This window comes from Duganella sp. GW821-FHT01E12 (assembly GCF_059422325.1).
In genome coordinates, this window is sequence record NZ_JBWKWR010000016.1 from 1 (window position 1) to 56,227 (window position 56,227).

Genomic DNA, 56,227 nt, shown 5'->3' on the forward strand with positions numbered 1-56,227 from the left:
GGCCACCCGCGCCGCCCGCGCCGCCCGCCCCACCCGCACCGCCGACGCCGCTGGCCGCGCCCGAAGCGTAGCCGCCGCCGCCACCGGCGCCGCCGGTGCTGCCACCGACCACCGGCGAGCCGTTGGTGGCGCTGCCGTTGGTGGCGTTGCCGCCCATGCCGCCGGCCGCGCCGTTGCCGCCGTAGCTGTCGCCGCCATAGCCGCCGGTGCCGGTCGCCGCGCCGGCCGTCGCCGCGCCGCCCACGCCGCCGTAACCCGCGCCGCCGGTGCTGCCGGCGCTGTTGCTGGCGTTGTTGCCGATGTCATGCACGGTGTTGCCAGTGACGGTGCCGGTCAGCGTGCTGTTGGCGTTGGCCGACGACGTGTTGTACGCGTTGGCGAGCGAGGAGGTGGCCGTGCCGCCGTTGTTGGCGGCCGCCGCGCCGATCTGGCTGGCCGCGTTGCCGCCGCTGCTGTTGTTATTGTTGTTCTTGTTGCTGCTGTCCTGGACCGCCGAGGCGGAGTCGCTCGCATGCGCGCCGGTGCCGGACTGCGTGGTGGCTGTCGGCGGCGTGGTGGTTTGCGCATACGCTGCGCTGGCGCCAAACGCCAGCGCGATCGCCGCGCTGATCAGAGTTTTCTTCATAGCTGCTCCCTACCTAACAAGGTGTACGGTTGATCAAATGGTGCCAGGGGACCGATCTCCCAGCCCTCCCTCTCATTCGCAAACTTGATGCCACCAACGGCGGCGTGCGCGCAAACCGTTGAAAACACTGGGCTATTCGCCGCCACCGCCGATCCGCTGCGGACGCTGCGGCACGCCATCGGTCGCTGCGCGTCACACCGGTGTGACAGCAAAGCAGCGCACACGCGTCTTCCGCGCCAGCGCCAGCCCCTATTTCGACGACGGAGCGCCGGTGTAACAGGCGCGCGACGGCGCCGGGATGCCGTGCTTGGCCAGCAGGCGATACAGCGTCATGCGCGAGACACCCAGGTCGCGCGCGGCCAGCGTGATGTTGCGGCCGGCGCGCAGCAGACTGGCGTCGATGGCGTCGCGCTCGGCGCGGATGCGGGCGTCGTCCAGCGGCGCGGTCTCGGCCGGCGCGCGGCCGCTGCTCAGGCCCAGGTCCTGCGGCAGAATCAACCGTCCCTCGGCCATCACCATCGCCCGCCGCACGCGGTTGAGCAACTCGCGCACATTGCCGGGCCAGTCGTAATCGCGGATCGCCTGCGCCGCCCGGCCGCTGAAGCCCTTGACGCGCGGCGCCCGCTCGCTGGCATAGGTGTTGAAAAAATGTTCGGCCAGCGGCAGCAGATCCTCGCGCCGCTCGCGCAGCGGCGGCACGTCCAGCGCCAGCACGTTGAGCCGGTAGTACAGGTCTTCGCGGAAGGCGCCGCGCTCCACCGCCTGCGCCAGGTTGACGTGCGAGGCCGCGATCACCCGCACATCGACCGCGATGCTGCGCGTGGAACCCAGCCGGTAGATGGTCTTCTCCTGCAGGAAGCGCAGCAGGTTGGCCTGCAGCTCCATCGGCAGGTCGCCGATTTCATCGAGGAAGATGGAGCCGCCCTGCGCCGTCTCGATCAGGCCGCGTTTCTCGCGCGCCGCGCCGGTGAAGGCGCCGCGCTCGTAGCCGAACAATTCGGACTGGATCAGCGCGGCCGGGATCGCGCCGCAGTTGATGGGCACGAACGGCCCGTCGCGGCGCGGCGAGTGCGCATGCACGGCCTGCGCGGCCAGCTCCTTGCCGCTGCCGCTTTCGCCCCAGATCAGCACCGGCGCGCTGGCGCCCGCCACCTTGACGATCTGCCGCCGCAGCCTGGCGATGGCGGCCGACTGCCCCGTCAGCGCGGGTTCCTGCCTGGCGTGGCGCTGCCCAGGCGGCGGACGGCACAAGGCAGCCAGGCCATGCGCGTGGCCCAGCGTCTGCCGCAGGCGTTCGATGTCCAGCGGCCAGGTGTGGTAGTCGCCGCAGTGGTCGTGCACCAGCTGCCGCCACGCGGGCGACTCCAGCGCCGGCGCGTGCAGCGCCGCCACCCAATGCACACTCCAATGCTCGTGCAGGAAGTCGTCCAGCGCGGCGCGCAGCTGCTCGTCGTGCGCCTCCGCCAGCAGCAGGCCCAGCGCCAGCGGGCGCGCCTTCAAGTGGCGGCGCGCCTCGGCCAGCGTCAGCGCGCTGTACACCTCCCATCCCTCCACTGCGGCGTTGATTGTTTCCGGTATGGCGGCGCTCCCGACCGCCAGGCAAAGTATGGTTTTTTTCGTCATCCGGGTTGGACGACCAAACATAAGATAAGTTCAAGCTTTCAATTCGAGCAAACACAAGAAGCTTGCCGCGCCTTCGGCATCAATATAGAATGCCTGCGCAGTTTTTTTGACGAGGGATATGCCAGCCTGTCAATAGTGAAAATAAGTTAAAAACAAAGACAGGAGCATTACATGAGCGACTTTCAACTGAAGCCGGCCGATTTGCCGAGCTGGAGCCAGCGCACCGCCTTGCGCGTGCTGGGCCTGTTCGGCTGGCGCATGCTGTATCGCCCGCTGCCCGGCCCGCGCGGCATCGCCGTGATTTATCCGCATACCTCCAACTGGGACTTCATGGTCGGCCTGTTCGGCAAATGGGCGCTGAACCTGCCGTTCCGCTGGCTGGCCAAGGATTCGCTGTTCAAGTTGCCGGTGCTGGGTAAATGGTTCCGCGCACTGGGCGGCGAGCCCGTCGAACGCGGCACGCCAAGCGGCACCATCAAGCTGCAGGCGCAGCGCATGAACGCGGCCGATTGGTATTGGGTCGGCATCACGCCGGAAGCCACGCGCGGCTACCGTCCGAACTGGAAGAGCGGCTTTTACCATCTGGCGCTGGAGGCCAAGGTGCCGCTGGTGCTGGTGTATATCGATTATCCGAACAAGACGCTGGGCCTGGTCGACCACGTGTTCCTGACCGGCGACCAGGAGGCCGACCTGGCCGCCATCCGCGCCGGCTTCGAAGGCCACCAGGGCCTGTATCCGAAAAACGCGGCGCCCATTGTGCTGCAGGAGCGCCGCGCCGAGACGCGCGACTAGGCTGTCGCCACCAGCATCACGCCGGTGGCGGCAATCGCGGCGCCGGAGATCTTCAGCGCCAGCGCCGGGCTGACGCGGCCCAGCGCCCTGCCCCCGTAGACCAGCAACCCGCTGGCGGCCAGCAGGCCCATGGCGCATGCCGCCTCGGGCAGTTCATGGCCGTGCGCGTTGCCGTGCAAGAGTGCGAACGCGCCCACCATCAGCGCGCCCAGCGCCGCCGGCAGACGCGCCGCCACCGCGATTAACGCCCCCAACAAGGCCACCGTCAGCGCGATGCCCGCTTCCAGTCCGGGGATAGCCAGCCCCGCCACGCCGGTCAGCACACCCACCAGCATCATGCCGAGGAAGGTGGCCGGCAGCCACCGCGCGTTGGACTGGCGCGCGCTCCACATGCCCACCGCCAGCATCGCCAGCAAGTGATCCAGCCCGGTGAACGGATGAACGAAACCGTCGAAGAAGCCGTGCGTATGCGCGCCGCCTCCCTGCGGATGGGCCGAAGCGACGGCGCTAAACAGTATCAGCGCGGCTGCCGCCGCGATGCGTTTGTGCTTCACTGGATCTCCTGTGGGGTTTGTCCGAGCAGCCCCTGCTCGCGGATGAAATCGATGACCGCGGCCACGCCGTCGCCGCTGCGCAGATTGGTGAACACGAACGGCCGCGCACCGCGCTGCTGCTTGGCGTCGCGCGCCATCACATCGAGGTCGGCGCCGACATGCGGCGCCAGGTCGGTCTTGTTGATGATCAGCAGATCGGAGCGGGTGATGCCGGGACCGCCCTTGCGCGGTATCTTCTCGCCGCCGGCCACGTCGATCACGTAGATCGTCAGATCCGACAGCTCCGGGCTGAAGGTGGCGGCCAGGTTGTCGCCGCCCGATTCGACCAGTATCAGATCAAGATTGGGAAAGTCCGCCTGCATGCGGGCGATGGCTTCCAGGTTGATCGATGCGTCCTCGCGGATCGCCGTGTGCGGACAGCCGCCGGTCTCCACGCCCATCAGGCGCTCGGCCGGCAGCGCGCCGGCGCGCAGCAGGATCTCCATGTCCTCCTTGGTGTAGATGTCGTTGGTGATGACGGCCATGTCGAAGTGATCGCGCATGCCTTTGCACAGCATCTCGCACAGGGCGGTCTTGCCGGAGCCGACCGGGCCGCCGATGCCGACGCGCAGGGGATTGGAAGTTGATGTCATGTTGGTTCTCTTTTCAGGATCGGTATAAACGGCTGTACTGCACTTCATGCTGCATCGACAGCAGCGACAGGCCGGGCGCCCAGTTGCACATGTCGTCGTCGGCGACGGTCTGCGCGTGTTGGGCCGCCGCTTCGATGTCGGCCCGCAGAGACAGCAAGATGCGCTGGCCCGCCACCTGCCCCAGCGGCACGGATTTGACGCACACCAGCACCTGGTTCTCGGCCCACGCGAACAGCATCGCCAGCAAAGCCGCGTCGTGCGGGATGTCCAGCGCGGCGACGGCGCAGGCGAAGGCGGTCGGCAAGGCGACTTCCGGCTCGCCCTGCAACCGCGCCAGCATCTCCGCATCGACGAAGCCCAGTTCCGCCAGCAGCTTGGTCAGCGAGTAGCCCATCTGGATGGTCTCGGCGCGGAACTCGGCGCTATCGCGCGAGGCGATGAAGCGTTCGTTCCATTCCGCCGCGCCGCGCCAGCCGCGCCGCGACCATGCCTGCATCAGGCGCCAGCACACCGGCGCCTCCCACTGCGCGACCACTTCGTGCAGATGCCGCACTATCCATGCGCGCGCGGTGGCGGCGTCGTGGACGATGCCGGTTTCCAGCGCCGCCTCCAGCCCCTGCGAATAGCTGTACGCGCCGATCGGCAAGGCCGGACTGGCGAATTGCAGGAGGTTGAGCAGCGCGGAGGCCTGCATCATTTCGGATCGCCGGGCCGGTGGATTTTCTGCCGCAGCGGAATCGGCGCCAGCGGATTGCCGTCGTGGTGGTGCGAGTGCCCGCCGCCGTACGCGCCGGACTCCGGCTCGAAAGCAGCCTTCTCCTCCACCACCGTCGCACCCAGGCCGGCCAGCATCTCCTTCAGCACCGCGTCCGCGCGGATGCGCAGGAAGCCGTCGCCCACCTGCGCCTGCGTGTGCCGGTTCCCGAGATGGAAGGCGCAGCGCAGCAATGTATGCGCGTCGGCGCAGGTGATCTTGTAGGTCGGCTCCGGCGCGGCCACCACCTTGACCACGCGCTTGTCCTCGCCGGTCAGCAGGTCGCCATCGCGCAGCACGGTGCCTCGCACGGTGAACACGGCGACGTCCTCGCCGGTATCGAGCGTGGCCCGCAGGCGGCACTTCTCGCGCAGTTCGTAAGGCAGCACCAGCCGCGCGGCGATGGCGTCGGCGTGGGGGATTTTTGTGTGTAGTGTCAGCATGATCAGAACAGGAAATAGCGCTGCGCCATCGGCAGCACGGCCGCGGCTTCGCAGACCAGCAGCTCGCCGTCGGCGCGCACTTCATAGGTTTCGGGATCGACACTCATCTTCGGCGTGGCGCCGTTGTGGATCATGTCGGACTTGCGCAGCGCGCGCATATTTTTGGCGACGATCAGCGTCTTGTTCAACTTGAGCTGCTCGCCGATGCCGGCGTCGAACGCCGCCTGCGAGACAAAGGTGAACGACTTCTTCAAGCCGCCGCCGAAGGCGCCGAACATCATCCGGTAATGCACCGGCTGCGGCGTCGGGATCGAGGCGTTCGGATCGCCCATCTGCGCGGCGGCGATCATGCCGCCCTTCAGAATCGTCGACGGTTTGACGCCGAAGAAGGCCGGCTTCCACAACACCAGGTCGGCGATCTTGCCCACCTCCAGCGAGCCCACCGCATGCGCGATGCCGTGCGTGATGGCCGGGTTGATCGTGTACTTGGCGATGTAGCGCTTGACGCGGAAGTTGTCGTTGCGGGAGGAATCCGGCGCCAGCGGCCCGCGCTGCACCTTCATCTTGTGTGCGGTCTGCCAGGTGCGCATCACCACTTCGCCGACCCGGCCCATGGCCTGCGAATCGGACGACATCATCGAGATCGCGCCGATGTCGTGCAGGATGTCCTCGGCCGCGATGGTCTCGCGGCGGATGCGCGATTCGGCGAAGGCCACGTCCTCGGCGATGGCCGCGTCCAGGTGGTGGCACACCATCAGCATGTCCAGGTGCTCGTCCAGCGTGTTGACGGTGAACGGGCGGGTGGGATTGGTCGATGATGGAAGCACGTTCGATTCGCCCACCGCAGCGATGATGTCCGGCGCATGGCCGCCGCCCGCGCCCTCGGTGTGGAAGGTGTGGATGGTGCGGTCCTTGAACGCGGCCAGCGTGTCGGCCAGGTAGCCGCCCTCGTTGAGCGTATCGCTGTGGATGGCGACCTGCACGTCCATGCGGTCGGCCACGGACAGGCAGTTGTCGATGGCTGCCGGCGTGCTGCCCCAGTCCTCGTGCAGCTTCAGGCCGATGGCGCCGGCGCGCACCTGCTCCTCCAGCGGCTCCGGCAGCGACACATTGCCCTTGCCGAGGAAGCCCAGGTTCATCGGGAAGGCGTCGGCCGCGCCCAGCATCGCGTGCAGGTGCCACGGCCCCGGCGTGCAGGTGGTGGCCGAGGTGCCGGCGGACGGCCCGGTGCCGCCGCCTATCATCGTGGTCACGCCGCTCATCAGCGCTTCCTCGATCTGCTGCGGGCAGATGAAGTGGATGTGCGTGTCCACCCCGCCGGCGGTGACGATCATGCCTTCGCCGGCGATGATCTCGGTGGCGCCGCCGATGGCCATCGTCACATTCGGCTGGATGTCCGGATTGCCGGCCTTGCCGATGGCGGCGATCATGCCGCTTTTCAGACCGATGTCGGCCTTGACGATGCCCCAGTGGTCGACGATCACCGCGTTGGTGATCACCGTGTCCATCACGTCGGCGGCCACGCGCTGCGACTGGCCCATGCCGTCGCGGATCACTTTGCCGCCGCCGAATTTGACTTCCTCGCCGTAGGTGGCGTAATCGTGTTCGATTTCGATAAACAGTTCGGTATCGGCCAGGCGGATGCGGTCCCCCTTGGTGGGGCCGAACATTTCCGAGTAGGCGCGGCGCGAGATTGTAACCATGTCAGCCCTTCGGTGGATTGGGATCGAGCTTGCCCATTACTTTGCCGTTGAAGCCGAACACCTTCTGGTCGCCGCCCAGCTTCACCAGCTCCACGGTGCGCTGCTGGCCCGGCTCGAAACGGACGGCGGTGCCGGCGGCGATATTCAGGCGCATGCCGTAGGCCTTCCAGCGCTCGAATTTGAGCTCCGTGTTGACCTCAAAAAAATGAAAATGCGATCCGACCTGCACCGGCCGGTCGCCCTGGTTGGTCACCACGACGGTCGCTGTGGCGCGGCCTTCATTGAGGCCGATCTCGCCCTCTTCGAGCATGTATTCACCTGGGATCATGGCGATCTCCTTTTAGGGGATGGGGTTGTGGACGGTCACCAGCTTGCTCCCGTCGGGGAACGTCGCTTCGACCTGGATGTCGGGAATCATTTCGGGGATGCCTTCCATGACGTCGGCGCGCGTAAGAATGCGCGTGCCGTCGGACATCAGCTGCGCGACGGTTTTGCCGTCGCGCGCACCTTCCATGATGGCGCAGGTGATCAGCGCCACCGCTTCCGGGTAGTTCAGCTTCAGGCCGCGCGCGAGGCGGCGCTCCGCCACGATGCCGGCGGTGAAAATCAGCAGTTTGTCTTTTTCTCTTGGTGTCAGGTCCATAGGTGTCTCTCAGGTTTGCCAGATGCGCGGCGTGACGGCCGCGCGGCCCAGCAGGTGCGGGCGCAAACGGCGCCAGACGGTGAGCATCAGGCGGCGCGCGGTCTCGCTGTCGTCGCCCAGGTGACGCGCGACCAGCACGCCCTTGGTTTGCGTGACGCCGAATACGTGGCCGCCGTCGGCCTGGATATCGGCGCGGATCTCGGACAGCACGGCGGCGGGCAGCGGCTTGCCGGCCGCGATCAGCGTGGCGCAGACGGTCCTGCCGTTCAGCGCCAGCGGGCTGTCGAGCCGACCACCCAGCATCGCGCCCTGCTCCCACCAGATCAATTTGCCGTCGCGGCGGATGCTGCTGCGCTGGGCCACGGTGCCGGTGTTGAAGCTTTCGCCGGAGCCGCGCCGGCCCATGCAAAGGATCTCGCAGCCGATGTAGGTGGCGCCTTCGGCCAGTTCGATGTGCTGGTCCAGCGCCACGTTAGCGGTATCAAAAAAGATGGTCTCTTGCGGCAGCCATTCGAGTGCGGCGCCCGCGCCCACGGTCAGGAGCACGTGCTGGCGCGAGACCTTGCCGTTGGCCTTGTACCACTTGGCGGCGCCCGGCGTGGTGATGAAGGCATGCGCCTGCGCGCCAACGCCGACATTGATCGCCAGCTGGTCGCCGCCCACCACGCCGCCCGGCGGATGGACCACGATGGCGTGGCACACCTTGGCGTCCTCCGGGTACAGCGCCTTCTGCACGCGCAGCGGGCCATAGTGCCGGTTGTCGAACAGGCGCGTGGTGCCGCCATCGTCGGCAAAACCGAGCGTGAGGCTGGCCTGCCATGCGCTAGGGCCGGCGGCGAGTTCTCTGGATGCGGTGGTATCGGGCATGGCTAACGTAATGCAATCGTCATGCCAGCCGAATCGCGCGCCACAGGCGATGTAAAGACTTATTTCGCACCAAAGCGAGTCTTACGCACCATGTCGGTGCGCGCGTGGTGCGTCAAGTTTTACTTTTGTCTTTTTTGCTTGTAAAATAATCACCATTTCTCATTTCCGACCAAGGACTAGCAATGCGCTTCTCGACTTTTGCAGCCGCTGCGGCGGTTGCCCTGGCACTGGCCCCGGCCGCACACGCCACCGGCTTCGGCTCCAACCTGATCGCCAACGGTAACGCCGAAACCGGCAACACCACCGGCTGGAACACCACGTCGGCATTCACCGTGGTGCAGTACGGCGCCAGCGGCGGCTTCCCCTTCCCGGCCGATCCAGGTCCGTCCGACCGCGGCACCTACTTCTTCGCCGGCGGCGACAGCAACGCCAAGTCCACCGCCACCCAGACCATCGACCTGTCGTCGCTGAGCAGCGCGATCAACACCGGCGCCTCGCGCTACGACCTGTCGGCCTGGCTGGGCGGCTACTCGTCGCAGAACGACAACGCCAAGCTGACCGCCACCTTCTTCGGCAGCGGCGGCGCCGTGCTGTCCAGCACCAGCCTGGGTCCCGTCTCCAATTCGGAACGCGGCAACCAAACCGGCCTGCTGCAGCGCGACACGCAAGGCTACATCCCGGTCGGTGCGCTCAATGTCGGCATCACGCTGACCATGACCCGCGAAGCCGGCTCGTACAACGACGGCTATGCCGACAACCTGTCCTTCGCGGTGGCTACCGCGCCGGTGCCGGAAGCGGACGCCTACGCCATGCTGCTGGGCGGCCTGGCCGTGCTGGGCGTGGTCGCCAAACGCAAACAGCGCAAGGCCCAAGCCTGATCGTTGCGCCGTAATCAAGGGAGCTTTGCGCCGCGCGGCCTGTTTGCGCGCGGTGCTCGTCCCCATACTGCTTGCTCCCCTATTTGATTAAGTGAGCAAAGCATGAAAGTATTCGTCACCGGCGCAGCAGGCTTTATCGGCGGTTCCATCGCAGCGGGCCTGGTGCGCGCGGGCCATCAGGTGGTCGGCCTGGTACGCAAGCCCGAGCAGCTGCAGGATCTGGCCAGGATCGGCGTGACCGGCGTAGTCGGCACCCTCAACGACCGCGATCTGCTGATCGCCCAGGCACAGGCGGCCGACGCCGTCATCAACGCCGCCAGCAGCGACAACCGCGCCGCCGTCGAAGCCTTCATCGACGCGCTGGCCGGCTCCGGCAAAGTGTTCCTGCACACCAGCGGTTCGAGCATCGTCGGCGACGCCTCCGGCGGCGAAGGCACCGACCGCATCTACTTCGAAGACCAACTCCCCGCCCCCACCGCGGACAAGGCCGCGCGCGTCGCCATCGACGACCTGGTTTTGGCCGCCGCCGGCAAAGACGTGCGTTCGGCGGTGCTGTGCAATACGCTGATCTACGGCGACGGCGCGCTGCCGCGCGACAGCGTGCAGCTGCCACGCCTGATCAAGCAGGCCCGCAAGAGCGGCATCGTGCGCCATGTGGGACGCGGCCTGAATATCTGGTCCAACGTCCACATCGACGACGTGGTCGACCTGTATCTGCTGGCGCTGGAGAAGACCGAGGCCGGCGCGTTCTACTTCGTCGAAAGCGGCGAAGCCTCGTTCCGCGACATGAGCGCGGCCATCGCCCGCGCACTGGGCCTGGGCGAGCCGCAGGACTGGCCGCTGGAGCAGGCCAAGGAGGAATGGGGCTACGAGATGGCCTCGTACGGCCTGGGCTCCAACAGCCGCGTGCGAGGACAACGGGCGCGCACGCAATTGGGCTGGAAGCCGCATGGCCCGTCGGTGCTGGACTGGATCGCCAAACAAGCATTGATTTTTAAATAAAATTCCGCTACCTTGTGGGCGGGGCGGATCCTTCAAGCCGGCCGGTCTTTGCTTCGGCAGGGACAGCCTCTGCGGGGCTACCCCGTGGATGTTTTATGTTCAGCACTTCGCCGCATGAGCCGCGTTGCGTTACCACGCAAGTCAGCTCACGCATCACGAGACTCGTTGAAGGCTCTCCGCTCCTTTCACTACGCATGACGATCGCAAAACTTACCGCATTGGCGCTGGCCGACACGATGCTGGCTTCAAGCGGCAACGTGGACAGCCTGGTCGCGGCATGCAGCCGTGTTTTCGGCGCACCGCAGCCATGGGCGCCGAAGATATGCGCAGCGCTCGGCGAACGGACTGGCGAGAACTTCCACTACTTCAGCCGGCACGAGGTCGCGGACATCCTCGCGCAGCTTATCGGCGGCGACGACAACGACGAGGCCCAGCCCCACATCGACTTGCCGGCAGTGCGGCGCTATTGCGTCGATCCGCCGATACGTCCGCCGCAGGCCGCGTGGGCCGCCGCGCTCGCGCTGCCGGACCTGCCCACGGTGGGCGCGCTGGCCGCGTGGCTCGATGAACCGGTGGGTGCGCTGGACTGGTTCGCCGACCAATGGCGCGTTGAAGGGAACCACCAATCGCGCCTGCAGCACTATCACTATCGCTGGGTGCCGAAGCGCAGCGGCGGCTTGCGCCTGATCGAGATCCCCAAGGCGCGGCTGCGCCGCATCCAGCAGAAAATCCTCCGCCATCTGCTGGACCGATTGCCGCCGCATCCGGCCGCGCATGGCTTCCGGCGCGGACGCTCCTGCGTCACGCACGCCGCGCTGCACGCGGGCCGGCGCATCGTCATCCGCATGGACCTGAAGGATTTTTTCCCGAGCATACAATACGCGCGCATCCACGCGCTGTTCGAAAAACTGAACTATTCGCCCAGCGTCGCTGGAACGCTGGCGCGCATTTGCGTCAACCGCGCGCCGCGCGGCGTGTTTGGCGATCCGATGGAAGGCGGCTCGCTGCCGTGGGCCGAGCGCCAGGCCCTGAAGTCGCACCATCTGCCGCAAGGCTCCCCATGCTCGCCCGCGCTGGCCAATCTGTGCGCCTACCGCCTCGACATGCGCCTGCAAGCGCTGGCGCAGTCGCTGGGCGCGTCATACAGCCGCTATGCCGACGACCTGGCGTTTTCAGGAGAGCAGGATTTTGCGCGCGCCGCGGAACGGTTCCATATTCAGGTCGCGGCGATCGCCCTCGAAGAAGGCTTCCGCATCCATACCCGCAAAACGCGGCTGATGCGCGAAGGGACGCGCCAGCAGGTTACCGGCGTGGTCGTCAACGCGCATCCCAACATCGCGCGCGACGAGTACGACAGGCTCAAAGCCACGCTGACCAACTGCGTGCGGCACGGACAGGCCACGCAGAACCGCGCAAACCATCCCAACTTCCGCGCCTGGCTCGCCGGCCGGATTTCCTACGTGGCGATGGTCAACGCGAACCGGGCGCTTAAATTGAAGCGGCTGTTCGACGCCATCGCGTGGCCAGCCTGAGCGAATTCGCTTACGGTTTCTTCGTGCCGCTAAAGGTCTTTACAAAGTCACCATCCGGCATGCCTGGCAACGGAACGACCTTGCCGTTGAAGGTCAGCTTGCCCTGTTTGATTTCGATGGCCGAGCGCAGTTCGCCCTTGTCGAGCACTGCGAAACCCTCGTTTACCAGTTTGCCGATCACGATGCCGGCGAGGTTCTTGCCCGCCGCCTCGATCTGTTCTGCGGCATTGGGCGCGGATGCATCCACCTGCTTGGCGCCCACCGCGCGCGATACGTCGTTCACCATGGCGAGCGGCACGCGCACGTCGAGGCGGGCGATGATCTTCTTGCCCAGTTCAAGCGGCGAGTTGAAATCGGCGTCCACCACCTTGTCGAAATCGACGCGGCCCTTGATCGAAGCCGTGTTGCCGCGGTAGCTGGCGCTGATATCGTCGATCACCACACTGGAGCCGCTCGTCATCATGCGCTTGCCGAAGGTCTTCATGGACTTGAGCATGACCTCCTGCTGCGCATCGTCCGGCAGGCCGCTGCCCTGCACATTTTTCATTTCACGATCGATGTCGGCCACCGCTTGCGCCGGCAGATTCACCAGGCGCAGGCCGATATTGGCGCGCTCGATGCGGTCGCCGCCGAACACGATCGACTTGATCGAGAAGGCGTAGTTCAAGTCGATCTTTTTGCCGCGTGGCGCCATCCCGACGCCGGTGGAGATGTCCTCAAACCGCATGGTCTCCTTGAATTCCGAGCTTCCCGGCGCAGTCCCGCGTACCACCACCGAGCCCACCTTAACCACGCCGTTGCCGTACCAAAGGTCGTCCTTCCCGCGTTGATGCTTGAAGTCCAGCGACATCTTTTCCAGCATGCCGCTGGTCGCAGCGCCGACGATGGACAACGAAGGCCAGGTCACGCGGGTATTCATCGTGGTGCCGGCCTTGTTGATCTCGGTCCTGGAATTGAGCTCGGCCCACGAAAACGCCATCGCGTTTTCGTCCAGATAGGCGTGCGGCACCAGCTTCACGATGTAAGCGACCTGCCCTTTCGGCCCGACGGTGCGCTGCGTCTGGAATATGTGCTCGCTGCCGAATACCTCCTTCAGCTTGGGACGCAGTCCAGGCGAGAATTCAAGCTTCGAAAAAATCGCCAATCTTTTCGCGGAATCCGTCTCGTCGCCCATGGCGGCCGCGATCTCCTTGCCGGCGGCGGCGATGGTTTCGGCGAACGAGGACTTGACCGGTTTGGCCGGCGCCGGAATGACGACCGGCGGTGCCTGCTCGACTGCCCGGGTGGAGGTATGCGCCAGCAAGGCGCCGGCGATGGCTACTGCGAATATCGATTTTTTCAACGTGCTGCCCGAAAAAGATGGTTATGGTAGGGCCGCGATTCTACCTAACCACCCAGGCTCTGATCTACACACTTTGTCACGGCCGCATTACATCTGGGAGAGCTTAGTCCAGGTTGGGATACGGACTCTTGCCGCCTTCGGCGATGAAGGTGTCGATGCGCGCCTCCAGCACCGGCAGCGGCACGGAGCCCAGTTGCAGCACCGTGTCGTGGAAGGCGCGGATGTCGAACTTCGATCCCAGCGCCGCCTCGGCCTTCTTGCGCGCGTTGATGATGCTCATCTCGCCCAGGTAGTAGGACAGCGCCTGGCCCGGCCACGAAATGTAGCGGTCCACTTCCGTCTCGATCTCGTGGTCGGACAGCGCGGTGTTGTCGTGCAGGTAGTCCTGCGCCTGCTTGCGGGTCCAGCCCTTGCTGTGGATGCCGGTATCGACCACCAGCCGGGAAGCGCGCCAGGCCTGGTAGCTCAACATGCCGAACACCTCGTACGGCGTTTCGTACATGCCCATCTCCACGCCCAGCCGCTCCGAGTACAGCGCCCAGCCCTCGCCATAGGCCGAGATGTAGGCGTTGCGGAACGGCGGACGGCCCTTCTGCTCCATCGCCACCGGCATCTGGAACGCGTGGCCCGGCGCCGATTCGTGCAGCGTCAGCGCCGGCATCGAGTACAGCGCGCGCGCCGGCAGATTGTAGGTGTTGACCAGGTAGACGCCCGGCCCGCCCCGGCCCGAGGTGTAGAACGGCGCCTGGTCGTCCGGCACCGGGATCACGGCGAAGCGGCGGCGCGGCAGGTAGCCGAAGTACTGGCCCACCTTGGCGTCGAACTTCTTGGCCACCCAGGCCGAGCGCATCAGCAGCTCTTCCGGCGTCTTGGCGTAGAAGCGCGGGTCGGTGCGCAGGAACTGCAGGAAGGCCGGCAGCTCGCCTTCGAAGCCGGTCTGCTTGATCACGTCCTGCATCTCGGCGCGGATCTTGGCCATTTCGCTCAGGCCGATCTGGTGGATCTGGTCCGCGCTCATCGAGGTGGTGGTGAATTCCACGATCTTCGACTGGTAGTAGGCCTTGCCGTCCGGCAGGCTCTCGGCCGCCAGGTCGATGCGCGCCTTCGGCACGTATTCCTCGCGCATGAACTTGAGCAGCTTGGCGTACGACGGCAGCACGTAGGCCTGGATCGCCTTCACGCCCTCGGCGCGCAGCGCCTCCTGCTGCGCCGCCGGCATGGTGGCCGGCATGCTCTTGAACGGCAGGTAGAACACGCTGTCCTGCGGCGTCTTGGCCTCGGTGACGGAGGTGATCGAGGAATCGCGGCCGATCAGCGTGACCTTGGGCGGCGTGAAGCCGCGCGCCAGGCCGGCGCGCATATTGTCCATCTCCTCGTCGAAGTAGCGCGGCGTTTCGGCCAGCTGCTTGAGATAGTCGCGGTACTGTTTTTCATTGGTCAGCGGCTTGCGCGCGCCGGACGCCATGTTGGACCAGAAGGCCGAATCGGCGTTGAGCGGCTTCTCGTATTCGCGGAACACCTGGCTGGCGATCAGCGCGGCGATCTGCGCCTTGTACACCTGATAGTTGATGCGCTCCGGCGCCGACAGCTTGTCCTGCGCGATGCCGTCCAACTTTTTCATCACGCCCTGCCAATACGCCAGCCGCTGCTTCTGCGTGGCGGCGTCGATGCGCGGCAGCGAGGGCGATACGCCGTTGTCGTCGTCCTCGTCCTCTTCCTGTTTCTGGCTGATGCGCCACTTCCACTCCTGGGTGTAGATGGCTTTGAACTGCGCGTCGGCGGGGCCGGGCTTGACGGCCGGCGCCGGGTCGGCATGGGCGGCGGCGACGGCTAACAGCATGCATGCGCCGGCGATGGCGGCGCTGAACTTCTTTTCCATAACACTCCAGGGGAAGGGTTGATCACATGTCCAGCAAATTACGGTGTTCGCGCAGCAGCGCGGTGAAGGCGTCGGCGTTGACGGGCCGGCTGAAGAAGTAGCCCTGCATCTCGTCGCATCCGCGCTCGGTCAGGAACTGCACCTGCTCGCGGGTTTCGACACCCTCCGCGATCACGCGCATATTGAGGTTGTGCGCCAGCGAGATCACCGACAGCGCGATGGCCGCGTCGTTGGCGTTGGTGGTGACGTCGTCGACGAAGGATTTGTCGATCTTGAGCACGTCGATCGGGAAGCGCTTCAGGTAGCTCAAGCTGGAATAGCCGGTGCCGAAATCGTCCAGCGAGATGCTCACGCCGATGTCCTTCAGGCGGCGCAGCGCGGCCACCGCCTTGTCCGGATCGCCCATCACCGTGCCCTCGGTGATTTCCAGGCCCAGGTACTCGGGCGCGATGCCGAACTTGCGCAGCGTGCTTTCCACATACGGCACGGTGGCGTCGTTGGCGAACTGGCCGGCCGCCAGGTTGACCGACACCTTGATGTCGCCCAGCCCCTGGTCGTGCCACACCTTGATCTGCGCGCACACGCTCTCCAGCACCCATTCGCCGATCGAGTTCACCAGGCCGTATTCCTCGGCCAGCGGGATGAAGCGGTTCGGCGGCACCTTGCCCAGCACCGCGTTATCCCAGCGCAGCAGCGCCTCCGCGCCCACCATGGCGCCGGTCTTCAGGCACATTTGCGGCTGGTAGTGCACCTCGAATTCGTCGCGCGCGATGGCGCCGCGCAGCTGTCCCTGGATCGCCAGCTTGTCGCGGATTTCCGCGTCCATGCGCTCGGTGAAGAAGGCGTAGTTGTCGCGGCCGATCTCCTTGGCGCGGAACAGCGCCGTGTCGCCGTTGCGCACCAGCTCATCGAAGCTGTCGCCGTCGGTCAGGCTGACGGCGATGCCGATGCTGGAGGTGACCATGATCTGCTGGCCGTCGATCACCAGCTCGCGCCGCAGGCCGGCCAGGATCTTCTGCGCCAGCGCCATCGTCGCGCCCAGCTGCACGTCGTCCGGCACGATGATCTGGAACTCGTCGCCGCCCTGGCGGGTCACGATGTCGCCCTCGCGCACGGTCTCGCTGAGGAACTTCGACACCACCTGCAGCGCCTTGTCGCCGACGTCGTGGCCGTAGGAGTCGTTGATGCTCTTGAAGCGGTCCAGGTCCAGGCACATGACGGCCACGCAGCGGTGCTCGCGCTTGGCCGTGGCCAGCGTCTGCTCGAAGCGCTGGCGCGCCAGCAGGCGGTTCGGCAGGCCGGTCAGGGCGTCGTGGTTGGACAGGAAGTCGATCAGGTGCTGCTCGGCCTTGCGCTCGGTGAGGTCCATGAACACCGCCACGTGGTTGATCACGTGGCCCTGCTCGTCCCTGACCACCGAGGCGCTCAGCAGGCCGGGATAGGTGTCGCCGTTCTTGCGGCGCGCCAGCACCTCGCCCGACCAGTGGCCGGTCTTGACGACGGAATGCACCATCAGCTCGAAGGACTTGGCGTCCGGCTCGCCGGCGTGCAGCAGGGCCACGCTCTGCCCCACCACCTCGTCCGCGCTGTAGCCGGAGATGCGCGTGAAGGCCGGATTGGTGGCGACGATGCGCGCCTCGCGGTCGGTGACGACGATGGCGTCCTGCGTGGCCTCGAACACCTGGCTGGAGAGCCGCATGAACTCCTCGTTGGCGCGGCGCTGCTCGACCTCCTTTTCCAGCGACGCGGCCAGCGCGGCCAGTTCGGTGGTGCGCTCGGCCACGCGTTCCTCCAGCAGCGCGCGCTCGGCCGCCAGCGCCTGCTGCGCGCGGCCCAGCCGCACGTGGGCGTCGGTGCGGGCCAGGATTTCCTCGGCCTGGAATGGCTTGGCGATGAAGTCCACCGCGCCCAGCGCGAAGCCGCGCACCTTGTCGTCGGTGTCGTGCTGGGCCGACAGGAAGATCACCGGCACCTGGCTCAGTTCCGGCGACGCCTTCAGGCGCCGGCACACCTCGAAGCCGTCGATGCCGGGCATGCGCACGTCCAGCAGGATCAGTTCCGGCGGGCGTGACTGCGCGGTCCACAGGGCCAGTTCGCCGTTGGGCGCCTGGCGCACGTAGTAGCCCGCTTCCGTCAGCAGGTCGCTCAGCAGTTTGAGCGAGGCCGGCGTGTCCTCCACGATCAGCACTTCGCCCTTGGTGTGTTGTTCCGACAAATCCCGATGCATGTAATACTCTCTCGCCTGGTGTGCTGCCACTATCATATACCCGTCAGGCTTGCGCCTCCACTTCGTTGCCCGCTTCGTCCAGCAGTCCGCACAGCTGCGGATACTGGTGCAGCCGTATCATGTGCTCGATGCGCTCGACCACCTCCGCCAGTTCCAGCGGCAGGGGCGCCAGCAGCAGCGCCACGCGCGGCAGGTTCAGCTCCTGCAGCGCGGTCTTGAGCTGCTGGCGCAGCGCCGGCTCCAGCAGCCGCAGCTCGCTGCGCGACAGCGGCGGCAGCATCGGCTGGCGCACGCTGTGGTGGCGGCGCACGAACTGCAAGCCCAGTTGCTGCTCCAGCACCGCGTACAGCTGCTCCTGCTCGACCGGCTTGCGCATGAATTCATCGGCGCCCGCGCCCAGCGCTTCCTCCCGCTCCTCGGCGAAGGCGGACGCGGTCAGCATCACCACCCGCGGCTGCGGGCCGGCGGCGTTGGCGCGGATCTGCCGCGTCGCGCTCAAGCCGTCCAGCGCCGGCATGCGCCAGTCCATGAACACCAGGTCCGGCCGCCAGACGTCGACCATCGCCAGCGCCTGCATGCCGTCGCCCACCACCGCCACCTCGAAGCCCAGCGGCTGCAGCAGGTTCTCCAGCAGCGCGCAGCCGTCGGCGTTGTCGTCGGCCACCAGGATGCGGCGGCCGCGCTGCGGCGGCGCCAGGGCCGCCACCTCGTCGTCCTCACCGATGGCCGGCGCGCTGTCGGCCACCTGCACCGTGATCGTGAAGCGGAATGTGGCGCCGGCGCCGGGCGCCGACTGCACCGTCAGATCGCCGCCCATCAGCTGGACGAATTCGCGCGAGATGGTCAGGCCCAGGCCCGTGCCTTCATGCGCGCCGGGGCCGTCGGCCTGGATGAACGGTTCGAAGATGCGCGCCTGGTCGGCCGGCGAGATGCCGGGGCCGGTGTCGATGACGGCGAATTCCAGCTCGCAGCCGTGCGGCGCGCCGCGCATCGCGCCGCGCACCCGCAGCGTGACCTTGCCCTGCCCGGTGAACTTGACCGCGTTCGACATCAGATTCAACAGCACCTGGCGCAGCTTGGTGCCGTCCACGCGGGCGCCGGCGGGCAGGCCGGCGGCGTCCAGCTCCAGCTCCACGCCGGTCTGGCCGGCGCGCATGCTGACCATGTCCATCACTTCCTGCAGCATGTCGTGCAGGCCGACCACCTCGGTCTGCAGGCTGGCGCGGCCGGCCTCGATCTTGGACAGTTCGAGGATGTCGTTGATCAGCGTGAGCAGGTGCTGGCCGGAGCGGTGGATGATGGCCAGGTTGCGCTTCTCCTCCGGCAGCATGTTCTTGGAGTCCGCCATCAGGCGCGAGAAGCCGATCACGGAATTGAGCGGCGTGCGCAGCTCGTGGCTCATATTGGCCAGGAAGATGCTCTTGGCCTGGTTGGCCGCCTGCGCCTGCAGCACCGCCACCGACAGCGCGTTGGTGCGTTCGGCCACCAGGTCCTCCAGGTGGATGCGGTGGCGGCGCAGCTCCTGCTCGGCCACGCGGCTGGCGGTGACGTCGTAGTTCACGCCGACCATGCGCGCCGGATGGCCGTCGGGGTCGCGGAAGATCATGGCGTCGCCCTTGATGTAGTGGACCGAGCCGTCGGCCCAGACCACGCGGAACTCGACGTCAAATTCCGCCGTGCCCTCCAGCGCCTGGCGCAGCAGCGCCTCGGTGGGGATGGCGTCGTCGGGGTGCATCATGCTGCGCCACAGTTCGAACGGCCGCGCCACCTTGCGCCCTTCGATGCCGTGCAGGCGGTACATCTGTTCGTCCCACACCACCTCGTCGGTGAGGATGTTCCAGTCCCAGATGCCGATCGCCGCCGCGCTGCTGGCGATCTGCAGCCGCTCCTCGCTGGCGTGCATGGCGACGTAGCGGCTGTCCATCAGGCGCACCATCTCGCGGATCGAGCCGTTGAGGGTTTTCAGCTCGCCGAAGAACCAGTCGGTGGGCGGCAAGGCGCCCGGATTCTGGCCGGCCTTGACGTTGGCGGCGTAGCGTTCGATGGTGGTCAGCGGCTTGAGGATCAGCTGCCACAGCAGCAGGTACAAGCTCAGCACCAGCGTCACATCCAGCACGAAGATCATGCCGGCGATGGTGTAGAGGCGCTGGCGCAGCTGCTCGATCAGGCCGGCCGGCGAGGCGAACACGGTGATGGTGCCGATGTTCTGGCCGCCGGCGACGATGGGGCGCTGCTCGAACAGCAGCTCGGGATTGTCCGGCATGCGGCTGGCGGCCACCAGCTGCGCCTGGTCGTTGCGGGTGATGATGAAGGAGTGGTTGCTGGCCACCGGCGCCACCGCGCTGGCGTACAGGTCGCGGTTGCTCAGGCCGCTTTTCATGATGGTGACGATCTGGGTCTCATCGAAGTTCCAGGCCGGCAGCGCCACGGCGGCGGCCAGCTCGTCGGCGCTGTTGGCCAGCGTCTTGTGCAGCTGCTCCCAGCGCTGGGCGCGCTCGACCTGGTAGAAGTACAGCGCAAAAGTGGTCAACACCAGCGTCACCACGGCGGTCAGCGTGACGCTGACGAACACGGCGATCGATACTCTTCCTGCACGGCGGGCAAGTCGGTCCAACATCGGAAAACCATTCTTTTGGGGTTAGTCTGAGTATTTTCGACTTAAATCATAGGTTCAAACCGACCTGAAGTCCATGGATTTTATTGCCCAAAAGGATTAAATTACAGCAACAGCAAGTTTTTACACAATCAAGCAACATCCTTGACGGTCTGTAAATGGTCGCAGGCGATGGCCGTGCTCAGGAACAGCTGTCCGTTCAGCTCGCGCAGCAGTCCGGTGCCGCGCAGCCGGTCCAGCACCGGCCCCTTCACCTCGGCCAGATGCAGGCCGATGGCGCGCCGTTTGAGACGCTGGTTCAGCTCCACCAGCTCGTACAGCGCGGTGGTGTCGATCGAGCTCACCGCCGACATCACCAGCACCAGGTGGCGGGCGCTGGGATGGGTGGCCAGTTCGCATTCGATGCGCTCGGCCACCGCCTCCATATTGCCGAAGAACAGATTGGCGTCGATGCGCAGCACCAGCAGTTCCGGCCGGGTTTCGGCCGGATAGCGTTCGACATTGCGGAAATGCTCGGTGCCGGCGATGCGGCCCAGCACCGCGATGTGCGGCCGGCTGGCGCGCCAGATCAGCGTGCCCATCGACAGCGCCACGCCGACCACCACGCCCGCCTCCACGCCCAGCACCAGCACGCCCAGGCAGGTGGCGGCCCAGGCCAGCACGTCGCCGCGGTCGTACTGCCAGGCGGTGCGCACGATGTCCAGTTCCAGCAGGCCCAGCACGGCGACGATGATGGTGGCGGCCAGCACCGGCAGCGGCAGCAGCGCCAGCCAGCCGGTGGGCGCGATCAGCGCCGCGGCCAGCAAGGCGGCGGTGACGATGCTGGCCAGCGGCGTGTGGGCGCCGGCGGCGAAGTTGACGGCGGAACGCGACAGGCCGCCGGTGACGGGGAAGCCGCCGCTCAGCGCGCTGGCCACGTTGGCCGCGCCCAGTCCGATCAGCTCGTGGTTGCTGACCAGCTTTTCGTTGCGCTTGAGCGCCAGCGACTGCGCCGACGACATCGACGTCAGGAAAACGATAAAGCCGATCAGCAGCCCCGGTTGCAACAGCGGTTTCCAGTGCGCGCTGGAGCTGGCCAGGTTCAGGTGCGGCAGGCCGCTGGGGATGGTGCCGGTGGCGCGCACGCCCAGCGCGGCCAGGCCGGTGGTGGCCATCAGCACGATGCCGGCCAAGACCACCGCCATCGGCATCAGCTTGGCGGCGATCTCGGCCGCCGCCGGGCGCATGCCGCAGCGCTTCAGCAGGCCGGCCAGGTATATGCGCGACAGCACCAGCACCACCAGCGCACCGACGCCCAGCACGGCGCTGGGCGGATGCACGCCCGGCAGCTCGGCGCCGAGCAAGGTGCGCAGCTGGCCGAACGTGATCACCAGTGCCGATCCAACGGTAAAGCCGCTCATCACCGGACGGGAAAAGAAGTTGGCCAGGAAGCCCATGCGCAGCAAGCCGCACAGCAGCAGCGCCGCGCCGGAGATCAGCGCCAGCTGCGCCGCCAGCACGCCGGCCAGCGCGGAACCGGCCGGCGCCAGCGGGCCGATCACGGTGGCCGTCATCAGCGCGATGATGGCCATCGGCCCCACCGACTGCGTCATGCTGCTGCCGAACAGCGCGTAGGCGACGGGCGGCAGGATGCTGGCATAGATCCCCGCCACCGGCGGCAGGCCGGCCACCAGCGCGTAGGCGGTGCCCTGCGGGATCATCATCATCGCCACCACCAGGCCGGCGGAAATATCGCCGACCAGCAGTTCGCGCCGGTAGTGCTTCAACCAATGCAGCATTGTCTGTCCGTGGAGCTGGAAAATACCGCCAGTCTACGCGATCAACCATCCGCAGCCCAGCCCCTAGCACGTTTTTTACATAAGCTAATCTGAAAAACGCATAAGGCCGGCCGCCGTCAGCGCGGCGGCAGCGACGCCTGCACCGCTTGCAGGATTTCCAGCGACAGCGCGTCGTCGTCCACCGCGCGCGACAGCACGATGGCGCCGACCAGGGCGGCGTAGGTCGCCACGGCCTGGCGCCGCTTGTCGGCATCGCCGGCGCCCGGCATCAGCTGTTCAAGCACCGCCATCTGGCCGTTGACGCCTTCGGTCAGCGCGTGGCGCGCCTTGGGGCCGAGACGCGCGATGTCGGCGCCCAGCGAGGTCACGGAACAGCCGCGCGCCGGGCCGTCGCGGTGCGCGACCGACAGGTAGCCGGCGCCTATCTTGTCCAGCGCGGTGTCCGCGTCCTGCTCCACGTAGCCCTGCCAGCGTTCGACCGAACGCTTGAGCGCATGCGCGGTGGCCTCGGCCAGCAAGTCCTCCTTGGACGCGAAATGGCCGTAGAAGCCGCCGTGCGTGAGGCCGGCGTTCTTCATCAGGTCGGCCACGCCGATGCCGTCGTACCCTTTTTCGCGGAACAGCCGCGCAGCCGTTTCCACGATGCGCTCGCGGTTGAGCGCCACTTGCTCCCTGCTGACCTTCATATTCGCCTCCGTCGTCACATGCATTGACATCATACATTATGAGCGTAATATATCAATCATTACGACCATCATTTAAAAGGAGTGTTGCCATGAAAGCTGTGATCAGTGCCTATGCCCGTTCCCCCTTCCACTTCGCCCGCAAGGGCAAGCTGGCCGAAGTCCGTCCCGACGACCTGGGCGCCCAGGTCGTGCAGGGCCTGATCCAGCGCACCGGCCTGGACCCGAAGCTGCTGGACGACGTGATCCTCGGCTGCGCCTACCCGGAATCCTCGCAGGGCAACAACCTGGCGCGCGTGGTCTCGCTGCTGGCCGGCTTTCCGCACGAAGTGCCTGGCATGACGGTCAATCGTTTCTGCGGCTCGTCGATGTCGGCCATCCACATCGCCGCCGCCCAGATCGAGGCGGGCCTGGGCGAGGCCTATCTGTGCGTGGGCGTCGAGTCGATGACGATGGTGCCGCAGGGCGGCTACAACTTCTCGCCCAACCCGCAGCTGCTGGCCGCCTACATCAGCATGGGCGACACCGCAGAAAACGTCGCCCGCAAATACGAGGTGGCGCGCGCCGACCAGGAACTGCTGGCCTTCCAGTCGCACCAGAAGGCAGCCAGCGCCCGCGCGGCCGGCCTGCTGAAGGATGAAATCGTACCCATCGCCACCGCCACCGGCGAAGTGGTGGCCGAAGACGGCTGCATCCGGCCCGGCACCACGGTCGAAGCGCTGGCCGGTTTGAAGCCGGTGTTCGATCCGGAGCACGGCGTGGTCACGGCCGGCACCTCGTCGCCGCTGACCGACGGCGCCTCGGCGGTGCTGGTCACCAGCGAAGCCTTCGCCCGCAGGCATGGCCTCACGCCCAGCGCGCGCATCGTCGCGATGGCGGCGGTGGGCTGCGATCCGGCGCTGATGGGCATCGGCCCGATCCCGGCGACGCAAAAGGCGCTCAGGCTGGCCGGCCTGCAGGCCAGCGATATCGACGTGGCGGAGATCAACGAAGCCTTCGCCTCGCAGGCGCTGGCCTGCGTGCGCGAGCTGGGGATACGTCCGGAGGTGTTGAATATCGACGGCGGCGGCATGGCCATCGGCCACCCGCTGGGTGCCACCGGCGCGCGCATCACCGGCAAGGCTGCTGCGCTGCTGGCGCGCACCGGCGGCCGCTACGCGCTGGCCGCCCAGTGCATCGGCGGCGGCCAGGGCGTGGCGACGGTGCTGGAGAAGTTCGTCCCGACGGCTTGACACCGCGCGATTTTTTAACCACTATCTCGCAGGTGCAATAAGCACCGTCACCAATTGAGGTTGCCCTCCCCCAACGCTCGCTTCCCTGAGCCTACCCGCATGACACAACGCCGCCGCCAGGGCGGCATGTAGCTTTGTGCCTTGCGGGTCGATTAACACTGATCGTCAGTGTCTCCCTTTTTATTTGTTGTACATCTTGGCGCCTGTGCGCTGAAGGAATTCCTATGATTTATGACGTCGTCATTGCCGGCGCCGGGCCGGTCGGCCTGTTTCTCGCTTGCGAGTTGCGCCTCGCCGGCATCCCGGTGCTGGTGCTGGAGCGGGCCGAAGACCCGCGCTCTCCCCTGAAACGGCCGCCATTCGGCATGCGCGGCTTATCGGTGCCCACCGTCGAAGCGTTTTATCGGCGCGGCCTGCTGAACGACATCGCGCCCGCATCGCAGCCGCGTCCCCAGGCCGGCCATTTCGCCGGCATCCCGTTCGACCACGCCAACGTCGACGCCTCGCAATGGCCGTACCGCCTGCCCACCCCCGCCGACACCAATATGGCGGCCGACATGGAACACATCGAAACGGCGCTGGCCGCACGCGCCGGCATGATGGGCGCGGAGATCCGGCGCGGCGTCGAGGTCGAAGGCTACGAGCAATCCGGCGATGAAGTGGCGATACACGCCGGCGGCCACACCGTCCGCGCGCGCTGGCTGGTCGCCTGCGACGGCGGCCGCAGCGCGGTGCGCAAAGCCGGCCGCTTCGCGTTCGGCGGCACCGGGCCGGAATTCACCGGCTACTCCGTTCAAGTGGAATTGGCCGACCCGGAAAAACTGCGCGCCGGCCGCCACTACACACCGACCGGCATGTACTTCCAGTCCCGGCCAGGCACGATAGCGATGGTCGAATTCGACGGCGGCGCGTTCCACCGCACGCAGCCGGTCACGCTGGAACAGGTGCAGGCGGTCCTGCGCCGCGTCTCCGGCACCGACGTCACGCTCACCGCCCTCCACCTGGCGACCACCTGGACGGATCGCGCCTGCCAGGCCGCCAATTACCGCGACGGGCGGGTGCTGCTGGCCGGCGACGCCGCGCATATCCACTCGCCGCTGGGCGGACAGGGACTCAACCTCGGACTGGGCGACGCGATGAACCTGGGCTGGAAGCTCGCCGCCACCATCCGCGGCACGGCGCCGGCCGGCCTGCTGGACAGCTATTCGAGCGAACGCCATCCGGTCGGCGCGCAGGTGCTGGACTGGTCGCGCGCCCAGGTTGCGCTGATGCGCCCAAGCCCGCAGGCGCGCGCGCTCGAAGCCATCGTCCGCGACCTGGTCGGCACGCGCGACGGCGCGACCTACTTCGCCGGGCGGGTCTGGGGTGTCGGGCTGCGTTACGATCTGGGAGGCGGCCATGCGCTGACAGGCCGCAGCGCGCCCGACTTCGAACTGGCCGACGGGACGCCCCTGGGCGAACGGCTAGCCGCAGGACGCGGCCTGCTGCTGGACTTCGACGCCAGCAAGCCCTGGCAGGCAATGGCAAGCCGATGGGGCGACCGCATCGCGTATGTCGGCGGCGGCGTCAAGGACAGCCTTGGTTTGAGCGCAGTGCTGGTGCGCCCCGACGGATGCGTGGCCTGGGCCGGCGAGGCTTCGCCTGTCGCGGAGGATCTCGCCGCAGCTGCGGCGCGCTGGTTCGGCGAACCGCGGCGGCAGAACCCCGCCGGGACTTAAGCCTGTTCGGCCAGCTCGATGCAGTTGCGGCCCATGCGCTTGGCGCGGTGCAGCGTCGCGTCGAGCCGGTCGAGCACCGTGCCGCTGCCCTCGTCCGCCCCCACCTGTGCCACGGCCAGGCTGACCACCACGCCGGTGGTGCGCGGCAGGTCGGCTTCGGCGATCGCCGCGCGCAGCTTTTCCGCCAGCCGCATGGCGTCGGCCGCCGTGGTGTGGGTGGCGATCAGCAGGAACTCGTCGCCGCGCATGCGGGCCAGCAGGTCCGAGGTGCGCAGCCGGCTCTTGACGATGTCGGCCACCGCGCGCAGCGTCGGGTCGCCGACCGGGGAACCGTATAAATCGTTTTCGGACTGGAAGCTGGCGACGTCGAACGACAGCACCGCCAAAGGCAGGCCGTAACGGCGGGCGCGGCGGATTTCGTTGTCCAGCATGTCCTCGCCGGCGCGCCGGTTGGCGGCGCCGGTGACGCTGTCGATGGTGCTGATCAGCGAAATCTGGCCGGTCAGTTCCTCGTTCCGGTGCCTTAATTCGCTCATGCCCAGGCCGAAGCTGACAAACTGCGCCAGGCTGGCGAAGCAGGCGAACTGCTCCCGCGAGAAGGTGATGTGGCGGTCGAACATCAGGCAGATCGCGCCCATTTCCGGGCTACCCGGCTCGGTACGCAGCGGCAGCGCCAGCACCATGCGCACGCAGCGGTCGTGCAGCAGCATGGCCAGTTCCGGGTCGCCGGCTTTTTCCGGCGCGTCCAGCAGCACCATCTCGCCGCGCGCCACCGCCAGCAGCGGCGGGAAGATGTCGCGCAGCGGCGATTGCAGCAGGCGGTCGCGCCGTTGCAGCAGGCGCGCCAGGTCCAGGTGGTTGCGCGACTCCTGCGCCACCAGTTGCAGGTCGCCCCGCTCCTTCATGTGCAACACGGCGGTGTGGCGCACGCCGGGGAAGTTGCACAGCGCCAGGCAGATCTGCGCCGACATCGATTCGATGGTGTCGATGCCGCTCAGCGCGCGCTGCAGGCTGCGCTGCACGCCCAGCAGGTCGCGCAGCTCTTTTTCCTTGTCCAGCAGGGCTTGCTGCAGGGCGGCGGCGGCATCGGCCGGCACCGCCAGCGCCTGCTGCACCGCCTGTTGCAGCTCGTCGCTGAGCACCGGGCAGATGCGGTAGTCGAACTGGCCGTAGGTCATCAGCTCCGGCAGCCATGCGCTGTGCTCGTAGGAACACAGCACCAGCACCGGCGCGCCGGCGCGGCCCCGTATCAGCGCGCCCACGCCCGCCAGCTCGCTCAGCTGCTCGTAGCCGTTCAGATCCAGCACCAGCAGATCCACATGACGTTTGCCCAGGGCCGCGGCCGTGGCTTCGACGTTCTCCGCCATGGTCAGCTGGGAAAACAGCTCTCCGCAGCAAGCCTGAAACTCCGAGCGCCGCTCGCCTGTGGCGTTAAAAAATACGCCTACACTATGGGTCCGATCCGACATCATGTTGCTCCTACGCATGCTTTTAATATAAAAAATGTATCCCCTCTGCTAGTGTGCCATAAAGTTCATAATTAGCAATATTTTTTGTAATAGAGATCAGACTATTTCCATAAGAAACTTATTTGCGTGGCCGTTATGCCGCATGTGTGAGCGAGCGCACCGTCTTGCCGCGCACTGCCGCCAATACTGTCCGTTCGGAGGACAACATCATGGCAGACATCAAGCACCCGTCGGATCCCGGCGCCGGCAGCATGCAGCGCGAGATCCAGCAGCACCAGGACCAGGCCGACGAGCGCGGCAAGCATGAGCCGCGCGCCAGCCAGATCGGCGATCGCCAGGGTCCGGTGCAAACCACGCAGCACGACTACCCCGGCACGCCGCTGCCCGCCCAGCACCTGGAGAAACCGGGGCTGGAGGCGGACATGCAACTGAAGCCGGAATTCCTGGCACCCGCCTACTGCGGCAGCGGCAAGCTCGATGGCATGGTGGCCATCGTCACCGGCGGCGATTCCGGCATCGGCCGCGCCGTGTCGGTGCTGTATGCGCGCGAAGGCGCCGACGTGGCCATCGTCTATCTGGCCGAGGAAGAGGAAGACGCCAACGACACCAAGCGCTATGTCGAAGCGGAAGGCCAGAGCTGCCTGCTGCTGCCCGGCGACGTGCGCGACCCGGCGTTCTGCCGCGGCGCCGCCGAACAGGTGCACCAGCACTTCGGCCGGCTGGACATCCTGGTCAACAACGCCGCCTTCCAGGAGCATGCGGGTTCGCTGACCGAGCTGACCGAGGAACGCTTCGACCTGACCATGAAGACCAACGTCTACGGCTACTTCCACATGGCCAAGGCGGTGCTGCCCTACCTGAAGCGGGGCGCGGCCATCATCAACACCGGCTCGGTCACCGGCCTGAAAGGCTCGAAGCACCTGCTGGACTACTCGACCACCAAGGGCGCGATCCACGCGTTCACGATGTCGCTGGCGTCCAACCTGCTGGAGCACGGCATCCGGGTCAACGCCATCGCGCCCGGCCCGGTGTGGACGCCGCTCAATCCGTCCGACGCGCCGCCCGACAAGGTGGCGCAGTTCGGCGCCGGCACCGACATGCAACGGCCCGCGCAACCGCAGGAACTGTCGCCGGCCTATGTGTTCCTGGCCGCGCCCTGCTGCTCCAGCTACATCACCGGTATCGTGCTGCCTGTCACCGGCAGCGTCGGCGAGTGAGCCATGGCGGCGCGGGCCTTATGGAAAGGCGCCATCAGCTTCGGCCTGGTGCACATTCCGGTCGAGATGTATTCGGCCGTGCAGGAGCACGAGCTGGATCTGACGATGCTGGACCGGCGCGATTTTTCGCCGGTCGGCTACAAGCGCTATAACAAGAACACCGGCAAGGAAGTGACCTGGGACGACATCGTCAAAGGCTACGAGTATCAGGACAACGAGTACGTGGTGCTGTCCGACGCAGACCTCAAGCGCGCCAACGTCGAGGCCACGCAGACCATCGACATCCTGGCCTTCGTCGACGCGGCCGATGTGCCGCTGACCTACTTCGAGCAGCCCTATTATCTGGCGCCGTCGCGCGGCGGCGCCAAGGTGTATGCGCTGCTGCGCGAGACGCTGCGCAAGGCCGGCAAGATCGGCATCGCCACGGTGGTGATCCGCACCAAGCAGCACCTGTGCGCGCTGGTGTGCGTGGACGACAAGATCGTGCTCAACACGCTGCGATACGCGAACGAGATACGCAGCGCGGAGGAATTGAAGCTACCGCCCGCCACGATGAAGGCGGCCGGCATCAGCGACAAGGAGCTGCAGATGGCGCTGTCGCTGGTGGAAGGCATGAGCGAGCCGTGGAAGCCGGAGCAGTACCACGACACCTACAAGGATGACGTGCTGGCGCTGGTGAAGAAGAAGGTGAAGGCCGGCCAGACCAAGACCATCACCACCGCCGAGCCGGAAAGCAAGGCGGCCAAATCGTCGAACGTGGTGGATCTGGTGGCGCTGTTGCAGGACAGCCTGGGCAAGCGGCCGGCCAAACGCCGGCGCACCAAGGCGGCGGCTTAGTGGCAGCTTAGCGGTGGCTTAGCGGCGGCGGGCTTTCCAGCCCAGCGCCGCCAGGCCGGCCAGCAGCATGGCGTAGGTTTCCGGCTCAGGCACCGGAACCGGCACTTCCGTGACCGTTATCGAAGTCAGCGCGCCGTTCGCGCCCATCATCGCGTGGGTCGCGGTGGAGGAATAGGTGTAGTAAAAATTCGACCGGTTGAAACTGGCGAAGTCCAGCTGCCCCGGCATGGTCGAGGCGCTCAGGGCCAGACCCGAGGTATCGAAAAAGTTCACCGCCATCATCTGCGACGCGTAGGCGTTGGCCGAGACGTTGGCGATGCCGAAGCTGTCCGCCCCGCCCAGGGCGGCGGCGTTGTCGGCGACCTGCACATTGGTGCTGCTGTAGTTCGCGCCGCTCAGGGCGATGCTGGCGTCCAGCGTGTTCTGGGCCGCGGGCGCGGCGTACATCGCGGTGCCGCCGTTGTTGCTGACCAATCCGGTAGCGGTGTCGTAGCTGAAATGGCCGGTAATGATGTCCCCGACCGAGACGGTGCTGCCCGACAGGCTGCTTGAAAGAACGGGGCCGCCGTCGAACGTCAGCGGCGAGAATTCGACCATTTCCTGGATGGTTGCCGTGAAATCAAATTGGTAGACGGCAGCCTGGGCCGAACCGAACAGGCTCAAACCGGCTAGCAAAACGGGCAGCTTTTTCATCTGGGAAGTCCTGGAATATGTGTCGATCCATCATTAAAACATCAACAACAACCATTGTCAATATTAAATAATAATTTCACCACAGAAACTACTGACTAGCGCTTCCCTGGCTTGTATCCCATGAGGCGCATGGCGGCCGCCAGCCCCTTCGTGGACTTCGCGTAATCGGCCCAGGGCGCGTTGCCGGCATCGAGACGCGTGTGGACATTGGCGACCGTCCACTGGTCGGCGCCATGCAGGCCGTCCAGCTCATCCCAGGCCACCGGCACCGAAATGCCCAGGCCGGGCCGGCTGCGCGCCGACCACGCCGCGACGGTGGTGGCGCCCCGGCCATTGCGCAGATAGTCGATGAAGATTTTGCCGACGCGGTTGCGCGGCCCGCTCTTTAGCACGAAACGCTCGGGCACATGCTCCGCCAAGTGGGCCACGATGGCCTGCGAGAAGTCCTTGACGTCGTCCCAACCGTAGCCCGGCCTGACCGGCACCACCACATGCAGGCCCTTGCCGCCGCTGGTCTTCAGGAAGGCCGGCAGGCCCAGTTGTTCGAGGAAGGCGCGCAGCAGCTGGGCCGCCTCCTGCATCTGCGTCCAGCCGACGCCCTGGCCTGGGTCCAGATCGAACACCATGCGGTTGGGCTTTTCGTAGCTGGCGGCGTTGGCGTTTTGCGTGTGCAGCTCCACCACGTTCCACTGCGCGGCCGACAGCAAGCCCTGTGCGGTGGAGATCTCCAGCAGCGGCGGATGGTCGGGATCGAGCGCGGGAGCCAGCTGTTTAACGCCGGGCAGCTTGCCGGTGTCGGCGTGCTTCTGGAAGAATAGCTCGCCGCCGACGCCGGCCGGCGCGCGCACCAGCGAGACCGGGCGTCCCTTCAGATGCGGCAGTATCAGCGCGCCTACCAGCGCGTAGTAGCGCACCAGCGCGATCTTGGTGGCGCCGCTTTGCTGGTCGATCACGCGGTCGGGATTGGTGATCTTGAGTGAGGCGGGCAGCTTGCCCTGCACTGTGCTTGTAGCTTGCATGTCTGCTTGCTCCTTCAGGTGGGCCGGCACCTCGCGCACGATGGCGGCGGCCTTTTTATCCTTGCGCAGGCCCTGGAAGACGGCGTGGCGAATCGAACCCGCATGCGTCCATTCGCCGAAGCGCACTTCCGCCACCAGCGCCGGCTTGAGCCAGTGGGCCTTCTTGTCGATCTCGCGGCTGGGGGCGAACGGACTCCTGCCCGCCGCCAGCTTGTCCATTTTGGCTTTGATGTCGTTCAGCGTGGCGGCGTTGAAGCCGCTGCCCACGTTGCCGGCGTAATGCAGCTTGCCGTCCTTGTCGTAGACGCCCAGCAGCAGCGAGCCAAAGCCGCTGCGCGAGCCTTGCGGATCGGTGTAGCCGCCGATGACGAACTCCTGCCGCTGGCCGCATTTGAGCTTGATCCAGCTGCCGCTGCGGCGCGCCGTGTAAGCGCTGTCGCGCCGCTTGCCGATGATGCCTTCGAGGCCCATGCGGCACGCGGCGACGATGATCTCCCGTGGCGCGGCTTCCAGCGTGGCGCTCAGGCGGACGGAATCCGAGACCCTTTTATCGAACAGCGCTTGCAGGATCGCGCGCCGCTGCTCCAGCGGCATGTGGCGCAGGTCGCGGCCATCGTGGAACGGGATATCGAACAGGAAGTAGACGATGTCGGCGGGGTTGTCCTCGTCGAAGGCGTTTTGCAGCAGGCCGAAGTCCGGGCGGCCGTTGTCGTCGTGGACGACGATTTCGCCGTCGTACCAGCCGTCCGGCAGCTTCATTCTGGCGAGGGCCGCGTGCAGCGTCGGCAGGCGGTGCGTCCAGTCGTTGCCGTTGCGGGTGATCAGGCGTATGCCCTTGCCGTCGATGCGCGCCAGCAGGCGGTAGCCGTCGAATTTGATTTCGAACAGCCAGTCATCGGGCATCGATGGCGGCGCGTCGACCAGCGTCGCCAGCTGGGGCGACAGCGTTTCCGGCATGTCGCATTTGGGCGCGTCCGACAAGGCTTGCGCCGCCGCGGGCGATGGCAAGGCATGGGCATGCGTTTGCATTGTCGTGCCGACTGCGGGCGGCAGCGCCTTCACGCTGTCAGGCATCTCGTCCACCACGCTGAACTCATCGGCCGGACGTGCGTAGTCGTCCTTCTCCTTGATGAGCAGCCATGGCTCCTGCTTCCCGCCCTTGCCGTGCATGCGCACCAGCACCCAGTGGCCGTGCATCTTGTGCCCCGCCAGTTCGAACTTCAGGTTCCCCGCCGCCAGCGCCTTGCGTGGATCGACCAACGGCCACCACACGCCGCGATCCCATATGATCACCTTACCCGCGCCGTACTGCTTCGGCGGGATCGTGCCTTCGAATTCGTTGTACGAGATCGGATGGTCTTCCACATGCACGGCCATGCGCTTGTCGCGCGGGTCGTAGCTGGGGCCTTTGGGCACAGCCCAACTCACCATCACGCCATCGAGCTCCAGGCGGAAATCGTAATGCAGTCGGCTGGCCCAGTGCTTTTGAATGACGAAGGCGCGCGCCTCGCCGCCCTCCTCCCCGCCTTCGGCCGGTTCGGGCGTGATCGCGAAGTTACGCTTGGACTTGTAGGTTTTCAGCGAGTCTGCCATGACAGCAGATTATGCTCCCGTCGCCGCCCACTCTGTGCGCGGACGAACATGTAAGCAATCCGGAGAGCTTGTAAGCGAATGTAAAGCCCGTCAACGAGGCCGATCCGGGCCGCGTTTTTCGCTCAGTGACACGGGAATTGTCCCGGCTCTAAATCAACCTGAATGAGGATTTCATCATGAACAAACTTATCGCTACCCTGATCGCCGGCCTGTTCGCTACCGCAGCTTTTGCACAGACCCCAGCAACCGCTCCAGCCGCTCCTGCCGCTCCTGCAGCCGTGAAAGCCGAAGCCAAGACCGCCGCCAAAGCCGACGCCAAAGAAACCAAGGCCGCCGTTAAAGCCGATGCGAAAACCGCCAAGGTAGAAGCCGAAGCCAAGAAAGACGTCGCCGTCGCCAAGGCCGATGAAAAAGCCGACAAGGCTGACGCCCACGCCAAGGCCACCAAGACCAAAGCCAAAGCCCACGCCAAGGCCGAAAAAGCCGAAGCAGCAGCCGCACCGGCACCAGTCGTAACGAAGTAATTGCGTAGCTTGCGGCGGCCCCCAGCCCGCCGCTGACGTAAAAAAACCCCGCCAGCCCGAACGCGATCAAGCTCGCGCTCAGAACTGGCGGGGTTTTTCATTGGTAGTTCAGCTTATTGCTGCGCGACCTTTTGCGCCGCGTTGGCGCCATCCCAGCCGCCACCCAGTGCGCGGATCAGCGCCACGGTGGTCACCGCGCGATTGCCGCGCAGTTGAACCGCGCTGCGTTCCACCGACGCCAGGTTGCGCTGCGCGTCCAGCAGATCGAGGTAGCTCGAACGGCCGGCCGTGTACAGCTTCTGCGCCAGATCGGCCGAACGGCGCGCCGACACCACCGCATCTTCAATCTGCGCGGTCTGGCCGGCCAGGATGCGCAGGCCCGCCAGGTTGTCTTCCACTTCCGCGAAAGCCACCAGCACGCTCTGGCGATACGTTCCGACCGATTCCTCAAGCGCCGCTTCGCTGCGCGTGATATTGGCCTTGTTGCGGCCACCGTCGATCAAAGGCATCGACATCAGCGCGCCCAGCACCCACGAACGGCTGCTCCACTTGAACACGTCGGCGACGGTATTGCCCGAGGCGCCGCCGGCGTTGGCGTTCAACACCAGCGACGGGAACATCGCCGACTTGGCCACGCCGATGCGGGCGTTGGACGCCTCCATCGTGCGCTGCGCCGCGGCGATATCCGGACGGCGCTCCAGCAGCGACGAAGGCAGGCCCGCAGGAATCACCGGCAGCAGCGCGGTATCGAGCAGCGGGCTGGCGCCGGCCGTGTAGCTGGCCGCCGGTTTGCCCAGCAGGACCGCCAGTGCATGCTCGGTCGTCACGCGCTGGCGTTGCAGGCCGATGGCTTCGGCGCGCGAGGTCGCCAGTTCGGTCTTGGCGCGAGACAGGTCGAATTCGCCGATGTCGCCCAGGTCGAAGCGACGCTGGTTGACCTTGACGTTTTCTTCGCGGGTCTGCACCGTGCGGTTCAGCGTTTCCAGTTCGGCGTCGGTGGCGCGCAGACGGAAATAGGTCTGCGCCACGTCGGCTTGCACCGACAGCAGCACCGAACGATAGGTCGCTTCCACGGAAGCGGCGTCGTTGCGGGCGGCGCTGACGTTCGACGAGACGCGGCCGAACAAATCGACCTCGTAGCTGGCCGTCAGGTTGGCGCTGAACGCCTTGCCCGGAGCGACCGGCGTACCGGCCGGCAGTCCAAGCGCCAGGTCGGACTGGCGCTGACGCTGCGCGCCGACGTTGACGCCGACCTGCGGAATGCGATCCGCCTCGGCGATGCCGGCGATGGCGCGGGCCTGCTTGACGCGGGCTGCGGCCACGGCCAGGTTGGCGTTGGCGCGGGTGGCCTCGGCGATCAGCTCATTGAGAGCCGTATCGTTGAAGGCCAGCCACCACTCGCCGCGCGGCTGCGCTTCGGCGGCTTGCGCCTGTTTCCAGGTGCTGCCGTCGGCGGCGACCTTGACGGCCGCCGGCAGCTGCGATTCCTTGAACGCGGCCGGCACGTCCATCGCAGGCTGCTTGAATTCCGGCGCGGCGCATGCGGTCATCAGCAAGGCGGCCAATACAGGCGCCACACCCTTGGCGATCATATGCAGCTTGTTCATCGAGGTGCTCATATTAATGGCTTCCTTCCAGTTTCACCGCGGCGGCGTCGCCGGCCACGGCAGGTTTTTTCTTCTCCAGGCGCACGGCCAGCTTACGCAGCAGGACGTAGAACACCGGCGTCAGGAACAGGCCGAAGAAGGTCACGCCCAGCATGCCGGCAAACACCGCCACACCCATCGCATGACGCATCTCCGCACCCGCACCGTGCGAGAACACCAGCGGCAGCACGCCCATGATGAATGCGATCGACGTCATCAGGATCGGACGCAGACGCTGACGGCAAGCTTCCAGCGCCGCTTCGACGATGGTGCGGCCATGGTGTTCCAGTTCGCGTGCAAACTCCACGATCAGAATCGCGTTCTTCGAGGCCAGACCAACCAGCACGAACAAGGCAATCTGCGTAAAGACGTTGTTGTCGCCGTGGGTGAGCTTCACGCCGACCAGCGCGCAGAAGATCGACATCGGCACGATCAGGATCACCGCCAGCGGCAGGGTCCAGCTTTCGTATTGGGCGGCCAGCACCAGGAACACCAGCAGCACGCACAGCGGGAACACATACATCATCGTGTTACCGGACAGGATGTCCTGATAAACCAGCTCGGTCCATTCGTAGCCGATACCCTTAGGCAGGACTTCGTTGACGATCTTGGTCATCTCGGCCTGCGCTTCGCCGGTCGATACGCCAGGTGCGGCGCCGCCATTGATTTCAGCAGCGACGTAAGCGTTGTAACGCTGTACGCGATCCGGGCCATAGCTGTCCTTGACGCGCATCAGCGACGACAGCGGAATCATCTCGCCCTTGTTGTTGCGGACTTTCAGCTGGGCGATGTCTTCCGCGTGCGAACGGAACTGCTTGTCCGCCTGTACGCGCACCTGGTAGGTACGGCCAAACTGGTTGAAGTCGTTCACATACAGCGAGCCCAGATTGATCTGCAAGGTCTGGTAGATCGTCTGCAGCGGCACGCCCAGTTGCTTGGCTTTCGAACGGTCGATGTCGGCGAACAGCTGCGGCACGTTGATCTGGTAGCTCGAGAAGACGCCGGCCAGTTTCGGGTTCTGCCATGCCTTCATCTGCACCGCTTGCACCGCCTTGTACAGCGCGTCGTAACCCAGGTTGTCGCGGTCTTCGATCATCATCTTGAAGCCGCCCGTGATACCCAGGCCGCTCACCGGTGGCGGCGACAGCACCAGCACGAAGGCGCCTTCGATCGCACCCATGCGCTTGTTGATCTCGCCGGCGATCGCCTCGGCCGATTCGCTGGCCTTGGTGCGTTCCTCGAACGGCTTCAGGCCGACAAACACGATACCTGCGTTAGGCGCGTTGGTGAAGCCGTTGATCGACAGGCCAGGGAAGGAAATCGAGTTGTCCACGCCTGGGATGTCCTTGGCGATGTCCGACATCTTGCGGATGACGGCGTCGGTGCGGTCCAGCGAAGCGGCGTCCGGCAGCTGCGCGAAGCCGATCAGGTAACCCTTGTCCTGCGGCGGCACGAAGCCGGGAGGCACCACCTTGAACATGAAGCCCGCGGCGACGGCCAGCACGGCGTACACGATCAGCGAGCCGCCCTTGCGTTTCAGCGCGCCTTTGACTCCGCCTTCGTAGTTGTGCGAAGCGCGGCCGAAGAAACGGTTGAACCAGTTGAAGAAGCCACCGAACACCTTGTCCATGACGCGGGTCAGCGCGTCCTTCGGTGCGTCGTGCGAACGCAGCAGCGATGCGGCCAGGGCCGGCGCCAGCGTCAGCGAGCTGAATGCCGAGATCACGGTCGAAATGGCGATGGTCAGCGCGAACTGCTTGTAGAACTGGCCGGACAGGCCCGACACGAACGCGATCGGCACGAACACGGCGCACAGCACCAGCGCGATAGCGATAATCGGGCCGCTCACCTCTTTCATCGCCTGGATGGTCGCGTCATGCGGCGTCAGGCCGTTGGAGATATTGCGCTCGACGTTTTCCACCACCACGATGGCGTCATCGACCACGATACCGATGGCCAGCACAAGGCCGAACAGCGACAGCGTGTTGATCGAGAAGCCGAAGCCCAGCATCACGGCGAAGGTACCGACCACCGACACCGGCACAGCCAGCAGCGGGATCAGCGAGGCACGCCAGGTTTGCAGGAAGACGATCACCACCAGCGCCACCAGGATGACGGCTTCGATCAGGGTGTGGATCACGGCGTCGATCGACTGGCGCACGAATTGGGTCGGGTCATATACAACGCTGTACGTGACGCCTTCCGGGAAATCTTTCGACAGACGCGCCATGGTCGCGCGGACGTCGGTCGACAGTTGCAGCGCGTTGGCGTTCGGCGCTTCGAAAATAGGAATCGCCACCGCCGACTTGTTGTTCAGCAGGGACCGGAGCGCGTACGAGTTCGAACCCATTTCAAGACGGGCCACGTCCTTCAGCAGCGTCACCGCGCCGTCGGCGTTGGTCTTGAGGATGATGTTGCCGAATTCCTCGGGGCTCTTCAAGCGGCCCTGCGTGTTGACGGTCAGCTGGAAGTCCGCGCCCTGGCTCGGGCCCTGGCCGATCACACCGGCGGCCACCTGCACGTTCTGCTCGCGCACCGCGTCGACGACGTCGCCGGCGGTCAGGCCGCGCTGCGCCACCTTCTGCGGATCGAGCCAGACGCGCATCGCGTAGTCGCCCGAACCGAACAGCTGCACCTCGCCCATGCCGGGCAGGCGGGCCAGTTGGTCCTTGATGTTCAGCACCGCGTAGTTACGCAGATACAGGTCGTCGTAACGGCCGTTCGGCGATTGCAGGTGGACCACCATCGTCAGGTTGGGCGACGACTTCACGGTGGTCACGCCGATCTGGCGCACCTCTTCCGGCAGACGCGGAAGCGCACGCTGGACGCGGTTCTGCACCTGCGTTTCGGCCTGCTCGACGTTGGTGCCGATCTTGAAGGTGACGGTCAGCGCCAGCGCGCCGTCCGAGGTGTTTTGCGAGGACATGTACAGCATGTTCTCGACGCCGTTGATCTGTTCCTCAAGCGGCGCGGCCACGGTTTCGGCGATGATCTTCGGATTCGCGCCCGGATACTGCGCGCGCACCACGATCGACGGCGGCACCACGTCCGGGTACTCCGAGATCGGCAGCTTGAAGATCGCTATCAAGCCGGCGACGAAGATGATGATCGACAGTACCGCCGCAAAAATCGGCTTGTCGACAAAAAATCGAGAGATGTTCATATTGTTTTATTCCTTGGAAGTGCCGGTCTTGGCTGCGACCGCCGCTACTTTTTCATCTTTTTTAACTTCGGGTTTGGCCACGTTGGCTGCCAGCGGATCGGAATCCATGGCGACCACGGTCGGCGAAATCGGCGCGCCGGGACGTACCCGCTGCAGGCCGTTGACGACGATCTTCTCGCCAGGCTTCAAGCCGTCGCGCACCACGCGCAGGCCGTCGATTGCAGGTCCCAGGGTCACAGGGCGGTACTCGGCCTTGTTGTCCTTGTCGACCACGAACACGAACTTGCGGTCCTGGTCCGTGCTGACGGCGCGGTCGTTGATCATCAGCGCCGACTTGGCGCCGGTGGAACCGGCCAGCTGCACGCGGGCGAACAGGCCGGGCACCAGCATGCCGTCGGTGTTGGTGAAGGTGGCGCGCATGCGCACCGAGCCGCTGCGCGGGTCGAGCTGGTTGTCGACGAATTCCAGCTTGCCCTCGTGCGGGTAGCCGGTTTCGTTGGCCAGGCCGATCTTGACGGTGGCCGGCTTGCCCTGGTGGGCGGCGGCGCCGACGCGCAGGTATGTTTCTTCATCGCCGTCGAAGGAGGCGTAGATGCGCTCCAGCGAGACCACCGAGGTCAGCACCGCCGAAGCGTCGACCAGGTTGCCCAGCGTGATTTCAGCCTTCGACACGCGGCCGTTGATCGGCGACGTCACCTGGGTGTAGCTCAGGTTCAGCTTGGCCGCTTCGTACTGGGCTTGCGAGGCGCGGGCGTCGGCGTCCAGCTGCTTCAGGCTCGACGCCAGGGCGTCGTATTCGCGCTGGGCGATGGCTTTGTCGGCCAGCAGCTTCTCGGCGCGGACCAGTTCCACCTTGGCCAGTTCGGCCTTGGCGCGGGCCGAGCCGGCCGCCGCTTCGGCGCGGTTGGCTTCGGCCTGGAACGGACGCGGATCGATGACGAACAACACTTCGCCCTTCTTCACTTCGCTGCCCGGCTTGAAGTTGATGGCGGTGATGAAGCCGCCCACGCGCGGACGGATCTGCACTTGCTCGATCGCTTCCAGGCGGCCCGAGAACTCCTGGGTCTCGGTGATGGTTTTCTCGACGACCACTGCGGCCGAAATCGGAGGACCGCCGGCGGCTGCCGGTGCTTCAGCTGTCTTGCCGGTCGCGTCGTCGCAACCGGAGAGGCCGAAAGCGGCCAGTCCCGCCAGCGCCATAGCGGCGGCCAGCGGCCGGGCTACGACGGTGAGTTGTTTAATGGTTTTCATGTTTATTCCCTTTTATATGAAAATAATTAATAGAAACGGCGGCACCGGTTGCCCTCAACGAATTGCGAGAAAACACGGTACTAGCGCCCCGCCGGCAAGCCAGTGGGGACGTGATTGCAGATACTGCTTAAAGGTTGGGGAACCCTATGCGGCTGGCGGCGTCTCTGACCGTTCCAGGCCAGCGATGAAGCTGGCGATTTCTCCCAGCGCGTAACACTTGCACGCGCATTCGTTGCGCGCCCCAGCTTCGTTCAGGGGCGCAGCCGGCATTCGGTTGACGGTGGTCTTGACTCCACAGGCGATCAACTTGGCGCCATATTGTTCCGCTTCGTCGCGCAGCGGGTCGTCTTCGGCCGACAGGATCAGTGCCGGCGGCAGGTTCTTCAAACGGCTCGACTGCAACGGCGAGGCGTACGGATGGGTACGGTCGGCGGCGTTCGGCAGGTAACCGCGGTAGGCCGCCGCGCAGGCGTCGGCCACGTCCAGCAGGTCCGGCGCGTTCTGCATCTCGCGCATCGACCAGGTGCTCAGGCCCGGATCGAGCATCGGCATCACCAGGATCTGGCCGGCCAGCGCCGGGCCGCCACGATCGCGCGACATCAGCGAACACACCGCCGCCAGGTTGGCGCCCGCCTCGATGCCGGCCACCACCAGGCGCTTGCCGGTCCAGCCCAGCTTGGCCTTGTGCTTCTTGGTCCAGTTCAGCACGGCGTGGGCGTCCTCGACGGCCGCCGGGAACGGCTGCACCGTCGCCAGCGTGTACGCCGTGGCCAGCACCGCGCTGTCCTGGTTGTCGTCGGCCATGTGGCGCAGGAACATGTCGGCATCGTCCAGGTCGCCGCTGTTGAAGCCGCCGGCGTGGAAGAACACGATCAGCGTGTCGCGCTTGGCGCCGGCCTCGCCGCTGGTGTACAGGCGGGCGGCCAGCGGGCCCTCCGCGCCGCGCACCTCCAGGTTGCGGACTTTGATCAGGTCCGACAGCTGCGGCAATGGCTCGACGTCCGCGCTCATCGCTGCACCGTGTCCGACGCGCTGGACAGCATGGCGGTGTCGGCGCAGGCGATGGTGTCGCCGGCGGCCGCCTCGGTCAGGGCACGAACGCCGGTCGCTTCGGCCTTGGCCGCCTGCGAGTAGGCATCGGTATAGACCACGCTTGCCAGGGCGACCGAAGTCAGCGCCAGGGCGATCGTCGTAACAATTCCATTCCGATATTTCATGTTGAACCCCTTTCCTTCCGTGTACTTTCTTGGTGCAGTACAGCAATCTTAAACTTGATCTACAATCTGATAAATACCGCAATGTCGAATTGATTGTTCAGGATTCCGAACAATGGGATGGAAAGATGAATAAACTGCAAGCGATGGAAGTGTTTGTCCAGGTGGTCGACGCCGGCGGCTTCACGCGCGCGGCCGACAACATGCAGCTGCCCAAGGCCACCGTCTCGACGCTGATCCAGGCGCTGGAGGCCACGCTGTCGGTCAAGCTGCTGCACCGGACCACGCGCCAGGTCAGCGTGACGGCCGACGGCGCCGCCTATTATGAACGCTGCCTGCGCATTTTGTCGGACGTGCGCGAGGCCGAGGAATCGCTGTCGCGCACCCGGCTCAGCCCGAGCGGGCGGCTGCGGGTGGACGCGCCCACCGGCCTGGCCAGCGACGTGCTGATCCCCGCCCTGCCCGACTTCTTCACGCGCTATCCGGACATCCAGCTGGAACTGGGCTGCAGCGACCGCACCATCGACCTGATCGAGGAAGGCGTCGACTGCGCGGTGCGCGGCGGCGTGCTGGGCGACTCCAACCTGATCGCGCGGCGCGTGGGCATCCTGCAGTTCGTCACCTGCGCCACGCCGGACTACCTGAACCGCTACGGCCGCCCCGCCCATCCCGACGAGCTGATGCGCCACCGCTGCGTGAACTATTTTTCCTCGCGCACGGGCAAGCTGTTCGACTGGGATTTTTCGCGCGACGGCCACCGCATCCAGGTCGCGCTGCCCGGCCACATCGCCGTCAACGACACCAACGCCTACACGGCGGCCGGCCTGGCGGGGCTGGGCATCGTGCAGATGCCGAACTTTATGATGGAGCCCATGCTCAAGGACGGCCGCTTCGAGCAGCTGCTGGCCGACTGGAGCACCGACCCGCTGCCGGTGCACGTGGTCTATCCGCAGAACCGCCACCTGTCGGCCAAGGTGCGGGTGTTTGTCGAATGGGTCGCCGAACTGTTTTCCAACCATCCGGGCATGCGCCTGCCGAAAGCCCCGCCGCCGGCGCGCCCGATTCCCTTTGAGGTCGCACTATGACTGATATTCACCGCATCGTATTCCTCGACCGCGACAGCGTGATCGCCACCATCCGCAAGCCGGCGTTCGCGCACGAGTGGAGCGAATATCCGGCCACCCGCGCGGCCGACGCCATGCAGCGTTTGCGCGACGCCCGCGCCACCATCGCCATCACCAACAAGGTGCCCTTGCGCGCGGCCGACCTGGCGCAGCTGCCGGAACTGAAGATGATCGCGGTGGCGGCCACCGGCACCGACGTCATCGACCTGGCCGCGTGCCGCGAGCGCGGCATCGTCGTCTCCAACATCCGCAACTACGCGGTGCACACGCTGCCCGAGCACACCTTCGCGCTGATCCTGGCGCTGCGCCGGCAGCTGGTGGCCTACCGCGCCGATATCGAAGCCGGCTTGTGGCAGAAGTCGGAGCGGTTCTGCCTGTTCGGCCATCCGATCTCGGACCTGGCGGGCAGCCGTCTGGGCCTGTTCGGCTACGGCGCGCTGGGGCGCTCGGTGGCGCAGATCGCGCGCGCGTTCGGCATGGAGGTGATCGTGCATACGCGCTCGCCGCTGCCGGACGCCAGGGCCGACGGCGTGCGCGAAGCCGGCTTCGACGAAGTGCTGGAGACCTCGGACATCGTCAGCCTGCACCTTCCGCTCAACGACCAGACGCGCAACATGATCAGCGCGAAAGAGCTGATCCGCATGAAGCGCAACGCGCTCTTGATCAACACCGCGCGCGGCGGGCTGGTGGACGAAACCGCGCTGGCCGACGCGCTGCGCAGCGGCGTGATCGCCGGCGCCGGCTTCGACGTGCTGGTGAAGGAACCGCCGCCGGAAGACAACGTGCTGCTCAAGCTGCGGCTGCCGAACTTCATCCTGACGCCGCATTCCGCCTGGGCCAGCTCGCAGGCGATGCAGGTGCTGGCCGATCAGCTGATCGACAATATCGAAGCGTGGGTGGCGGGCGCTCCACGGAATATGGTGGGCTGAATATTGAATTCAGTCACTAATATTTCCGTTTGTGACATTTTGTGATGTTTCAAAGAAGGCAAAATGCTAAGCTGCCGCCGGTTCTTTGGAAACCGTACAAAATTCACAAAAGAGAGAAATATGAAAGCATTCAGTATTCCAGTATTTGTCGCTGTCGCAGCATTGATTTCCGGCTGCGCCGGCATGGATGCCAGCAAAATGACCTACAGCAGCCAGTTGCAAGTCAATACGCCGCAAAAGGCTCAAGACTGCTACGACGCAGCGGTGCTGCTTGGCGCCGACGTGACACGTACCAAAGACATTACAAAAAAAGTGCTGGTCGCTGTTGATGCCACGGTAGAGACTGAACAAGACAAGTCGATCAAGGCACAGCGCAATCGTCACATCGGTCTGTTGGTAGGCAGTGGCGGCGAAGAGCTGTTCATTAACTGGAACGCCATGGGCCCGGAACAGACTTATGTGACCGTCGCCACCAAGACCGGTTTCGTCGGCGGCGCCGGCCAGAAGGCATGGTCGTGCCAGATGGTCGACGAGATGGTAAAAATGGTGAAATAAAGCCTCTTTGCCTCCCCCTCTTCAGGCGGGAGGCATCGACACCTTGACGCAGAAAAGAGAATCCAAATGACCATGCGCAGCGCCGCCGTAGCCACGCTACTCATCCTGCTGAGCGCTTGTTCGACGACGAGTACGATCAGCGTCATCGAAACGAAATACCAGACGAATCAGCCAACGTGCCAGGTCACCTTCTTCAAGAAAACCAAGCCGGAGCGGGAATTCGAAAAACTGGCGCAGATTGAATCACACGTACAGCGGAATATCTTCTTTGGAGGCGATGCCAAACTAGAAGACGAAGCATACGCCGAGCTAAAAACCAAGACCTGCAACCTGGGCGGAAATGCCGTGATCATCAACGACTACGTCGAATCGCGCGCCGCTGAGTTTTCTCACGTTCACGTCTGGGCAACACCCATCAAATTGCTGTGACACAGCGCGGGGGTCAAGTCTGACATTCGGACACGGGCTCTACATTCAGGGTCCCCCATCGGCTCGCCTAGAACACGGAGAAATACATGGAAGTCGGCATACATGCCAACATGAGCGACCAAGTCACGCTCAAACTGGCGGCCGCGCTGCGCCCTCCGTTTCGCGAACTGGCCGGCAGGCTGAGCGGAGACTACGGCGGTCTCATGGAGCACTTGTGGATAGACTTCGAATTGATCGAGCTCCATGTCAAAGCCGACGGCAAGCCACGCTATCCATTCCGGCTCCAGAAGCGCGTGTCGGGCCGATCGCGTTTCGGCCTTCCACCGGTTCCCGATCAGTTCAACGTCGGCCACTTCAGCGTAAGGCCAGACTTCACGTTACTGCCTTCGCTTTCTGAAGCGCAGGTCGTTCCATATGCGCTGGCGCTGATATACGAAGCCTCAAGTGTACTGCTTGAAAAACAGAAAAAACTTGGCGGCTTCGATGCCGTCCGCTTCAGGGCAAAAATGCACGAAGAATGCGGCAACCTCGGCTATTCATTTCCCGCGCAGGACAGGTCGCGAGTGCCGAGCTCGTGTCCGAATGTCAGACTTGACCCCACTGGGTTAAAAAAGTCGGCGGATGCGGACTGCAATGGTGCTGCCTAATGGCGACAGGCCTCGTTCGGAGCGGGCGTCGCCGGTCTGACGCAGCACTGACAGCATCAGCATGGTGCGCGGTGAGTAATGATAGTCCGCAGTGCCGTGCCATACGGCGCTGCGGTCATCGCGGCTCGCATAGACCCCGCCGCCCAGCTGCCAGTCGCCCACCGTCTGGTCCAGCGACACGCTGACATAGCGCTTGCGCAAGCCCTGGCTCACCAGCATTTGCGCGGCCTGCGCCTGCAAGCCCTTGCGCGCGATCTCCGGCAGCGGCAAGGATTGATTACGGTCGATTAGCGCGAGCCAGCGGCCAAACTGGCTGTCGGACATGCCGCGGCCATCATAGGCATATTCAAGCTGCAGCTTGGGCAGGTCCGGCAAGGTGTAGGTCAAGCCTATCGTCGCGCGTTGATAGCGTTGGCCGTCGTCGCTGCGCAGGAAGGTTGGCGTGGCGTCGCCGCCGCCGGACAGCACCGCGGCGGCAATGGGCCGCTGCGTGCCACGCGCGCTGTACGCCGATCCATACCACGCAAGCTGTTCCCCCACCGCTCCGCTCAACGTCGCGCCGACGCCGTTGGATTCTCCGCTGGCACGGCGCAGCAGCACGCTGACGCTCAAACGCTCGAACTCATAGCCAAGTTTGACGATGGATTGTTCGACGCCGCGGTTGTAGCCATCCGCATGCCGCGCCGCGTCCTTGCTGTAGATCGCGGTCACGCTGGCCTGGGAGCCGGTCCATCCCAGCACCGCCATCGGCAAGCCTTCCGACTGCCCCAGTTCATCCAGCGGATCGCCGAGGTCCGTGCGCTTTTGCAGGAAGCCCAGCGGCTGGTTGACGAACGACGGATCCAGCGCATACAGCCGTTTGCCGAGCGATAGCGTCACCGCCGGCGTCAGTTGGAATACGCGGTTCAGTTCCTGCAGCGTCGCCGAAGAGCTGCTGCGCTGCCCTTCGATATCGCCGCGCCGGGTTTCAAAACGCGCGCGCCAGGTCACATCGTGAACGCGGCCTTCCAGCAGGCCTGCTAGCGTGGTTTTCTTCCGCGGTAGCGCCAGGAAGTTATCTTCGTTGAGCGGAGTCGCCTGCAAGCGCGTGGCTTCCTGGCTGGCCATGGCGAATCCGCCCAGCCAATCGTCGTCCGCCTGCGCGCCGCCGCACAGCAGCAACCCCGCCATCAATGCCGAACGCCGCACGCTCATTGTTCCAGCGCGCGGGGATTGAAGGTGCTGGCCGAGAATTCCACCGCCTTGATCTTCTCGTACACCACGCGCGTTTGCTCGGCCGGCAGTTGCGGATCGAAGTAGCGCGTGACCGGCGGCAGGCCGCCGCTCGCCGCGTCGAACTCCGCGACCTTCAGCAGCTTGCCGCTGGCGACGTACAGCATCGCCTTCAAGGGCACATACTGGCCGCGCTGCTTCGTCGCCAGCAGCGTAATCCGGGTGTAGGTGGCCGCCTCGTTCTTGCTGGTCAGGGCCAGCGCGACGCAGTCGCCCGTGCAGGATGCGGGAGGCGTTTCCATCGTCACCGCGTCATAGTCGTTGGTGAAGCTGATGCGGGCAAGGTCGCCAATCGACGCCTTGCCGCGCAGAGTTTGCAATGGCGTCAGACGGATCGCGCGGCGGGTGCGCGGGGCGTAGAAGAAAATGCCGGCGTCGGTGGTCAGAAATTTCTGCCCGCGTTGATCGACGCTGGTCGCCTCCACCAACACTTGATTGTGATTGGCGCCGCGAATCACGTAGGTGCCGGGCTCCTGCTCCTGGCCGTTCTGGACCGGCACGATGCGCACCGACGCCTCGAAACTGTCGAGCGGCATGCGGTAGCGGTCCACCTGCCGCAGGATCTCCGGCGCCAGCGGCGCTGCCATCGCGGGCGCAGCTGCGAGGATGAAGAAGCCCGCAAGCCAGCGGATACGGTCAAATTGAATTGGCATGGAACTGGCTCACTGTATGGAAAGGGACGACATGATCGGCATGCGGCCGATGCGGCGGCTGATGGTCCATGCGGCCAGCATCGCCACCATCGGCAAGGCGAATACGATGGCGGCGCTGTACGAAGGCACCCACAACATCTGCAGCAGCACGCCGGCGTTGCGGCCGGGGGGCGGCGCCAGTTCGATATGCGCGGCGTTGATCAGCAGGATGGCGGCGAACGCCAGCAAGGCGCCCGCGCATGCGCCAAACACGCCTTGCAGCATGCCCTCCATGACAAACAGGCGCCGCACCTGCGCGTGGCCTATGCCCATTGCGCGCATGGTGCCGATCTCGCGGCCACGTTCATAGATGGTGGTCAGCGTCATCGCCGCCACGCCAAGGAAGACGATGACGCAGATTACTACGCCGAACACCAGGAACTGGTTGCGGTACAACGTCAGCACCTGCGAATACAACGGCGCCAGCGCCTGCCAGGTGCGCAGCTCGACATGCGCGCCATTCAAGGCCGCACTCAAGCGCGCCGATACCACGTCGGCCTGCGTCGTATCCTGATACAGAACGGCGACGCTGGACACCTTGGTCGTGCGCAGCAGCTCCTGCGCCGTATCGAGCGGCATCTGCAGCAGGTACAAATCGGTCTGAGGAACGCCGCTCGCAACCAGGCCCACCACCTCCAGATCCATCGCGTTGACGCTGCCGTTGACGGTGGTGGTCATCAGCGTGATCGACTCGCCGGGTTTGACCGCCAGGCGCCGCGCCATCTCCTTGCCGATCAGGACTTGATAACGGCTGGCCGGCTTCGCACTCAGCGGAACACCGGCGGATAAACTCTGGAAGGCGCCGAATGCTTGCCGCTCACGATCCGGCATCACGCCGCTGCCTTCGAAGTTAAGCGTGCGCGCGCCATTCGACACAAGGCCGGCAAACAGCAAGCGAGGCACCACGCGGCGCACCTGCGGCTCCTGCGCCAGCAAGGCTTCGACGTGCGCCAGCGCGGGCCGGTCCAATCCATATTGCAGCTGCTGCTCGGCGTAACCGTCAAACTGGCCGGCGCCGGCCAGCTGTGCGTGTCCCAGGCCGCTGCGGATGGTGCTCTCGCGCAGGCCATCCAGCGAGGCGGCGATATACGCCACAAACAGCAGCAGCGCCAGCGTGCCAACACCTATCGTGCCGCCCAGCAGGAAGGAGCGGCGTCCATTGCGGCGCACATTGCGCAGCGCGAGCGTCAGCCATTGCCTCATGCGACCTGCCTGCCGTCCACCAGCCGGACCACGGTATGCGCCATGTCCATCACCCGCTGGTCGTGGGTGGCGATGACGAAGGTGGTGCCGACCTGGCGATTCAGATCGCCGATCAGTTCCAGCAACTGCTGCGCCGTCTTGCCATCGAGGTTACCGGTCGGCTCGTCGGCGATCACCAGGCTGGGACGATTGACCAGCGCCCGCGCGATGGCGACGCGCTGCTGCTGCCCGCCCGACAATTCGGACGGCTCGTGCTTGAGCCGATGATCCATGCCGACCATCGTCAAAGCTTCGATGGCGCGGCGGCTGCGTTCAGCCGGCTGCAGCTTTTGCGGCGCCAGCGCCAGCTCCACGTTTTCCTGTGCCGTCAAAGTGCCGACCAGGTTGAATTGCTGGAAGACGAAACCCAGCTTGCGGTTGCGGTAGTGGTCCAGCTGCGTTTCCGCTATCTGGTCCAGGCGCTGGCCGTCGACGCTGATGCTGCCGCTGTCCGGCCGGTCGAAACGCGCCAACATGCCGAGCAAAGTGCTCTTGCCGCTGCCCGACGGCCCGGCGACGGCCGTCACGCTGGGCTGCTCGATGCGGAACGATACCCCGTCCAGCGCCACGATGCGCTCGCCGCCGCGCAGATAGTGCTTCGATACCGCGTCAACTTCCAGGATAGCCGCCATCAGTAGACCATGTCGATGTCGAGCGTCGCCTTGCCGGCCTTGACTTCAACCGCCGCAGCCTCGAAGGATGGCGGGCCGTAATTGCCCTTGGCGTTGCGCGAAAAACCGTAGCCTTCCAGCGGCATGCCGTTGGCCGACCGGTCGAATTCCCCGTTGCCGTTTTCATCGTGATACAGCATGGCCGCATACATGCCCGGCTTGACGCCCGTGAATTCAAGGCTGACGGAGGGCGATGCGGCGACGGACAGCATGTAAGGGCAGCGCTTGAGGAAGGTGGCCTGATCGCACAACGCCGCCATGACCATACCTTTGCTGCCGGCGACGCCGTTCAATTTGATGGTGACGCTGGCGCCGTCCGCCGGCGACGGCACCGATGCCGCCTGCGGCGCCCGCGCCAGCAACAAGGCCAGCGCCACGCCGACGCAGGCTACAACGCTCATGCCGGCGATCAGCGGAATACGGCGCAACCTGCTGCGGGTGTCATCGCTTCCCTGCACTACTCGATTCTGTTCGTTCATGTCATGTCTCTTTCAACTGCGTTCAGGAGCGCGGCATCCAGGTGAAGCGCCGCGCCGACAACGCCAGGCAGGCGATCAACATCACCGACAGCAAAGCCACGCTGTAGATATCGGTACTCCAGCCCATGCCGCCGGTCAGGCCGCGCCGTATGCTCGACATCATCGCGTTCAGCGGCAGGCAGTCCAGCGCCTCGCGGGCCAGCTTGGGCAAGCCGCCCAACGGGACCATGAGATTACCCGAAAACAGCAGCGGGAAATACAGCAGATTGCAGAACATGGTGGCCGCGGCCACGCTGTTGGTCATGGCCGCGATCAGTAATCCCAACGCGAGGAAGGCGCCGGCGCCCAACGCCAGCATGGCGATGGCCGCGGCCACCTGCATGCCGCCGGCGCTGATGCGCACGCCGTAGATCGCCCAGGCGGCAAGGAACATCGCCAGGCTGGCGGCGAGCATAATCAGCAGGCGCGATACGCACCACGCGGCCACCACGACGCCGGTCGGCATCGGGAACAGCTGGTACATGCGGAACATGCCGCCCTCGCGCGCGGCCACCAGCGGGCCGGCGAAGCCCATCAAACTGGTGGACAGTATCACCATGCCGGCCAGGCCGGTGACCAGGAACAGGCGGTAGTCCAGCGCCTGTTCGGTGGCCGGCGGTGGCGGCGGCAGGGACACGCGCGGCGGCGCATTCAGGCCGTTCAGATTATAGGCGTCGCTGTAGCCGCGCAGCAGGCCGTAGGCGGCGTCGAACGCGGCGTCCGCGCCATGGCCGCCGCGCAGCAAGATGTCCGTGGTGCGGCCGGCGGCGACGTTGGCGGCGAAACCGGCCGGTATCGTCAGCACAAAGTCGGCTTGCGCGCTTGCGCCATCGGTGGGCGTCGTCACCGGCGCAAAGTCCACGCTGTGCTGCTGGCGCAGGCCGGCCTGCAATTGACGCAGGTAGGCGCCGCTCTCGCTACTATGATCGAGATCGACGATCGCCAGCGATACGGGACCGAGCTTGACGTCCTGGCCGAACAAGGCCATTTGCATCACCAGCATCAGCAAGGGGAAGGCGAAGGTCCAGAACAGCGCCAGCTTCCCGCGCAGGAACATGGCCAGGTCGGCTTTGATCAGATGCAGAAGTATTTTCATGTCGAATGCCCCGTCGTGGGCGCGATTTGCGTGACGTCGGCGAGGAAGTCCTCGACCGATACCGGCTCCAGGCTGAATGCGCCGATGCGTTGTTGTTCGATGAAGTGACGGAAGCCTTGGTCGAAGCCGGCGCCGCCGAACAGCTCCCAGGCGCCGTCGCGCTCGCGCGGCGGCTGCACCAGTCCGGGCAGCGCGCGCATGGCTTGCAGTGCGGCTTCCGGCATGGACTGCCGCAGAATGCCTTTGAACTGGCCGACCCGTTGCGCCATCAGCGATGCCAGCGTGCCTTCGGCGACGATGCGGCCATCGTCGATGCAGCAGATGCGGTCCATGCCCAGTAAATCGGAGGGCGCGTGCGAGATCACCAGCAGCGTTATGGGCAAGGAGGCCAGCAGTTCCCGCAGCGCGCGGGCGAACCATTCGTCCAGTCCTAGCGACGGTTCGTCGAGGATGGCCAGTTCGGGCACATGGGCCAGCGCCATCCACAGCATCAGGCGCTGCTTCTGGCCGCGTGACAACTGCTGCCAGAAACGGTCGCGCAGTTCGTCCAGTCCCAGTGCGCGAGTGACCTTGGCATCGGTGCGGTGATACATGGCCTGATGCAGCGCCATCATCTCGCTCACCTTGGTCAGTCCAGGCAGGTCGTAGCCTTGCAGCAGACCGCCGATGCGCTGGCGCGTGGCCGCGTCGCGCGGGTCGCCAAGATGCAGGGTGATGGTGCCGCGATCGGGCTGACGTAATCCCAACAGCGTCTCCATCAGCATGGATTTTCCGCTGCCGTTACGGCCGATGAAGGCCACGCGTTCGCCTCGCCGCACCGTCAAGGCGCCGGGGCGCAGCGAGAAGGCTGACGAAAACCGCAGTTCGACGCCGCTCAGCTCCAACAGCACGGGTGCAGGCGCTGGCGGGGCGGCGTCGGGGGCTGGCACCGTCGGCGCAGATGCGTCACGAGCACGCGCTGCTTGCGGCGCTGCGTCGGACGGCGGCGGCGCGGCCGCTGCCACGGCCTCCGTCGCCGGGGTTTCGACGCCGTATTCCAGCAGAACCTGGCGCGCATGTTCGCGATATACCGGGTCCTGCATCGCCTGCCGCAACTTGCTCACGCCAAGATCGCGGTCGCCGCCGTACGCGGGTGGCGCGTGCAGCAGCAGCGATGCATGCTGCACCAGCAAATCGGGATCGTTCGGTATCAGTTGCACGGCCTTGTTGAAGGCGTTGATCGCCTGCTGCCCTGCGCTGGCGACCTTGATGATATTCGGCCGTGCCAGCAATATCATCAGGATCGCGTGCGTGCCGCGCCACAGCCACAGGCGGCCTTGCGGCAGGCACTCGCCGGCCTTGAGCAGCACGTCCAGCTGCGCGAGTTGATCGGCGGTCGGCGCGGTCGCGAAATTCACCTGCAACAGCGCGCGATTGATGCGCGCACCGAGCAGGCTGTCGAGCAGCGCCGGTTCGTCATAGATTTCGTCCGCTTCCAGCGCGGCGATGGCTTCGTCCAGATCCTCCGGCCTCTTGTTGATCCACGCCGTGAACACGGCCTGGCGTGCGCGCTCGATCAGCGTGGCCTGCGCTGCATTCGGCCCGCCGCTGCGGGCGACGGCCGGAAAACTCTGTCCGCTGGCCTCCTCCACCAACCGCACCACCTGCGCCTCGGAACCGGCGCGCGCCACGGCGGCGAACAGGCGCTTGACGCGCTCCGCGCCACCCAGCGCATAGATCGACTCCAGTAAATCTGCGCCGACGCGGCAGGCCGACAGATACACCGCCAGATCGCTGTCCACGCTTTCGCCAAACATGCTGTCGGCACTGCGGCTCAACAGCGTGCACATGGGCGGCAGCAGGTCCGGGTTCGCCGCAGGCAGCGAGGCGCCCGCGTGGCGGCTGGCGAAGAAATGCGCAAGTCCCTCATCCAGCAACCGCACGCCGCACGTCAGGAAGCAATGCGCCACCTCGTGGAACTGCACCGCGCGCAGGTCGTCGGGATAGCCGGGCGACAAAGTGGACAGGCGCAGCACAGCCAGGCCGGGGAAGCTCTCCATGGTCAGGTGCAGGTCGCGGCTCTCGGCGCGGCATTGCAGCAGGATGCACGGAACGGGCAGCTCAAGGAAGTTGGCGCAGCAGGCGATCGCCTCTTCGAAGCGAGCCTGCAATACCGGCGGCAGCGGCGCGGCGTCCAGCATGAACAGCGATCCGCTCGGATGCCACGCCTGCTTGCCCACCACCATATCGAGCAGCAGCGGATAGGCGTGGAAACGGCCGCGCAGCGCGAACAACTGGTCCAGTTCCGCCAGCGCCGCATCGCGCTCGCCCGCCGCCGCCTGGCGCAGCAGCGCGAACGCGCCCTGCCGCAGCCTTTCACCGGCCGCCGGCACCGCATCGCCCAGCACACGGATGGCGTTGTCGTTCATGGCGCGGCGCTCTCCTGTTTCGCCTCGCGCCCCAGCAGCATGACCGACACCACCGTCTCGGTCACGCCGTCGATATCGAGCAGCGCCGCCAGTTCATCGTCGTAGTAGGCGCCGTAGACCAGCGATCCCATGCCCAATCCCTGCGCCGCCAGGCACAGGTTCTGCGATGCGTGGCCCGCTTCGAGCAGCGCCATGCGATAGCCTCGGGCGCCATACTTGGCGGTGGCGCGTTGCGGCACGCTGGTCATCACGCACACCAGCGGCGCCTTGATCGACTGTTCGCCGCCGCGCACCTCGGCGCTGCCGAATGCGTCGCCGTCCTGCGGCTTCAGCACGCGCAGGCAGTGCTCGCGCGCGTCGTAGTGGGCGATGCATGGCGCGATGCCTTCGACCTGATTCAGGAAGAAGTAAAACTCGGTCGGATACAGCCCGCCCGGCGACGGATAAGCACGGAACGCCAGCTTGACGTGCGGCGCCGCGTCGCTGCTGCGGTAGCGGTTCACGCGCAGCGCGTGGTGCAGCAGGCTCGATACCTCGCGCAGGCTGAGCGACGGCGCGAAGCCGCGCGCGCTGGTGCGCCCCGCCATCGCCGCCGCCAGTTCGCCCAACGCCATGTCGGGCTCCGGCAGGTCGATCTTCGGGCACGAAGCAAACACGTTGTAGCCCGCCGCGCCGCGCGCGATGTAGGCCGGATGCCGCAGATAGCGGACGATGTTCTTGACCTGCCCCGCCAGCGTGGCGCGATGGAACTTGGTCTGCTCGTGCAGAATCTCGGCCGGATCGTCGATGTCGAAATCGCCCGCCATGGCCTGCGGCGGCAGCAGTTCTTGCAAACTATGGTTCATGTGAGGTCCGCATCAAGGGAAAGGGTGAGGATCGGTGTTCGGCGGCGGCACCTCGGCCAGGCCCCAGTGGCGGGCGATCTGGCGCAGGCGGCGCTCGTCGCGGCTCAACATGCCGTCGCCGAACAGCAGCGGATGCAGGCCGGGGATCAGCGAACGCACCACGCAGAAACCAAGGCTGGCGATATCCTCCGACGTCACATCGACCGCCAGCGCCGGCAGGCCCATTGCGCGCAGGCGCGCCAGCAGATCGTCCAGCGTGGCCAATTGGCGCAGAGAGGCGTCGCCGCTGTCGATGGTGTCCGCGTTCGCGAACAGGAAGTCCATCGCCTGCTGGCGCGACGGCTCCAGGAAGTAGGCGAAGTGGTCGCCCGGGTTGCGGATGGCGGCGCGCTCCGGCAGCGGCGTGCCGGCGCCCAGGATCGAGCTCGCCCAGCAATAGCCGTGCAGCGCTTCGATCACCGCCTTGTTGATCGCCTGGCCCACGCCCAGCTGCGCGCTGGCGCCCAGCGACATCGTGCCGTCGTTGCGGCTGCGCGCCAGGCACAGGACCACCGGCAGGCCGACATCGGTGGTGATGTCCCACAGCCGCACGTCCAGCGACGGATGGTCCAGCGCGCGCTGCACGCCCGGCAGCAGGGCCGCCCGCGCCTCGGGGCCGACCTCCAGCCGGCGCGGCGCGTAACGCATCTGCCACATCGCCGCGAAGGCGTCGCGTTCGATCACCTCGCACAAGCCGCTCAGGATGGCGCGCTGCTCGTCCATGCCGCACGCCAGGCCGGTCGACGAGGACTGGAAGACGATCTCGCGCTGGTTCTTCACCTGCATGCCGAGGTAGACCATCTGCGCCGGCACGTAGCATTCGCGCTCGGGATCGCACAGGTCGGCCGCGCGCGCCCAGGCGCGGGTGACGTCGGCGTCCGGCGCGGAGAATTCAAAGCCCTCGGCCGCGTACTGCTCGGGAGAGAACAACACGAACCGCTCCAGTCCCACGGCGGCAGCGCCCAATTCGGCCTGGCTGGCGTAATGCAGCTGGTCGTCGAAATGCACCGCCGCCGAATAGCGCTCGATCGCTTCGCCGAACGCCGCCCACAGGGCCGAGGTGCGGTCGAAGGCCGCGCCGGAACCGGCCAGGCTGGCGCGGTCGCTGGTGGGGTTGTTCGGTTTGGCGCGCGAGGGATCGATCATCATCGCCTTGACGTCGACCATCAGGGCGTTGAACACGAACAGGCCGCGCGCATCGGGATGCTCGGTCTCTTCCAGCAGCGTGGTGATGATGCCGTGGCGGCGGTGCACCAGCGCTTCGTGGATCAGCGCCAGGCGCGCTGCGTCGGATAAGCGTTCCATGGTTCAGGCCCGGCGACGCAGCAGCGATTGCTGGAACACGGTGCCGACCGGCCGCGCCGTGCTGGCGTTGCCGCAGCACGCGCAACGCGGCAGGCGCAGCACGCGGCTGCGATGGGTCTCGCCGCTCAGGCTATCGATTTCGCTAAACACGCTGTGCTGCAGGTTGTCCAGCGTGCCGCTCAGGTATTGCAGCACCAGGCGCGAGGCCTCGGCCACCGCGAACTGGATCGCCAGCTTGCTCGGCAGCGCGTGGTACAGGATGTTTTCCGGCTTGCTGCGCACGTCGAATTCGGCGACGAACTTGCGCGTGCTGCGCACCCGGTGGAAATAGCATTCGTAGCAGGCGGTCGCCTTCGGCATCACCAGCGGGCCGCATTGCACCGTGCTCCAGTCTATGCCCAGATACAGGCTGGCCAGGCCGCGCTCCACCGCCTTGGCGTTCATCGCGCGGAAGGCCGCGAAGTCTTCGAAGTCGGAACAGGTCACCAGCAAGGCGCGCTTGTCGCCGATGGCGTCGGCCCGCGGCAGCTCGGCGTCATGGCCGATGCGCTGCAGCGGCACGTTCATCTCGGCCAGCGCGGCGGCCAGCGCGTCGGCGCAGGCGCCCTCGCCGGCCAGCACCAGCAGCCAGTTGGCGCGCTCGTACAAGGCCAGTTGGTCGCGCGGGATCAGCGCATCGAGTTCGCGCCGGTGCTGCAGATGCTGATGGGTGGCGTCGCCGCCGGCGCGGGCGTCGTCGCGCACCAGCACCCGGGCGTTGACCAGCGCCGTGACGGCCGCCTCCACCGCCTCGGGCGGGAAGCTGTCGGCCATCGCCTCGGTCAGCGCGGCCAGTTGCACGCCCTGCCCGGCCTGGTCCAGTATGCCCTTGAGCATGCCGACCTTGTCCTCGACCGTGAAGCGGCGGCCGACCACGGACATGGCGATCTTGTCGTCGCCCAGCGTGGTGATTTCCGCCAGCGGCGAAACGTATAGAGACTCATTCATGTGGAACACCTATCGTCAGAACATTCATCCAGCGCACCCGGAAAGGCGGGACGGCGGCAGCGCCGACATCCCGCCCGCCAGCTGGCAATTAGCAGCAGCAGGAGCAGGAGCAGGTGCAGCAGGAGACGCTGACGTCAGCCAGTGCGCCGCTCATGTCGTCGTGCAGGTATTCCGATTCGGTCGAATCGGTAATCGAGATGAAGGTCGTGTCGATCAGGATTTCCATTTCTTTTTCCTATTATGAAGTGAATGAAAGGCGCTCCCCTCATGCATTTTGCGCATAAGGAGACGCCGAAATCGAGATTAGCACGCGACGATTGCCGCACGGCAAGGAATGTCTATAAAAACAACGATACTAGAATATTAACTCTAATTCAGGCAAATTCATTTGACTTGCGCGCTCATCAGGCGAGTGCCGCCGCCAAGCCGCAGGCCGTCGTTGCGGCTTGCAAGATAGCGCACGCGCAGCTGGTCGGCGCCATGGTCGGACACCGCGCCGAAGCCCAGCGCGCGCAGTTCGCAGGCCAGCACCTCGGGCGCGAAGAAGGACATCCAGGGTTCGCCTTCGGCTTCGTACTTCTGCGCGAAGTAGGACATGCCCATGCGCTCCATCGGGTTGAGCAGCTCGGGCACCACGCCGTAGTCGAACACGATGCCGCTGCCCGACGGCAGGCCGGCGACGAAGGCCAGCGTGTCGAACACGGCGTCGGTGCTCAGGTACAGGGTCACGCCCAGCCAGGAGAAGAACACCGGCTGGTCCAGGCGGCAGCCGGCGGCCGCCAAGGCGTCGGCCAGATCGTCGCGTTCGAAATCGACCGGCACGTAGGTCAGCGACGCCGGCGCCGCGATGCCGGCCTGCTCCAGCAAGCCGCGCTTCCAGCGCTGGGTGGCGGGATGATCGACTTCGAACACGCGCAGATCGGGCACGGGATTGCGGTAGGCGTAGGTGTCGAGGCCCGCGCCCAGCAGCACGAACTGGCGCACGCCGTCGCGCAGCGCGCGCGCCAGTTCATCTTCGGCGAAGCGGCTGCGCACGGCCATCGCGGCGCGCAGCACGCGCACCACGCCGGTGTCGAACTTCTGCGGCGCGGCGCGCACCACGGCCTCGTTCTCGGGACCGAGGATGGGCAGGGCCAGCGGGTCGTCGAACACCAGCGGCTTGTCGATCAGCTGGTGGGCGGCGCGCAGCATGGCCACCGCCAGCGCGCTGCGGCTGGCCACGCCCTGCTGCAACAAACCCTTGCCGCTGCTGGTCTGCTTCATGTAAAGCTGCCCGGCAGGAGGATGTTCTTATCGACCTTGGTGACGTCGCGCAGGCCGC

At 65.8% G+C, this 56,227-nt stretch carries 50 protein-coding genes and 1 pseudogene (1 of these 51 cut by a window edge); 14 read left to right on the forward strand and 37 right to left on the reverse strand.

Going from position 1 to position 56,227, the window contains the following annotated elements; genetic code table 11:
• Together AC07WS_RS28360 and AC07WS_RS28365 are read right to left on the reverse strand one after the other, a co-directional pair.
• Nucleotides 1–625: pseudogene (locus AC07WS_RS28360) on the reverse strand (hypothetical protein); the annotation flags it as partial.
• Nucleotides 626–874: 249 nt separating this feature from the next.
• On the reverse strand, nt 875–2,248 hold the full coding sequence (locus AC07WS_RS28365) for a sigma-54 dependent transcriptional regulator (RefSeq protein ID WP_494732286.1): 1,374 nt from the start codon (nt 2,246–2,248) through the stop codon (nt 875–877).
• 171 nt (nt 2,249–2,419) lie between these two features.
• On the opposite strand from AC07WS_RS28365, the gene AC07WS_RS28370 reads away from it, so the two are divergent.
• On the forward strand, nt 2,420–3,040 hold the full coding sequence (locus AC07WS_RS28370) for a 1-acyl-sn-glycerol-3-phosphate acyltransferase (RefSeq protein WP_494732287.1): 621 nt from the start codon (nt 2,420–2,422) through the stop codon (nt 3,038–3,040).
• Here the strand turns inward: AC07WS_RS28370 and AC07WS_RS28375 are convergent.
• Genes AC07WS_RS28375 through AC07WS_RS28410 form a run of 8 tightly spaced genes read right to left on the reverse strand, consistent with a single transcriptional unit; the run spans nt 3,037 to nt 8,636 of the window.
• Entirely contained in the window at nt 3,037–3,594 is a 558-nt protein-coding gene (locus AC07WS_RS28375; RefSeq protein ID WP_494732288.1) for a HupE/UreJ family protein, read from the reverse strand. The two genes, AC07WS_RS28370 and AC07WS_RS28375, sit on opposite strands and share 4 nt — an antisense overlap.
• Nucleotides 3,591–4,226 carry an urease accessory protein UreG gene (gene ureG, locus AC07WS_RS28380; protein ID WP_494732289.1) on the reverse strand — a complete coding sequence of 212 codons (636 nt, stop codon included), beginning with the start codon at nt 4,224–4,226 and terminating at the stop codon, nt 3,591–3,593. The genes AC07WS_RS28375 and ureG overlap by 4 nt, the downstream gene beginning before the upstream one ends.
• A 13-nt stretch (nt 4,227–4,239) precedes the next feature.
• Complete coding sequence (locus AC07WS_RS28385) at nt 4,240–4,920, reverse strand: urease accessory protein UreF (protein ID WP_494732393.1); 681 nt, start codon at nt 4,918–4,920, stop codon at nt 4,240–4,242.
• Complete coding sequence (gene ureE, locus AC07WS_RS28390; RefSeq protein ID WP_161092029.1) at nt 4,920–5,423, reverse strand: urease accessory protein UreE; 504 nt, start codon at nt 5,421–5,423, stop codon at nt 4,920–4,922. Before ureE ends, AC07WS_RS28385 begins: the two co-directional genes overlap by 1 nt.
• 2 nt (nt 5,424–5,425) lie before the next feature.
• Complete coding sequence (gene ureC / locus AC07WS_RS28395) at nt 5,426–7,126, reverse strand: urease subunit alpha (protein ID WP_494732290.1); 1,701 nt, start codon at nt 7,124–7,126, stop codon at nt 5,426–5,428.
• Nucleotide 7,127: 1 nt separating this feature from the next.
• Nucleotides 7,128–7,454: an urease subunit beta gene (locus tag AC07WS_RS28400; RefSeq protein WP_117010091.1), complete on the reverse strand. Its 327-nt coding sequence runs from the start codon at nt 7,452–7,454 to the stop codon at nt 7,128–7,130.
• 12 nt (nt 7,455–7,466) lie between these two features.
• Entirely contained in the window at nt 7,467–7,769 is a 303-nt protein-coding gene (locus AC07WS_RS28405) for an urease subunit gamma (RefSeq protein ID WP_117010090.1), read from the reverse strand.
• Between the two features lie 9 nt (nt 7,770–7,778).
• Nucleotides 7,779–8,636: an urease accessory protein UreD gene (locus tag AC07WS_RS28410; protein WP_494732291.1), complete on the reverse strand. Its 858-nt coding sequence runs from the start codon at nt 8,634–8,636 to the stop codon at nt 7,779–7,781.
• A gap of 182 nt (nt 8,637–8,818) precedes the next feature.
• Here AC07WS_RS28410 and AC07WS_RS28415 point away from each other — a divergent pair, with 182 nt between their 5' ends.
• The 3 genes from AC07WS_RS28415 to AC07WS_RS28425 all read left to right on the forward strand — a co-directional run bounded on the left by AC07WS_RS28415 (nt 8,819) and on the right by AC07WS_RS28425 (nt 12,048).
• Nucleotides 8,819–9,514: a PEP-CTERM sorting domain-containing protein gene (locus AC07WS_RS28415; protein ID WP_494732292.1), complete on the forward strand. Its 696-nt coding sequence runs from the start codon at nt 8,819–8,821 to the stop codon at nt 9,512–9,514.
• Between the two features lie 102 nt (nt 9,515–9,616).
• The gene (locus AC07WS_RS28420) at nt 9,617–10,516 is read left to right on the forward strand and encodes an NAD-dependent epimerase/dehydratase family protein (protein ID WP_494732293.1); all 900 of its coding nucleotides are present in this window, start codon (nt 9,617–9,619) and stop codon (nt 10,514–10,516) included.
• A 194-nt stretch (nt 10,517–10,710) separates the two neighbouring features.
• Nucleotides 10,711–12,048: a reverse transcriptase family protein gene (locus AC07WS_RS28425; RefSeq protein WP_494732294.1), complete on the forward strand. Its 1,338-nt coding sequence runs from the start codon at nt 10,711–10,713 to the stop codon at nt 12,046–12,048.
• 10 nt (nt 12,049–12,058) lie between these two features.
• On the opposite strand, the gene AC07WS_RS28430 is transcribed toward AC07WS_RS28425, so the two are convergent.
• The 6 genes from AC07WS_RS28430 to AC07WS_RS28455 form a co-directional block, all read right to left on the reverse strand.
• Entirely contained in the window at nt 12,059–13,390 is a 1,332-nt protein-coding gene (locus AC07WS_RS28430) for a DUF945 family protein (RefSeq protein WP_494732295.1), read from the reverse strand.
• A gap of 103 nt (nt 13,391–13,493) precedes the next feature.
• Entirely contained in the window at nt 13,494–15,269 is a 1,776-nt protein-coding gene (locus AC07WS_RS28435; RefSeq protein WP_494732296.1) for a DUF885 domain-containing protein, read from the reverse strand.
• A 22-nt stretch (nt 15,270–15,291) separates the two neighbouring features.
• On the reverse strand, nt 15,292–17,496 hold the full coding sequence (locus AC07WS_RS28440) for a two-component system response regulator (protein ID WP_494732297.1): 2,205 nt from the start codon (nt 17,494–17,496) through the stop codon (nt 15,292–15,294).
• A 43-nt stretch (nt 17,497–17,539) separates the two neighbouring features.
• Nucleotides 17,540–20,113, reverse strand: coding sequence for an ATP-binding protein (locus AC07WS_RS28445; RefSeq protein ID WP_494732298.1), 2,574 nt, complete (start codon nt 20,111–20,113; stop codon nt 17,540–17,542).
• 128 nt (nt 20,114–20,241) lie between these two features.
• A complete protein-coding gene (locus AC07WS_RS28450) occupies nt 20,242–21,888 on the reverse strand; it encodes a SulP family inorganic anion transporter (protein ID WP_494732299.1) in 1,647 nt (548 codons plus the stop codon).
• A 116-nt stretch (nt 21,889–22,004) separates the two neighbouring features.
• The gene (locus AC07WS_RS28455; protein ID WP_494732300.1) at nt 22,005–22,574 is read right to left on the reverse strand and encodes a TetR/AcrR family transcriptional regulator; all 570 of its coding nucleotides are present in this window, start codon (nt 22,572–22,574) and stop codon (nt 22,005–22,007) included.
• Between the two features lie 89 nt (nt 22,575–22,663).
• Between AC07WS_RS28455 and AC07WS_RS28460 the strand changes: the two genes are divergently transcribed.
• Both AC07WS_RS28460 and AC07WS_RS28465 read left to right on the forward strand, forming a co-directional pair.
• Nucleotides 22,664–23,803: a thiolase family protein gene (locus AC07WS_RS28460; RefSeq protein ID WP_494732301.1), complete on the forward strand. Its 1,140-nt coding sequence runs from the start codon at nt 22,664–22,666 to the stop codon at nt 23,801–23,803.
• Nucleotides 23,804–24,027: 224 nt separating this feature from the next.
• Nucleotides 24,028–25,521, forward strand: coding sequence for an FAD-dependent monooxygenase (locus AC07WS_RS28465; RefSeq protein ID WP_494732302.1), 1,494 nt, complete (start codon nt 24,028–24,030; stop codon nt 25,519–25,521).
• Here AC07WS_RS28465 and AC07WS_RS28470 read toward each other — a convergent pair.
• Nucleotides 25,518–26,888 (reverse strand): diguanylate cyclase, encoded by a 1,371-nt coding sequence (locus AC07WS_RS28470; RefSeq protein WP_494732303.1) that lies wholly within the window; start codon nt 26,886–26,888, stop codon nt 25,518–25,520. The two genes, AC07WS_RS28465 and AC07WS_RS28470, sit on opposite strands and share 4 nt — an antisense overlap.
• 311 nt (nt 26,889–27,199) lie before the next feature.
• Here AC07WS_RS28470 and AC07WS_RS28475 point away from each other — a divergent pair, with 311 nt between their 5' ends.
• Nucleotides 27,200–28,207 (forward strand): SDR family oxidoreductase, encoded by a 1,008-nt coding sequence (locus AC07WS_RS28475; RefSeq protein WP_494732304.1) that lies wholly within the window; start codon nt 27,200–27,202, stop codon nt 28,205–28,207.
• A gap of 3 nt (nt 28,208–28,210) precedes the next feature.
• The gene (gene ku / locus AC07WS_RS28480) at nt 28,211–29,044 is read left to right on the forward strand and encodes a non-homologous end joining protein Ku (protein ID WP_494732305.1); all 834 of its coding nucleotides are present in this window, start codon (nt 28,211–28,213) and stop codon (nt 29,042–29,044) included.
• Nucleotides 29,045–29,062: 18 nt separating this feature from the next.
• Here ku and AC07WS_RS28485 read toward each other — a convergent pair whose 3' ends face one another.
• Nucleotides 29,063–29,737, reverse strand: coding sequence for a PEP-CTERM sorting domain-containing protein (locus AC07WS_RS28485; RefSeq protein WP_494732306.1), 675 nt, complete (start codon nt 29,735–29,737; stop codon nt 29,063–29,065).
• 95 nt (nt 29,738–29,832) lie between these two features.
• Nucleotides 29,833–32,349 carry a DNA ligase D gene (gene ligD / locus AC07WS_RS28490; protein ID WP_494732307.1) on the reverse strand — a complete coding sequence of 839 codons (2,517 nt, stop codon included), beginning with the start codon at nt 32,347–32,349 and terminating at the stop codon, nt 29,833–29,835.
• Between the two features lie 176 nt (nt 32,350–32,525).
• Here ligD and AC07WS_RS28495 point away from each other — a divergent pair, with 176 nt between their 5' ends.
• Nucleotides 32,526–32,873: a hypothetical protein gene (locus AC07WS_RS28495; protein WP_494732308.1), complete on the forward strand. Its 348-nt coding sequence runs from the start codon at nt 32,526–32,528 to the stop codon at nt 32,871–32,873.
• A 113-nt stretch (nt 32,874–32,986) separates the two neighbouring features.
• Here the strand turns inward: AC07WS_RS28495 and AC07WS_RS28500 are convergent, their stop codons facing one another.
• From AC07WS_RS28500 to AC07WS_RS28520, 5 genes are all read right to left on the reverse strand, one after another.
• Nucleotides 32,987–34,480, reverse strand: a complete 1,494-nt coding sequence (locus AC07WS_RS28500; protein WP_494732394.1) for an efflux transporter outer membrane subunit — start codon at nt 34,478–34,480, stop codon at nt 32,987–32,989.
• 13 nt (nt 34,481–34,493) lie between these two features.
• Nucleotides 34,494–37,682, reverse strand: coding sequence for an efflux RND transporter permease subunit (locus AC07WS_RS28505; protein ID WP_494732309.1), 3,189 nt, complete (start codon nt 37,680–37,682; stop codon nt 34,494–34,496).
• 6 nt (nt 37,683–37,688) lie between these two features.
• Complete coding sequence (locus AC07WS_RS28510) at nt 37,689–38,933, reverse strand: efflux RND transporter periplasmic adaptor subunit (RefSeq protein ID WP_494732310.1); 1,245 nt, start codon at nt 38,931–38,933, stop codon at nt 37,689–37,691.
• 144 nt (nt 38,934–39,077) lie between these two features.
• Nucleotides 39,078–39,944 carry an alpha/beta hydrolase gene (locus AC07WS_RS28515; RefSeq protein ID WP_494732311.1) on the reverse strand — a complete coding sequence of 289 codons (867 nt, stop codon included), beginning with the start codon at nt 39,942–39,944 and terminating at the stop codon, nt 39,078–39,080.
• On the reverse strand, nt 39,941–40,150 hold the full coding sequence (locus AC07WS_RS28520; RefSeq protein ID WP_494732312.1) for a hypothetical protein: 210 nt from the start codon (nt 40,148–40,150) through the stop codon (nt 39,941–39,943). The genes AC07WS_RS28515 and AC07WS_RS28520 overlap by 4 nt, the downstream gene beginning before the upstream one ends.
• A 125-nt stretch (nt 40,151–40,275) precedes the next feature.
• On the opposite strand from AC07WS_RS28520, the gene AC07WS_RS28525 reads away from it, so the two are divergent.
• The 5 genes from AC07WS_RS28525 to AC07WS_RS28545 all read left to right on the forward strand — a co-directional run bounded on the left by AC07WS_RS28525 (nt 40,276) and on the right by AC07WS_RS28545 (nt 43,831).
• Entirely contained in the window at nt 40,276–41,232 is a 957-nt protein-coding gene (locus AC07WS_RS28525; RefSeq protein WP_494732313.1) for a LysR family transcriptional regulator, read from the forward strand.
• Nucleotides 41,229–42,200: a D-2-hydroxyacid dehydrogenase gene (locus tag AC07WS_RS28530; protein WP_494732314.1), complete on the forward strand. Its 972-nt coding sequence runs from the start codon at nt 41,229–41,231 to the stop codon at nt 42,198–42,200. Before AC07WS_RS28525 ends, AC07WS_RS28530 begins: the two co-directional genes overlap by 4 nt.
• Nucleotides 42,201–42,320: 120 nt before the next feature.
• Nucleotides 42,321–42,755, forward strand: coding sequence for a hypothetical protein (locus AC07WS_RS28535; protein WP_494732315.1), 435 nt, complete (start codon nt 42,321–42,323; stop codon nt 42,753–42,755).
• A gap of 66 nt (nt 42,756–42,821) precedes the next feature.
• A complete protein-coding gene (locus AC07WS_RS28540) occupies nt 42,822–43,184 on the forward strand; it encodes a hypothetical protein (RefSeq protein ID WP_494732316.1) in 363 nt (120 codons plus the stop codon).
• Between the two features lie 86 nt (nt 43,185–43,270).
• Entirely contained in the window at nt 43,271–43,831 is a 561-nt protein-coding gene (locus AC07WS_RS28545; RefSeq protein WP_494732317.1) for a hypothetical protein, read from the forward strand.
• Here AC07WS_RS28545 and AC07WS_RS28550 read toward each other — a convergent pair.
• The 13 genes from AC07WS_RS28550 to AC07WS_RS28610 all read right to left on the reverse strand — a co-directional run.
• Nucleotides 43,790–45,025, reverse strand: a complete 1,236-nt coding sequence (locus tag AC07WS_RS28550) for a hypothetical protein (protein ID WP_494732318.1) — start codon at nt 45,023–45,025, stop codon at nt 43,790–43,792. The two genes, AC07WS_RS28545 and AC07WS_RS28550, sit on opposite strands and share 42 nt — an antisense overlap.
• Nucleotides 45,022–45,756, reverse strand: coding sequence for an outer membrane lipoprotein-sorting protein (locus AC07WS_RS28555; protein WP_494732319.1), 735 nt, complete (start codon nt 45,754–45,756; stop codon nt 45,022–45,024). Before AC07WS_RS28555 ends, AC07WS_RS28550 begins: the two co-directional genes overlap by 4 nt.
• Nucleotides 45,757–45,765: 9 nt before the next feature.
• Nucleotides 45,766–46,998 carry an ABC transporter permease gene (locus AC07WS_RS28560; RefSeq protein WP_494732320.1) on the reverse strand — a complete coding sequence of 411 codons (1,233 nt, stop codon included), beginning with the start codon at nt 46,996–46,998 and terminating at the stop codon, nt 45,766–45,768.
• Nucleotides 46,995–47,669, reverse strand: a complete 675-nt coding sequence (locus AC07WS_RS28565) for an ABC transporter ATP-binding protein (RefSeq protein ID WP_494732321.1) — start codon at nt 47,667–47,669, stop codon at nt 46,995–46,997. The genes AC07WS_RS28560 and AC07WS_RS28565 overlap by 4 nt, the downstream gene beginning before the upstream one ends.
• Nucleotides 47,669–48,187, reverse strand: coding sequence for a DUF2141 domain-containing protein (locus AC07WS_RS28570; RefSeq protein ID WP_494732322.1), 519 nt, complete (start codon nt 48,185–48,187; stop codon nt 47,669–47,671). Before AC07WS_RS28570 ends, AC07WS_RS28565 begins: the two co-directional genes overlap by 1 nt.
• Nucleotides 48,188–48,209: 22 nt before the next feature.
• A complete protein-coding gene (locus tag AC07WS_RS28575) occupies nt 48,210–49,322 on the reverse strand; it encodes an ABC transporter permease (protein ID WP_494732323.1) in 1,113 nt (370 codons plus the stop codon).
• Nucleotides 49,319–51,730 carry an ATP-binding cassette domain-containing protein gene (locus AC07WS_RS28580; RefSeq protein WP_494732324.1) on the reverse strand — a complete coding sequence of 804 codons (2,412 nt, stop codon included), beginning with the start codon at nt 51,728–51,730 and terminating at the stop codon, nt 49,319–49,321. Before AC07WS_RS28580 ends, AC07WS_RS28575 begins: the two co-directional genes overlap by 4 nt.
• Nucleotides 51,727–52,575, reverse strand: a complete 849-nt coding sequence (locus tag AC07WS_RS28585; protein WP_494732325.1) for a SagB/ThcOx family dehydrogenase — start codon at nt 52,573–52,575, stop codon at nt 51,727–51,729. The genes AC07WS_RS28580 and AC07WS_RS28585 overlap by 4 nt, the downstream gene beginning before the upstream one ends.
• A gap of 12 nt (nt 52,576–52,587) precedes the next feature.
• Nucleotides 52,588–53,919, reverse strand: a complete 1,332-nt coding sequence (locus AC07WS_RS28590; protein WP_494732326.1) for a YcaO-like family protein — start codon at nt 53,917–53,919, stop codon at nt 52,588–52,590.
• 3 nt (nt 53,920–53,922) lie between these two features.
• On the reverse strand, nt 53,923–54,906 hold the full coding sequence (locus tag AC07WS_RS28595; RefSeq protein ID WP_494732327.1) for a TOMM precursor leader peptide-binding protein: 984 nt from the start codon (nt 54,904–54,906) through the stop codon (nt 53,923–53,925).
• A gap of 88 nt (nt 54,907–54,994) precedes the next feature.
• Nucleotides 54,995–55,132 carry a hypothetical protein gene (locus tag AC07WS_RS28600; RefSeq protein WP_158567992.1) on the reverse strand — a complete coding sequence of 46 codons (138 nt, stop codon included), beginning with the start codon at nt 55,130–55,132 and terminating at the stop codon, nt 54,995–54,997.
• 158 nt (nt 55,133–55,290) lie between these two features.
• Nucleotides 55,291–56,169, reverse strand: coding sequence for a class I SAM-dependent methyltransferase (locus tag AC07WS_RS28605; RefSeq protein ID WP_494732328.1), 879 nt, complete (start codon nt 56,167–56,169; stop codon nt 55,291–55,293).
• A protein-coding gene (locus AC07WS_RS28610; protein ID WP_494732329.1) for an alpha-hydroxy acid oxidase crosses the window boundary here: on the reverse strand, nt 56,166–56,227 show its 3' end. It continues 1,087 nt past the right edge of the window; the window shows 62 of its 1,149 coding nt (coding positions 1,088–1,149); its start codon lies beyond the right edge, outside the window; its stop codon occupies nt 56,166–56,168. Before AC07WS_RS28610 ends, AC07WS_RS28605 begins: the two co-directional genes overlap by 4 nt.

Excerpts from the sequence above, each read along its gene's own strand:
- AC07WS_RS28605 (WP_494732328.1), bottom strand. The coding sequence starts at position 56,169 with ATGAAGCAGACCAGCAGCGGCAAGGGTTTGTTGCAGCAGGGCGTGGCC.
- AC07WS_RS28475 (WP_494732304.1), top strand. The coding sequence starts at position 27,200 with ATGGCAGACATCAAGCACCCGTCGGATCCCGGCGCCGGCAGCATGCAG.
- AC07WS_RS28455 (WP_494732300.1), bottom strand. The coding sequence starts at position 22,574 with ATGAAGGTCAGCAGGGAGCAAGTGGCGCTCAACCGCGAGCGCATCGTG.
- AC07WS_RS28460 (WP_494732301.1), top strand. The coding sequence starts at position 22,664 with ATGAAAGCTGTGATCAGTGCCTATGCCCGTTCCCCCTTCCACTTCGCC.
- AC07WS_RS28470 (WP_494732303.1), bottom strand. The coding sequence starts at position 26,888 with ATGGCGGAGAACGTCGAAGCCACGGCCGCGGCCCTGGGCAAACGTCAT.
- AC07WS_RS28410 (WP_494732291.1), bottom strand. The coding sequence starts at position 8,636 with ATGCCCGATACCACCGCATCCAGAGAACTCGCCGCCGGCCCTAGCGCA.
- AC07WS_RS28450 (WP_494732299.1), bottom strand. The coding sequence starts at position 21,888 with ATGCTGCATTGGTTGAAGCACTACCGGCGCGAACTGCTGGTCGGCGAT.
- AC07WS_RS28370 (WP_494732287.1), top strand. The coding sequence starts at position 2,420 with ATGAGCGACTTTCAACTGAAGCCGGCCGATTTGCCGAGCTGGAGCCAG.
- ku (WP_494732305.1), top strand. The coding sequence starts at position 28,211 with ATGGCGGCGCGGGCCTTATGGAAAGGCGCCATCAGCTTCGGCCTGGTG.
- AC07WS_RS28540 (WP_494732316.1), top strand. The coding sequence starts at position 42,822 with ATGACCATGCGCAGCGCCGCCGTAGCCACGCTACTCATCCTGCTGAGC.
- AC07WS_RS28505 (WP_494732309.1), bottom strand. The coding sequence starts at position 37,682 with ATGAACATCTCTCGATTTTTTGTCGACAAGCCGATTTTTGCGGCGGTA.
- AC07WS_RS28515 (WP_494732311.1), bottom strand. The coding sequence starts at position 39,944 with ATGAGCGCGGACGTCGAGCCATTGCCGCAGCTGTCGGACCTGATCAAA.
- AC07WS_RS28440 (WP_494732297.1), bottom strand. The coding sequence starts at position 17,496 with ATGCATCGGGATTTGTCGGAACAACACACCAAGGGCGAAGTGCTGATC.
- AC07WS_RS28530 (WP_494732314.1), top strand. The coding sequence starts at position 41,229 with ATGACTGATATTCACCGCATCGTATTCCTCGACCGCGACAGCGTGATC.
- AC07WS_RS28510 (WP_494732310.1), bottom strand. The coding sequence starts at position 38,933 with ATGAAAACCATTAAACAACTCACCGTCGTAGCCCGGCCGCTGGCCGCC.
- AC07WS_RS28420 (WP_494732293.1), top strand. The coding sequence starts at position 9,617 with ATGAAAGTATTCGTCACCGGCGCAGCAGGCTTTATCGGCGGTTCCATC.
- AC07WS_RS28575 (WP_494732323.1), bottom strand. The coding sequence starts at position 49,322 with ATGAAAATACTTCTGCATCTGATCAAAGCCGACCTGGCCATGTTCCTG.
- AC07WS_RS28565 (WP_494732321.1), bottom strand. The coding sequence starts at position 47,669 with ATGGCGGCTATCCTGGAAGTTGACGCGGTATCGAAGCACTATCTGCGC.
- AC07WS_RS28500 (WP_494732394.1), bottom strand. The coding sequence starts at position 34,480 with ATGAACAAGCTGCATATGATCGCCAAGGGTGTGGCGCCTGTATTGGCC.
- AC07WS_RS28385 (WP_494732393.1), bottom strand. The coding sequence starts at position 4,920 with ATGCAGGCCTCCGCGCTGCTCAACCTCCTGCAATTCGCCAGTCCGGCC.
- AC07WS_RS28400 (WP_117010091.1), bottom strand. The coding sequence starts at position 7,454 with ATGATCCCAGGTGAATACATGCTCGAAGAGGGCGAGATCGGCCTCAAT.
- AC07WS_RS28485 (WP_494732306.1), bottom strand. The coding sequence starts at position 29,737 with ATGAAAAAGCTGCCCGTTTTGCTAGCCGGTTTGAGCCTGTTCGGTTCG.
- AC07WS_RS28580 (WP_494732324.1), bottom strand. The coding sequence starts at position 51,730 with ATGAACGACAACGCCATCCGTGTGCTGGGCGATGCGGTGCCGGCGGCC.
- AC07WS_RS28445 (WP_494732298.1), bottom strand. The coding sequence starts at position 20,113 with ATGTTGGACCGACTTGCCCGCCGTGCAGGAAGAGTATCGATCGCCGTG.
- AC07WS_RS28435 (WP_494732296.1), bottom strand. The coding sequence starts at position 15,269 with ATGGAAAAGAAGTTCAGCGCCGCCATCGCCGGCGCATGCATGCTGTTA.
- ligD (WP_494732307.1), bottom strand. The coding sequence starts at position 32,349 with ATGGCAGACTCGCTGAAAACCTACAAGTCCAAGCGTAACTTCGCGATC.
- ureC (WP_494732290.1), bottom strand. The coding sequence starts at position 7,126 with ATGGTTACAATCTCGCGCCGCGCCTACTCGGAAATGTTCGGCCCCACC.
- AC07WS_RS28545 (WP_494732317.1), top strand. The coding sequence starts at position 43,271 with ATGGAAGTCGGCATACATGCCAACATGAGCGACCAAGTCACGCTCAAA.
- AC07WS_RS28570 (WP_494732322.1), bottom strand. The coding sequence starts at position 48,187 with ATGAACGAACAGAATCGAGTAGTGCAGGGAAGCGATGACACCCGCAGC.
- AC07WS_RS28425 (WP_494732294.1), top strand. The coding sequence starts at position 10,711 with ATGACGATCGCAAAACTTACCGCATTGGCGCTGGCCGACACGATGCTG.
- ureE (WP_161092029.1), bottom strand. The coding sequence starts at position 5,423 with ATGCTGACACTACACACAAAAATCCCCCACGCCGACGCCATCGCCGCG.
- AC07WS_RS28495 (WP_494732308.1), top strand. The coding sequence starts at position 32,526 with ATGAACAAACTTATCGCTACCCTGATCGCCGGCCTGTTCGCTACCGCA.
- AC07WS_RS28465 (WP_494732302.1), top strand. The coding sequence starts at position 24,028 with ATGATTTATGACGTCGTCATTGCCGGCGCCGGGCCGGTCGGCCTGTTT.
- AC07WS_RS28405 (WP_117010090.1), bottom strand. The coding sequence starts at position 7,769 with ATGGACCTGACACCAAGAGAAAAAGACAAACTGCTGATTTTCACCGCC.
- AC07WS_RS28365 (WP_494732286.1), bottom strand. The coding sequence starts at position 2,248 with ATGACGAAAAAAACCATACTTTGCCTGGCGGTCGGGAGCGCCGCCATA.
- AC07WS_RS28595 (WP_494732327.1), bottom strand. The coding sequence starts at position 54,906 with ATGAATGAGTCTCTATACGTTTCGCCGCTGGCGGAAATCACCACGCTG.
- AC07WS_RS28560 (WP_494732320.1), bottom strand. The coding sequence starts at position 46,998 with ATGAGGCAATGGCTGACGCTCGCGCTGCGCAATGTGCGCCGCAATGGA.
- AC07WS_RS28520 (WP_494732312.1), bottom strand. The coding sequence starts at position 40,150 with ATGAAATATCGGAATGGAATTGTTACGACGATCGCCCTGGCGCTGACT.
- AC07WS_RS28535 (WP_494732315.1), top strand. The coding sequence starts at position 42,321 with ATGAAAGCATTCAGTATTCCAGTATTTGTCGCTGTCGCAGCATTGATT.
- AC07WS_RS28600 (WP_158567992.1), bottom strand. The coding sequence starts at position 55,132 with ATGGAAATCCTGATCGACACGACCTTCATCTCGATTACCGATTCGACC.
- ureG (WP_494732289.1), bottom strand. The coding sequence starts at position 4,226 with ATGACATCAACTTCCAATCCCCTGCGCGTCGGCATCGGCGGCCCGGTC.
- AC07WS_RS28555 (WP_494732319.1), bottom strand. The coding sequence starts at position 45,756 with ATGCCAATTCAATTTGACCGTATCCGCTGGCTTGCGGGCTTCTTCATC.
- AC07WS_RS28550 (WP_494732318.1), bottom strand. The coding sequence starts at position 45,025 with ATGAGCGTGCGGCGTTCGGCATTGATGGCGGGGTTGCTGCTGTGCGGC.
- AC07WS_RS28415 (WP_494732292.1), top strand. The coding sequence starts at position 8,819 with ATGCGCTTCTCGACTTTTGCAGCCGCTGCGGCGGTTGCCCTGGCACTG.
- AC07WS_RS28585 (WP_494732325.1), bottom strand. The coding sequence starts at position 52,575 with ATGAACCATAGTTTGCAAGAACTGCTGCCGCCGCAGGCCATGGCGGGC.
- AC07WS_RS28525 (WP_494732313.1), top strand. The coding sequence starts at position 40,276 with ATGAATAAACTGCAAGCGATGGAAGTGTTTGTCCAGGTGGTCGACGCC.
- AC07WS_RS28590 (WP_494732326.1), bottom strand. The coding sequence starts at position 53,919 with ATGGAACGCTTATCCGACGCAGCGCGCCTGGCGCTGATCCACGAAGCG.